The organism is Streptomyces sp. NPDC031340, from assembly GCF_055569945.1.
Genome location: NZ_JBVIIE010000057.1, coordinates 1 through 55,913, shown reverse-complemented (window position 1 = coordinate 55,913; position 55,913 = coordinate 1). Strand labels below are relative to the sequence as shown.

Genomic DNA, 55,913 nt, shown 5'->3' with positions numbered 1-55,913 from the left:
CTTCGGTCTTGCGTTTCCGACTCTATCAGATCTTTTCTCGATCCGATTTCCTCGGTGCTTTCCAGGTTCCCGCTCTCGCGTTTCCCTTTCCGGCGGTTCCGACTTTATCAGAAGTTTCGCGCCGGACTTACCGGCCACTCTTTTCCGATTCATCGGGGGTGCTTCTCCCGGATCGGTGATCGATGATCGCCGATGCGTGAAGCAGACAGATGTTCACTGCTGCCGACCGAACCAGGTCCAGTCCAGGCAACTGGTCAAATCTACCTCCCCGCTCGCTCCGTGTCAACGGATCTTCGTGGGGCGGAGAAGAGAGTACCAGCTCGGCGAGCCCCTCCGCACATCAGGCGGCCGTGGGCACCACCGCGCTCCGCTCCGCCTCCTCGACGTCGCCCGTCTCGCCGGCGCGTGCCGCCCGGCCGCCCAGGACGAAGACGTACGCGAGGAAGACCAGCTCGGCGGCGATTCCGATGCCGATGCGGGCCCATGTGGGCAGGCCGGAGGGGGTGACGAAGCCTTCGATGGCTCCGGAGACGAAGAGGACGAGCGCGAGGCCTATCGCCATGCCCACCGCGGCTCGCCCTTCCTCCGCTAGGGCCGTGCGCCGGGAACGCGGGCCCGGGTCGATGAGGCTCCAGCCGAGACGGAGTCCGGTGCCGGCGGCGACGAAGACGGCCGTCAGTTCCAGCAGGCCGTGCGGGAGGACGAGGCCGAGGAAGGTGTCGAGCCGGCCCGCCGAGGACATCAGGCCGAAGCCGACGCCGAGGTTCAGCATGTTCTGGAAGAGGATCCAGAGGACCGGCAGGCCGAGGAAGACGCCGAGGATCAGGCACTGGGCGGCGGCCCAGGCGTTGTTCGTCCATACCTGCGCCGCGAAGGAGGCCGCGGGGTGGCTGGAGTAGTAGGTCTCGTACTGGCCGCCGGGCCGGGTGAGATCCCGCAGCTCGTCGGGGGCCGCGATGGAGGACTGCACCTCGGGGTGTGTGCCGATCCACCACCCCAGGAGGGCGGCGATCACGGTGGACAGGAGCGCGGTGGGGACCCACCAGCGGCGTGAACGGTAGACCGCGGCGGGAAAGCCGTAGGCCAGGAAACGCGTGACATCGCGCCAGGAGGCCCGTCGGGTGCCTGTCACGGCACTGCGCGCGCGTGCCACGAGCTGGCTGAGCCGGCTGCTCAGCTGCGGGTCGGGAGCGCTGGACTGGATCAGGGAGAGGTGGGTGGCCGTGCGCTGATACAGGGAGACGAGTTCGTCGACCTCGGCGCCGCTGAGCCGACGCTGGCGCCTGAGCAGGCTCTCCAGGCGGTCCCACTCCGCCCGGTGGGCGCTGACGAAGACGTCGAGGTCCATCGGTCTGCCTTCTCCTCAGCTGTCGGCTGTTCGGCGGTGGTCGTGGGATCAGCTTGTCGTACGGACGCGCGATGTGCGCTCAGCTTGGCAGACTGGCCATTCACGGGGCAGGTCAGGGGAAGGACGGCGGGCGTGAGTGAGCTGGTGACGGGTGAGGCGGTGGCGCTGGAACTGCGCCCCGCGAGGCTGCCCAGCAGGGTGCTGGCGATACTCCTCGACGTGGCCGTGTACGTGGTGGTCTACCTCGTCGTGACCATCGTCCTGGTCGCCGCCACCGCTTCGCTGGACGAGGCTGCGCAGACCGCGGTGTCGATCGCGGCCTTCGTCCTGGTGCTGGTGGGCGGGCCGATCGCGGTCGAGACGCTCAGTCATGGTCGTTCGCTCGGCAAGATGGCGTGCGGACTGCGGGTGGTCCGGGACGACGGCGGTCCGATCCGGTTCCGGCACGCGCTGGTCCGGGGCGGGATCGGAGTGTTCGAGATCCTGATGACGTTCGGGGTCGTGGCCTGTATCGCCTCCCTGGTGTCGGCTCGGGGACGGCGGCTCGGGGACGTCTTCGCCGGGACCCTCGTCGTGCGGGAGCGGGTGCCTTCCGCGCGGACGGGTTTCGTGCCTCCACCGCCACCCTGGCTGGCCGGGCGGTTCGCGGAGCTGGATCTGTCGGCCGTTCCCGACGGCCTGTGGCTGGCCGTCCGCCAGTACCTGACCCGGATGCACCAGCTGGACCCGCAGGTGGGCTGGACCATGGCGGAACGGCTAGCCTCCGACCTCTCGGCCCGCACGGGGGCGCCGGTGCCGCAGGGGGTGCCGGCGGCGGCGTATCTGGCCGCGGTGCTGCAGGAGCGGCAGGCGCGGGAGGTGCGACGGACCTTCACCAACGGTCCTGCGGGCGTGGGCCGGCCGGCTGCCGACGGAACCGTCGCAGCGGCCTGGCCCGCTCCCGGCACCGCGCAGGCCGCCCACGGTTCGCCGACCGGGTACCAGACGGCCGCCGGGCCGTGGTCCATACCGTCGGGCCCCGGAGCCACAGAGCCCGGATCGCCGGAGCCCGGAACCTCAGGACCCGGAATCTCGGCACCCGGACCGTGGGCGACGTCCGCTCCGCCTCCGCCTGCGGTTCCGTCGGAGGGGCCGGAACACGGATGTCCGCCGGCCGTTACGCGGGACGCTGCGCCGGGCGACCGCCCCAGCACCGGGTTCGTGCCGCCCGCGTGATCCCGGGCGCGGCTCCGGGCCACGGTCGGGGACTGGTCAGGTGAAGACGGACGGGGGCGATTCGAGGTCCTCCAGCTCGACGCCGGGGGCCGCAAGGACCACGTCCCCGGCGATGTGGACAGCGTGTTGTTCGCCGGTGTCCAGGGCTGTGACCTGGTATTCGTCCACCGTCAGGGGGCCGTTGTCAGTGGCGTGTGCTTCTCTTCTCACCAAGGCCCAGGACTGGTCCACGGTGCGCGGGGCGAGGACGGGGTCCGTGAAGGCGACGAGGCGTACGCGGGTTACGGAGGCGGAGGGGGTGAGGCGCAGGAGACGAGTGGTCGCGACGAGGAATGCCGGGGAGGTGCCGGTGAAGGCGTGGGCGCGGACGTTGCCTTCGGTGGCCCGGGTTCCGGTGGGGTCCGTGCGGACCCAGGTGACGCCGTCGAGGGCGGCGCCGCGGACCTGCCAGTCGGCGGCGTGGAGTTCCAGGCGGAGGGGGCGGCCGAGTTCGTCGATGGCGAGGTCGACGGAGCCGTAGTGGTCGCCCGCCGGGGTGACCAGCCGCGAGACATAGCGCCAGCCGGACGGGCCGGGGGCGCACTGGAAGTGTTCTTCTGCGAGGGGGGTGTGATCGTGCGGATCGTGGAGCGAATATCGGCCGCGGGGCATGGGGGTCCTGGGTCTTGACGGGCTGGTCCGGTCACGGACGGCCGCAGGGGCAGGCCCCCGACACGGGGGTGCGGGGGCCTGCCTCGGTGGAGTTGCCGCGGCCGGGGGGCGTGTCAGCGCACCGACACGCCCCCGGTGACCGCAGGTGTCGCCGCCCGTCGCCCGGACGGCGAGCCGCTCAGTAGCGGTAGTGGTCCGGCTTGTACGGCCCGTCGACGTCGACGCCGATGTAGGAGGCCTGCTCGGGACGCAGCTTGGTCAGCTTCACGCCGAGCGCGTCCAGGTGCAGGCGGGCGACCTTCTCGTCGAGGTGCTTGGGCAGCGTGTAGACGCCGATCGGGTACTCGGACTGCTTGGTGAACAGTTCGATCTGGGCCAGCGTCTGGTCCGCGAACGAGTTGGACATCACGAAGGACGGGTGGCCGGTCGCGTTGCCCAGGTTCAGCAGACGGCCCTCGGACAGCACGATGATCTTCTTGCCGTCCGGGAAGGTCCAGGTGTGGACCTGCGGCTTGACCTCGTCCTTGACGATGCCCGGGACCTTCGCGAGGCCGGCCATGTCGATCTCGTTGTCGAAGTGGCCGATGTTGCCCACGATCGCCTGGTGCTTCATCTTGGCCATGTCCGAGGCCATGATGATGTCCTTGTTGCCGGTCGTGGTGATGAAGATGTCGGCCTTGTCGATGACCTCGTCGAGGGTCGTGACCTGGTAGCCGTCCATGGCCGCCTGGAGCGCGCAGATCGGGTCGATCTCGGTGACGATCACGCGGGCGCCCTGTCCGCGCAGGGACTCCGCGCAGCCCTTGCCCACGTCGCCGTAGCCGCAGACGACCGCGGTCTTGCCGCCGATCAGGACGTCGGTGGCGCGGTTGATGCCGTCGATCAGGGAGTGGCGGCAGCCGTACTTGTTGTCGAACTTCGACTTGGTGACGGCGTCGTTGACGTTGATCGCCGGGAACAGGAGGGTGCCGTCGCGCTGCATCTCGTACAGGCGGTGGACGCCGGTGGTGGTCTCCTCGGTCACGCCGCGGATCTCCGAGGCGAGCTGGGTCCACTTCTGCGAGCCGTCGCTGATGGTGCGGTGCAGGAGCTCGAGGATGACGCGGTGCTCGTCCGACTCGGCGGTGTCGACGGCGGGGACCTTGCCGTCCTTCTCGTACTCGACGCCCTTGTGGACGAGGAGGGTGGCGTCGCCACCGTCGTCCAGGATCATGTTCGGGCCGCCGGTGGGGGTGCCGGGCCAGGTCAGCGCCTGCTCCGTGCACCACCAGTACTCCTCCAGGGTCTCGCCCTTCCAGGCGAAGACCGGGATGCCCTGCGGGTTGTCCGGCGTGCCGTTGGGGCCGACGGCGATGGCGGCGGCCGCGTGGTCCTGGGTGGAGAAGATGTTGCAGGAGGCCCAGCGGACCTGCGCGCCCAGGGCGACCAGGGTCTCGATAAGGACGGCGGTCTGCACGGTCATGTGCAGGGAGCCGGTGACGCGGGCGCCGGCGAGGGGCTGCGCGTCGGCGTACTCCGCGCGGATCGCCATCAGGCCCGGCATCTCGTGTTCGGCGAGGGTGATCTCCTTGCGGCCGAACTCGGCCAGGGACAGGTCGGCGACCTTGAAGTCCTGTCGGTTGTCGACAGTCGTCATTACGAGCTGCTCCTCGGGGTTGGGGCGAGGTGGGTACGTCTGGTCTGCGCGGCGGCGGACACAGGGGTGCCCGAAAGAGGACACAGGCATGCCCGCGTGCGCGCAGCGCAGTCCGTCGGAGGCCCTCTCTCCCTCGGCCGGTCCGTGTCGGGACCGCCCGACCGCCATCAGCAGCGACGTCTGGCTCGGATCCAAGCTACACCGGTGGGCCCGCGGGCCCCCAGTCCACGCGAACACATCACGCCGATCAGGACGCGGCGAGCGTCCGGGCGGGCGGACCGTGCGGGCGGCAGGACGGACGACGGGGCCCGCCGGGTGTCCGGCGGGCCCCGTCGTCGTAGGGCGTCGTACGGCGTGGGATGTCAGTGTCCGGCGGGGTGGGTCGCCGGGCCTCCGGGGGTGGCCTCGCGGTCCGGCCCCTTGGCGGCCTCGGCCTCGCTGTAGATGTCCGGTTCGAGGTAGATGACGCGGGCGATCGGGACCGCCGCGCGGATGCGGTCCTCGGCGGCGTTGATGGCGGCGGCGACCTCGGCGGCCGTGTCGTCGTGCTGGACGGCGATCTTCGCGGCGATCAGGAGTTCCTCGGGGCCGAGGTGGAGCGTGCGCATGTGGATGATGCCGGTGACCGTGTCGCCGTCGACGATCGCCTGCTCGATCTTCTTGACCTCTTCCAGGCCCGCTGCCTCGCCGAGCAGCAGCGACTTGGTCTCGCCGGCCAGGACGAGGGCGATCAGGACGAGCAGGACGCCGATACAGACGGTGCCGATGCCGTCCCAGACGCCGTCGCCGGTGAGCAGGGCCAGGCCGACGCCGCCGAGGGCGAGGACCAGGCCGATGAGCGCGCCGAAGTCCTCCAGGAGGACGACGGGCAGCTCGGGCGCCTTGGCGCGGCGGATGAACTGCGACCAGGACAGGCTGCCGCGCAGTTCGTTCGACTCCTTGATGGCCGTGCGGAAGGAGAAGCCCTCGGCGATTATCGCGAAGAGGAGGACGCCCACCGGCCAGTACCAGTGCTCCAGTTGGTGCGGGTGGCTGATCTTCTCGTAGCCCTCGTAGATGGCAAACATGCCGCCGACGGAGAACAGGACGATGGAGACGAGGAAGGCGTAGATGTACCGATCGCGGCCGTAGCCGAAGGGGTGTTGCGGAGTGGCCTGGCGCTCGGCCTTCTTGCCGCCGACGAGGAGCAGGAACTGGTTGCCGGAGTCGGCGAGCGAATGCACGCCCTCGGCGAGCATGGACGAGGAGCCGCTGAAGGCGAACGCCACGAACTTCGATGCCGCGATCGCGAGGTTGGCGCCGAGTGCCGCCACGATCGCCCTGGTGCCGCCTGACGCGCTCATATGTCCGCGTTGTCCCTTCGCCTTTGCCCGTCTGACCCGCTCAGCCCGCTCAGCCCGTCCAGCCCTTTGGGCCAGTTCGGCTCGTCAGGCCTTTGCCCGTCCTTTGCCGGTGGGCCATTCTTGCAGCCCGGCCGGTGGACGGCTCGTCAGGTATCCACAATCGCGGTCATACGATCACGGTGGCCCGGAAGAGCGTGCCCGTTCCGGACACCTCCGCCGTCTCGCCCGCGGGGACGAAGACCGACTGGCCGGGGCCGAGTTCGTGTTCGCCGGCGCGCACACGGCCCGCCGTGCACAGCAGGATCTGCGGGGTCGCGCGGGTGAGGTCGTGGGCGGCGCCGCCCTCGGGCAGCACGTATCTCGACAGGCGGAACTCGTCGATGGGGGTCTCGTAGACCTCCTCGCCGTCGGGGGAGGCTTCCGGGCGCAGGATGCCGGGGTCGCTCGGTTCGAAGCGGACGATGCGCAGCAGTTCCGGCACGTCGACGTGTTTGGGGGTCAGGCCGCAGCGCAGGACGTTGTCGGAGTTGGCCATGATCTCGACGCCGAGGCCGTCGAGGTAGGAGTGCGGGATGCCCGCGCCGAGGAACAGGGCCTCACCGGGCTGCAGGCGGACGTGGTTGAGCAGCATGGCGGCGATCACGCCCGGGTCGCCCGGGTAGTGGTGGGCGATGTCCGCGTAGGGCGCGTACGCGCCGCCGAGGCGGGTGCAGGCCGTCGTGGCCTCGGCCACGGTGCGGCGCATCTCCTCGGGGTCGGCGGAGAGGACGGCGGTGAGCACTTCGCGCAGGGCCGCGTCCGCCGGGCTGGCGTGCAGCAGGTCGACGTACGGCTTGAGGGCGCCGACGCCGAGGCCGTCGAGCAGACCGGCGGCCTCCAGCGGGTCGCGGAAACCGCACAGGCCGTGGAACTCGGTGAGCGCGCAGATGAGTTCGGGCTTGTGGTTGGCGTCCTTGTAGTTGCGGTGCGGGGCGTCGGCCGGGACTCCGCGGCGCTCCTCGTCCTCGTACCCCTGCCTGGCCTGGTCGAGGTCGGGGTGAACCTGGAGGGAGAGCGGGGCACCGGCGGCGAGGAGCTTGAGCAGGAAGGGCAGGCGGGGGCCGAACCTGGCCGTGGCCGCCGGGCCGAGTTCCCGCTCGGGGTCCGCGGCGATCACCTCGGCGAGCGTGCCGCGTCCGGTGCGCGAGGGTGCGCCGGGGTGGGCGCCCATCCACATCTCGGCCTGCGGCTCGCCGCTGGGCTCGACGCCGAGCAGTTGGGGGATGGCGGTCGTCGAACCCCAGGCGTAGGGGCGGATGGTGTTGTCCAGGCGGTCCATGCTGTGTCTCTAGTCTCCATACGTACGCAGCCCAGCGGGCGCTGGCCAGCGGGCGCCGGCCGGAAGGCGCGGGTCCAGGTCAGGCCCTGGTGGCGAGCGCCAGGTAAACGGCGGCGAAATCCGTGATGGCGATCAGTTCGGACAGGGTCTCCAGTTCGGCCCCGGGTTCCGGCTCCAGTTCGCTGATCGGCGTGTCGTGGCTGAGGGCCAGGTCGCGGGCGCCCGGGGCGGCGGTGAGGCCGCCGATCGGGCGGTCGCGCAGCAGCACCACGCGTGCGTGGAGCGCGGGCGGTTCCTCCACGCGGTCGCGGAAGAAGTCGTCGGGGTCGGCGCTGGCCGCGAGCGGACCGGCGAGCAGGGCGCTGTGCGCGGCGAGCGCCTCGGGCAGTTCGGCGACGACCGCGGGGATGCCGGACAACTCAGCCAGGGCGGCGGCGAACCGGCGGCCGGCGGGTCCGGCCGAGACTCCCTCGGTCCACACCAGCGGCAGCGCGTCGGCGAGTTCGGCGGCGAGCGTCTTGGCGGGGTTGCTGTAGGTCGCGATGGCCGGGCCGCAGCGTTCGGCGACCTGGTCGAGGCGGTCGGCGACCTTCTCCAGGGCGTCCGGCGGGGCGAGCAGCAGGCCGATGCGGTCCAGGAGCGCCAGCAGCGGGGTGAGCAGTGCCCACAGCACGCCGGGGGCGGACGCGGCGAGGGGTTCGTCCTGCTCGTACGGGGCCACGGCCAGCGGTACGAACAGGCCGTGGGCGCCCGCGACCGCCTCCGCGAGCGGGGTGCCGGCGGGGGCGACCGCCGCGACCGTGCAGCCACGGCGGTAGGCCGACTCGGCGAGCAGGGCGAGACCCGGTTCGGTGCCGTCCGGGGTGGCGATCAGGAGCAGGTCGACGGAGCCGACCCAGCCGGGCAGTTCCCAGCGCAGGGCGCCCGCGGCGGGGGCGACGCCGGTGGGCGTCAGGCGGGTGACGGGGCTGCCGGGGCCGACAAGGGTGCCGAGGAGGTCGGCGACGGTGGTGGCGGCGGCGCCGGGGCCCGCGATGATCACGGCGCGGGGGCGGCCGTCCGGTTTGAGCTCGTTGACGCCGGCCTCGGCGGCGTGCCGGGCGGCGGTGCGGACGCGGGCGCCGGCTTCGGCGGCGCCGCGGAGCAGACCGCGGTGATCGGCCTCCGAGAGTCCCTCGGGGGCGTCGAGCAGCGATTCGTCGAGCATGGCGGCAGCCTCCGATCGCCGGGGGGTTTACGCGGGACGGCGCGCTTCGTCGACGAGCAGGACGGGGATGCCGTCGCGGACGGGGTACGCCAGACCGCAGTCCTGGCCGGTGCAGATCAGCTCGTTGTCCTGCTCCTTGAGGGGAGCGTGGCAGGCCGGGCAGGCGAGGATCTCCAGGAGGCCGGCTTCGAGCGGCATGGGGTGTCCCTTCGGGGCCGGGGCGCGTGCGGTTGCCCGCCGCGTGCGTGTGCCGTACGGATGTGCCTGGTCAGGGTACCGCCGGTGGACGGACGGTGGCGGCGTCGGGCGGCGTTGGGCGGTGTATCGGTTTCCGGAAGGCTCCCGCACCGCCGCCTACGCGGACTCCGGGGGCGCGCAGAGCAGACAGAGCGCAGGCCGGGCGGGGGCGGGCGGGCCCAGCAGCCGACCAGCCCGACAGGCCGGACAGGGCGCGCAGACAGACCGGAATGCACAGGCCGGACCGGCGGGCAGGCCGGACGGCCGGACAGACCAGGCAGGCCCGACGGACCGGGCAGGTCCAGCACGCCAGGCGGAGCCGACGGGCGGGCACGCCGGACCGGCCGGACGGGCGGCGCACGCCAGACCGGCGGGCAGGGTCAGGCGGAGCCGGCGGGCCGGACCGGCAAACCGGCCTGGACAGGCCGCACAGGCCGGGCACGCCAGACCGGCCGGACGGGCCGCGCACGCCAGACCGGCGCAGGCCAGGCAGGCCGGTGGGGTCGGTGTCAGGCGCGGATGATGGCCAGTACCTCGTCCCGGAGCTTCGCCATCGTCTCCTCGTCGCGCGCCTCCGCGTTCAGGCGCAGCAGCGGCTCGGTGTTGGACGGGCGGACGTTGAACCACCAGTCGGCCGAGGAGACGGTCAGGCCGTCGAGGTCGTCCAGTTCGACGTCGTCGGCGCCTTCGTACGCAGCGCGCACCGCGGCCAGGCGGGCGGCCTGGTCGTCGACCGTCGAGTTGATCTCGCCGGAGTCGGCGTAGCGGTCGTACTGGGCGACGAGGTCGGAGAGGGGACCTTCCTGGCCGCCGAGGGCCGCGAGGACGTGCAGGGCGGCCAGCATGCCCGTGTCGGCGTTCCAGAAGTCCTTGAAGTAGTAGTGCGCGGAGTGCTCGCCGCCGAAGATCGCGCCCGTCCTCGCCATCTCGGCCTTGATGAAGGAGTGGCCGACGCGGGTGCGGATCGGGGTGCCGCCGTTCTCCCGCACCACCTCCGGGACCGACCAGGAGGTGATCAGGTTGTGGATGATCGCGCCGTTGCCGCCGTTCCTGGCGAGTTCCCGGGCGGCCACCAGGGCGGTGATCGCGGACGGCGACACCGGATCGCCGTTCTGGTCGACGACGAAGCAGCGGTCGGCGTCGCCGTCGAAGGCGAGCCCGAGGTCGGCGGCCTCCTCGCGCACCCGCTTCCGCAGGTCCACCAGGTTGGCCGGATCGAGGGGATTGGCCTCGTGGTTGGGGAAGGTGCCGTCCAGTTCGAAGTACATCGGGACGACCGTGAGCGGCAGCCCCGCGAGGACCGTGGGCACGGTGTGCCCGCCCATGCCGTTGCCGGCGTCGACGACGACCTTCAGCGGGCGGATGGAGGTCAGGTCGACGAGGGAGCGCAGGTGGGCCGCGTAGTTCCGCAGCGTGTCGCGCCGGGTGACCGTTCCCGGCGTGGGAACCGGCTCGGGTGCGCCCGACCGCGTCCATTCCTCGACCAGCTCGCGGATCTGCGTCAGGCCGGTGTCCTGGCCGACGGGCGCGGCGCCCGCGCGGCACATCTTGATGCCGTTGTAGCGGGCCGGGTTGTGCGAGGCCGTGAACATCGCGCCCGGCAGGCCCAGCGCGCCCGACGCGTAGTACAGCTGGTCCGTGGAGCAGAGGCCGATCTCGGTCACGTCGGCGCCGCGCGCGGCCGCCCCGCGTGCGAAGGCGCCCGACAGGCCGGGCGAGGAGGGGCGCATGTCGTGTCCGGTGACGATCGCCTCGGCCCCGGTCACCTGGACGAAGGCCGCGCCGAGGAGTTCGGCGAGCGACTCGTCCCACTGGTCCGGGACCACTCCGCGTACGTCGTACGCCTTCACGATCTGCGTCAGATCAGCAGTCACGGCCGGCCCTCCAGGAAGTGATGTCGGTCGCCCCAAAACTACCCGGAGCGGGCGACGGTCTTTCGCGCGGTGGCGCACGGGACCCACAGTCGTAACGTCAGGTCAGCGCGGCTCGGCCGCGGGACGGTTGGGCACGCGGCGCGTGTCGCGCGGGGCACGTCACCCGGCGGAACCCAGCGGAACGTTTCGCGAGACGTCGTGGCGGGGGCCGATCAGTTGTCCGGCGAGCGCAGCACCCGCAGATGGCCGCGCCGGGCGACCTCCATCGGGTCCGCCCCGCGTGCCCCGCCGCCGGCTCCGGCCGCCCGCTCCTGCGGGCGGGCCGCCTCGCGCACCGCGTTGGCGAGCGCCTCCAGGTCGTCGCCGCTCGGGCGGGCCGGCGCGGAACCGTCGAGGAGCCGCACGACCTCCCAGCCGCGCGGCGCGGTGAGGCGCTCGGAGTGCTCGGCGCACAGGTCGTAGCAGTGGGGTTCGGCGTAGGTGGCGAGCGGGCCGAGGACCGCGGTCGAGTCGGCGTAGACGTACGTCAGCGTCGCGACGGCGGGACGGCCGCAAGCGGTGCGCGAACAGCGACGTACAGGGCTCACGACGTTGGACGGTACCGCACTCTTGAGCGGGCCGCGACGACTCTCCATCAGGTCACTCCCCCGTGTCGTGCTGTGAAACGCCCCACACTGTCGCTCGAGCCGCCCCACTGACCTGCGTGGACGGCCGTCCGCGCGGTGCGCGGAGGGGTCGCGCCCGGTCGCCACTCGGGACAAACCCTGTCATTTGCCTTGAGGGCGACGGTCTCGGAGAGATACCGGAGAGATACGGAATCGAGCCCAACCTTGGCTGGAATGGTCATCCTGCGACATGCCGTGCGAGGCGGCCGGACGCCGCGTGGAGCCGGGCGCGGAATCCCGGCGGGGACTACCCTTCACCAGTGATGGACAACCCCGTAACGCCCCGTGCCGCCGGCCCCGGGCCCCGCCGTCGTGACCGCCACGGCCGGGGCATGCGCGGCCCGATCGCGCCGCCCCAGGTGCCGCTCGCCGCGAGCCGCGCCGACGCGTTCGCGGACCTGGTGCAGGACTCCGTGGAGCGTCTGGAACGGCGGTGGCCGCAGCTGGCCGACATCGACTTCCTGGTTCTCGAGGTGCCCCGCCTGGACGGGCCGGGGCAGCCCTACAGCGACGAGGCGGTCCCGCTCGGCGGCACGGTCCCCTCCCGGCAGGGGCGGCCGGCGCGGGTGATCGTCTACCGGCGGCCGGTCGAGATCCGCACGAAGGGCCGGGACGAGCGGGCCGCGCTGGTGCACGAGGTCGTGGTCGAGCAGGTCGCCGACCTGCTCGGCCTGACGCCGGAGACGGTGGATCCGCGCTACGGCGAGGACTGAGGACCGAGAACCCGCGCTGCGGCAAGGACTGAGAACCGGGCTACGGCGGGGGCTGCTCTCCTCCCGCTCGCCGCCCCCGGTTCCCGTTCCGCCCGCCGCCTCGCACCTACCGCTGGAGCACCGACAGGTCCTCCTCGGCCTCCGGCACCGCGACGGTGCCCCGGTCGTCGGGCAGGGTCTGCACGGTGAAGCCGGGCACCCCCTCCTCCGTCGCCGCCAGCGTGCGCGCCGCGTACACCGGGCCGCCGGACAGCGGCTCCACCGTCAGCGCGTACGTGCCCTTCAGGCCGTCGGGGACCGGGGCGTCGACGTCCTGCGTCGTGCCGGCCTTGATCGTGAACGTCCGTGACACCGCCGTGCCGCCCTCGCTGCCCGCCGACGCGGTGACCTTCACGCGCGCGGTGCGGTTCGGCGCCGTGAGGGAGAGGGTCGAGCCCTTGCCGCTGTTGTCGGCGGCCGTCGAGCGCCCGCCGACCTCGCCGGTGGCCGGGATGAACGCCGTCTCCTGCTTGGTGCCCTTGCCGCGCACCACCCGCAGCGCCGCGACGACCGGCGCCGACTGCCCGGTGGGCGTCAGCACCAGCGACCCGGCCTCGCCGCGGGTGACGTCGCCGAGGTCGACGGCGGTCGTCATGCCCGCCTTCACGTGCAGTGTCTCGTTCCCCGCGGGCGTGATCAGCCCGGACGGGGAGGCGAGCCGTACCTTCAGGTCGGCGTCCGCGTCACCCGGTGCGAAGGCGATCAGGCGCACGGCCGTGGCGTCCTTCGGGATACCGGGCAGGACGAGGCTGCCCGCCGGGTCCGTGGCGGCGGCCAGCCAGTCGCCGCCGAGCGTGTCGTCCAGGGCCTGCACGGCGGCGCCGACGCGTCCGCTGCGCACGTTGACGTGCAGGGTGAGGTTGGTCTGCTTCTCGTCGGTGAGCGTGGACAGCAGGATCGGCTCGCTGGAGTGCGGCTGGACCGTGAGGCCCTCGCCCACCGTCGACTTCAGGGCGCCGTCCTTGCCGTAGAGCTCGAGGTCGACGACGGCGGCGGAGTCGTCGGGGTTGGTCAGGTGCACGTAGTCGGTGCGGGCGGCGTCCGTGCTCGTGCCCGGGAACCAGAACTCCGTGTCCGGCGCGGTGCAGTTGAGGCCCTGCAGGCCGCGGCCGGCGCCCGCGGCGACCTCCGTGGTCTCCTGCACGGTCCAGCCGGGCGCGAACTTGCCCTCGGCGGTGCCCAGCAGGGCCGGTGCGTCGCCGCCCGAGGTCTCCCCGGTGGCCGGCGTGCCCGGCTTCTCGGGGGCGAGGACCGGCTTGTCGGCCTTCTTCTTGCCGCTGCCCGAGCCCTTTTCGCTGCCGGATCCCTTCCCGCTGCCGGTCTTGCCGCCCGTGTCGCCCGTCCCGTCGGCCGACTGTTCGGTGGCGGACTCCAGTTCGGCCTTCCCGGTGCTGCCGGTGCCCTTGGTGACGGGCGTGAACGACGTGTACGCCGTGTCGGCGAGGTCGGAGGAGCTGGGCGCCGGGCACACCAGGCTGGTGCGCTCCACGGGCAGCTCGGCGGCCGCCTTGGCGGTGTCAGCGCCCGTCGTGCCGGAGGCGCCGGGCGCGGTGAGCGAGGCGAATCCGGTGACGGCGGCCAGCGCGGCCGCGCCGGCGATCAGGGACAGGGTGGTGCGGTTCACTGCTGACTCCCGTCGGGGCGCTCAGGGGCGTGCGGGTGCTGCTGCGCCGGGTCGTAGGCGGGGTCGTAGCCCTGCTGGTAGGACGGGTCGTACGCCGGGTCGTACGCCGGCTGCCCCGCGTACTGGTCCGGTGCCGCGTCGCCGTACCCGTACTGGTCGTACTGGCCGTACTGGTCGTACTGACCGCCTTGGCCACCCTGGCCGCCTTGGCCACCCTGGCCGCCCTGGTACGGGTCCGCCGGGTACGTCTGGTCGGCCGGGTAGGTCTGGTCGTACGTGCCGGCCGGGTACTGCTGGGCGCCCTGGTACTGCTCGCCGTACTCGCCGTATCCGGCGCCCGCGTAGGCGGCCTCGTCCCAGTCTCCGTAGGACTGCTGCTGCGGGACCGGCGCCGGAGTCTCCTCCGCCGTCGGGACCGCCGGCTCCCGTTCGCCGCCCGTCTCATCGGCCTCGGCATCGACCTCGGCCTCGGCTTCGGCCTGGGCGCGCAGGCGGCGGGCGCGGCGGCCCTCGCCCTCGACGGCCTGGGCGGGGACGGCGACCTCCTCCTCGGGGAGGTCGTCGTCGACGTCGCGGCGCCGGCCGGGCAGGGCGAGGACGACGAGGACGACGGCGAGCGAGCCCTGCGCCCACAGCCAGGCGGTGTGACCGACCGGGTCGTCGAAGGTGACGTCCAGCTTGCCGCCGGAGGCGGGGAGTTCGAAGCCCTGGGCCCAGCCGTCGACCGTGGTGCGGGTGAGCGGCTTGCCGTCCAGGGTGGCCGTCCAGCCCTCGGCGGCGGTGTCGGCGAGGCGCAGGACGCGCCCGTCGGAACCGGCCGGGACGGTGGTGTGGATCTCGACGGGCCCGGCGGCGACGGGCTGCGGGGTGCCGGAGCCGGACGCGCCGACGATCGTGGCGCGCGCGACCTCCTGGTCGACCCGCCACAGGGCGCCGCCGTCCTGCTGGCTCAGGCGCGAGAGGCCGGGCGTGGCGTCCAGGATCCGGGTGACCTCGCGGGGCGCGCCCTTGTGGACCAGGACGTAGCGGACGGCGAACTTGCCGAGCTGGTCGGCCTGGTCGGCGCCGGAGCCGGCGACGAGGTTGGCGACGACCTTGTCGAGCCTGCCGTTGCCGCCGCCGGCCGCGGCGAGTTCGGCATCGCCGAGACGGGCGCCGGAGCCGCGGACGAGGGTGTAGGCGACGTGGGCCGCGGAGTCGCTGTCCAGCACGAGCGTGCGGGGCTGGTCGCGGGTGCCGCCCTCCTCGGCGACGAACGCGGGCACCTGCACCGGGTCGCGTCGTTCGAGGGGGTCGCCGGCGCCGCGGATCATCCAGCCGGCGGCGGCCACCAGCGGGCCCACGGCGCAGGCGAGCGCGATCAGCGCGGCCACCGGCTGGCGCCAGCCGAAGCTCTGCTCGGCCACCCGGGCGCGTGCCCCGTCGGCGCCCAGCAGGGCGGCGGACAGCACGGCCAGGCCGTAGACCAGGGTGGCGGGGCCGGCCCAGGCCGAGCCGTTGGACAGCGCGGCGAAGACGAGGCCCACCAGGGCGACCGCCCAGGCCGTCCAGATGCCGAACTGCCGCTCGGAGCGCAGCAGTGCGGCCAGCGCCGCCGCCACGATCCCGATGAGCGTGAGCCCGCCGACCGTGCCCGGACCGCCGGGGCTCGTGCCGAGCAGGTCGAGCGCGGAGGCCGCCGAGGCGCCGTACGCGAGGCCGGCCTCCTGGAAGAAGCCGAACGGCAGCAGGGACAGCGACCAGGGCGCGAGGACCAGCAGCGGGGTGCCGAGCTGGGCCAGGAAGCGCAGGGCGTAGGGGGTGATGTCGGCGCGGCGCACGGCCAGCACGGCGATGCCGAGGACCAGCGCGACGGGCCACACGATCGGCGTGAACGCGGTGGTGATCGTCAGCAGCAGCGCGTACGCCCAGGTGGCGCGCCAACTGCCGCGCGCGCCGGAGGCGTTGGCCAGGCCGGCGGCTGCGACGCCCGCCCGGGCGAGCAGCGGCAGCAGCACGGCCAGCACGGCGGTGCCGATGCGGCCGCCCGCGAGCGCGCCGGTGGCGGCGGGCAGGAAGGCGTAGAAGACGGCCGCCCAGGCGCGCAGCAGGCGCGACTCGACGAGCGGGCGGGAGGCGAAGTACGCGGTGCAGCCGGCCAGCGGCACCGAGCCGACGAGCAGGACGGTGACCGCGAGCCCGGTCGAGCCGAACAGCGCGGAGGCGAGCAGCGCGACGATCGCGAGGTAGGGCGGCGCGGACGCGGTGCCGCCGGCGCCCACCGGGTGCCAGGCGTCGAGGTAGCGCGACCACAGTTCGCCTGCGTCGGCCGGGGCGGGCAGCAGGGCGCCGCCGGCGAGCGCGCCGCCGCCGAGGAGCGCGCGGCAGGCGGCCAGGGAGACGAGCAGCAGCACCAGGAAGAGCATCGGGCCGGGCTTGCGGGCGATGCGCTTGAGCCGGGCGAACTGCTCGATCTCCAGGAACTCGGCGTCGTCGCCGCCGGGACCGGACTCGATGCCGCCGCCGTGGCGTCCCGCGCCGGAGGTGACCTCGGGGTCGGAGCGGCCGACGAGGTCGCCCGCGACCTGTTCGACGGTGGCGCGCACCGTGGCGCCGGGCGGCGGGAACAGCGCCCGCAGTTCGCCCTTGTCGATCTGCGGGGCACCGCGTCTGCGCCGTCCGGCGATGATCCGCTCGGGCCGCAGCAGGGTGCCCAGCAGGCCGCGGATCTCGTCGAGGGCCTGTCCGGGGACCTTGCCGACGAGGTAGGCGACGGTGCGCACGAGGGTGCCGAGCACCAGGCGCAGCAGCACCCACGGCAGCGCGGCGGTGCGGGCGTTGACGAGGAGGGTGTAGACGGCGCCCGCCTTGTCGACCTTGTGCGGGGAGGCGGCGGTGCGGCCCACGCAGTCGACGGTGCGGCGCTCGCGGGAGGCGGCCTCGGCGTGCCGTACGACGGCGTCGGGGGCGACCAGGACGCGGTGGCCGGCGGCGGTGGCGCGCCAGCACAGGTCGACGTCGTCACGCATCAGGGGCAGCCGCTTGTCGAAGCCGCCGAGCCGTTCGAAGACGTCGCGGCGCACCAGCATGCCGGCGGTGGACACCGACAGCACGGACCGCACGTGGTCGTGCTGGCCCTGGTCCTGTTCGCGGCGGTCCAGGCCGGTCCAGCGGCGACCGGAGTTGGCGATGGTGACGCCGACCTCCAGCAGTTGCCGCTTGTCGTACCAGCCGCGCAGTTTGGGGCCGACGACGGCCACGTCGTCGCGGCCGAGCTCCAGTTCGTTGTCCACGACGCGCAGCAGCTGGGCCAGGGCGTCGGGTTCGGGGGCGCAATCGTCGTGCAGCAGCCACAGCCACTGGACCGGTTCGCCGTAGGGCAGTTCCGGCATGTCGTAGGCGTCGTCGCGCCAGGTGCGGGTGACGGGGTCCCAGCCGCTCGGCCGTTTCAGGTACGGCAGCTCGTCGGGGGTGAGGACGGGCGCGGTGCGGCTCGCCTCCTCGACGGCCTGGCCGAAGCCGGTGCGCCGGGCGAGATGGAGCACGCGGTCGTCGCCGAGGGCGTCGGTGAGGAGCTGGGCCGAGTCGTCGGCGCTGCCGGTGTCGGCCGCCATGACGCACTGGACGGGGCGCTCCTGGCCGAGCAGCCCGGCGAGTGCGTCGGGGAGCCAGCGGGCGCCGTCGTGGGAGACGAGCACCGCGGTCACCACATGACGCGGGAACTCAGGTGTGGCAGCGTGGTCGTGAGCTGCCGTGTGGCTGTGCACGGACATCGAGGTACGGGCCCCGGTTCGATGGACTGCGGTGGACGCCTGCGGCCGGTGGGGGCGGTGAGGCGTCTCGGACGAGCGACCACACTATCGGCTGTGCATGGAAGCAGCCCGCCGCCTGTGGACAACCGGCGACGGGCCGTTCGGTTCGGGTGCGGGTGCGAGCCGTCCGGATCAGACGGCGGCCTTCTTCAGCCTGCGGCGCTCCCGCTCCGACAGGCCGCCCCAGATGCCGAACCGCTCGTCGTTGGCGAGGGCGTACTCGAGGCACTCGGAGCGGACCTCGCAGGCGAGGCAGACCTTCTTGGCCTCGCGGGTGGAGCCGCCCTTCTCGGGGAAGAACGACTCGGGGTCGGTCTGGGCGCACAGCGCGCGCTCCTGCCAGCCGAGTTCCTCGTCCGCGTCGTCGACCAGCAGTTGCTGCACCAGCTCGGTCATGTGCGCCCCTCTGTCTTTTTCGCGTCCCCGTGATGTAGCCGTAACCGATTTCGGCTGAACGACACGAGTGAAATTACAAGTGTGCTGCTCCGGGCGAGTCAAGCCGAGATCTGCTATTGGGCCCCTTATTCACTCTGCGGAACCAAGGCCATGCGGAAAGTGTTCAAATAGGCATAAACCTTGACATGCAGGCGAGGCCCCACGGGCCCCCGACCCCACACACGGGCCTGTACGAGGAAGGACGCCCAGAGCTTCGATCTCGTTCCACGCGCGCCGCGAAGCAAACCGGATCACGTTCGGATCACAGGATCACAACGAGGCCCGGGCACCCGGCGGTGCCCATGTGCCCGGGCGGCTTCCGGACAAACCTTTCGCCTCGCGCATGAACCGGATGAGGTGAAACAGGTCCCACAAACCGGGCTTCGGGTTGACAGCGAAGGTGTGAACCGATGTGCTTGTGGGCATGCTCGCGAATCCGGCACTCACCTCGACCCGCACCGCCGGGTCCCACGGTGCTGCCCGCTCTCGCTGTAGCTGTCGCTGTTCCGGCTGTTGAGCCCACTCGCTCCGGCTGTCGGCCGTGTCGTCCGCGATCCGGCTCTCGTTCCTTCCGGCCCCCTGGCCCTCTGTCTTTCCGGCCCTCTGGCCTTCTTCCACTGAGGAACCACCGCACTCCTATGAACAGCGACAGCGACCTCCAGATCGCCGGCGACATCCTCGAAGTCCCCCACCTGCTCCAGCCCCCGCGCGAGCACCCGGCCACCGTCGCCGAGTTCGCCGGCCTGGCCCGCTCCATCGCCGCCGACCGCTCCCAGTGGGAGCACCTCGTCCAGTACGACGCCACCACGCGCTGGTACCACCGGCTGCGCACCGGACCGGGCTACGAGGTGTGGCTGCTGTCCTGGGTGCCGGGGCAGGGCAGCGGGCCGCACGACCACGGCCGCTCCTCCGGCGTGCTGACGCTGCTGGAGGGCACGCTGACCGAACGGACCGAGCGCGGCACGCGCGCGCTGCGGGCCGGCGCCCAGCGCGTGTTCGCCCCGGGCTACGTGCACGAGGTCGTCAACGACGCGCTGGAGCCCGCGGTCAGCCTGCACGTGTACTACCCCGGCCTGACCGAGATGCCCATGCACACCTCCGCCGCCTGCGAGGCGCGTCCGGTGACCGCCTGACCCGTCGTCGCACCCGCCCCCGGGACCGGCCTTCCCAACCGCCCGGGCCCAGCCGCCCGGGTCCGGCCACCAGGTCCGGCCACCAGGTCCGGCCACCCGGCAACGAGCCGGCCCGGCGGCTGAGACACTGTTTTCATGCGCATTGTGGTTCTGGCAGGCGGCATCGGCGGTGCCCGGTTCCTGCGCGGCCTGAAGAAGGCCGCACCGGACGCGGACATCACCGTCATCGGCAACACCGGGGACGACATCCACCTCTTCGGGCTGAAGGTCTGCCCGGACCTCGACACGGTGATGTACACGCTCGGCGGCGGCATCAACGAGGAGCAGGGCTGGGGGCGGGCCGACGAGACCTTCCACCTCAAGGAGGACCTCGCGGCGTACGGCGTGGGGCCGGAGTGGTTCGGGCTCGGCGACCGGGACTTCGCCACGCACATCGTGCGGACGCAGATGCTCGGCGCCGGATATCCGCTGAGCGCGGTGACCGAGGCGCTGTGCGACCGGTGGCAGCCGGGCGTGCGGCTGATCCCGATGACCGACGACCGCGTCGAGACGCACGTCGCCGTGGAGCTCGACGGCGAACGCAAGGCGATCCACTTCCAGGAGTACTGGGTGCGGCTGCGGGCCTCGGTCCCGGCGGAGGCGGTCGTGCCGGTCGGCGCCGAGCAGGCCAAGCCCGCGCCGGGCGTCCTGGAGGCGATCGCGGAGGCGGACGTCGTACTGTTCCCGCCGTCGAACCCGGTCGTCTCGATCGGCACGATCCTCGCCGTGCCCGGCATCCGCGAGGCGATCGCCGACGCGGGGGTGCCCGTGGTCGGCCTCTCCCCCATCGTCGGGGACGCGCCCGTGCGCGGCATGGCCGACAAGGTCCTCGCCGCGGTGGGCGTGGAGTCCACGGCCGCCGCGGTGGCCGAGCACTACGGCTCCGGGATGCTGGACGGCTGGCTCGTCGACACCGTGGACGCCGGCGCGGTGGAGCGGGTGGCGGCGGCCGGCATCCGGTGCCGGGCGGTGCCGCTGATGATGACCGACCTCGACGCGAGCGCGCGGATGGCCCGCGAGGCGCTCGCCCTGGCGGAGGAGGTGCGGGGGGCGTGAGCGAGACACCCGCCGACGGTTACCGGGTCTGGGCGGTACCCGGACTGCCCGAGGTCGCCCCCGGCGACGACCTCGCCAAGCTGATCGCCGCCGCCGAGCCCGGCCTGGCCGACGGCGACATACTGCTCGTCACCTCGAAGATCGTGTCCAAGGCGGAGGGCCGCGTCGTCCAAGCAGCCGACCGGGAGGCCGCCATCGACGCCGAGACGGTCCGGGTGGTGGCGCGGCGCGGGCCGCTGCGCATCGTGGAGAACCGGCAGGGCCTGGTCATGGCCGCCGCCGGTGTCGACGCCTCCAACACCCCCGCCGGGACGGTGCTGTTGCTGCCCGAGGACCCGGACGCCTCCGCGCGGGCGATCCGCGCGGGGCTGCGCGCCGCCCTCGGCGTCGACGTCGGCGTCCTGATCACCGACACCTTCGGGCGGCCCTGGCGTTCGGGACTGACGGACGTCGCCATCGGCGCGGCCGGCGTGCGCGTGCTGGACGACCTGCGCGGCGGCACGGACGCGCACGGCAATCCGCTGAGCGCCACCGTTGTCGCCACGGCCGACGAACTGGCCGCCGCCGGCGACCTGGTCAAGGGCAAGGACGCCGGGCGGCCCGTGGCCGTCGTGCGCGGGCTGGCACACGTGATCACCGGGGCCACCGAGGCCGGCGGGGAGCACGGGGAGGGGGCGCGGGCCATGGTGCGCGGCGCTCGCGACGACATGTTCCGGCTGGGCACCTCCGAGGCGGTACGGCTGGCGGTCACCCAGCGTCGTACCGTGCGGGCCTTCACCGACGAGCCGGTCGACCCCGGCGCCGTGCGGCGGGCGGTGGCCGCGGCGGTGACCGCGCCGGCGCCGCACCACACCACGCCGTGGCGGTTCGTGCTGCTGGAGTCCGAGGAGTCGCGGACCCGGCTGCTGGACGCGATGCGCGACGCCTGGATCGCCGACCTGCGGCGCGACGGCAAGACCGAGGAGTCCATCGCCAAGCGGGTCCGCCGCGGGGACGTGCTGCGCAACGCGCCGTACCTGGTGGTGCCGTGCCTGGTGGCGGACGGGGCGCACAGCTACGGCGACGCGCGGCGGGACGGCGCCGAGCGGGAGATGTTCGTCGTCGCGGCCGGCGCGGGCGTGCAGAACCTGCTGGTCGCGCTGGCCGGGGAGCGGCTGGGGTCGGCGTGGGTGTCGTCGACGATGTTCTGCCGGGACGTCGTGCGCGAGGTGCTGGACCTGCCCGGTGACTGGGACCCGATGGGGGCGGTGGCCGTCGGGCATCCGGCCGAGGAGCCGCGGCCCCGGCCGGAGCGGGACGCGGAGGCGTTCATCCAGGTGCGGTGAGGGGTGCGGTGAGGGCCGCCCGGGTGCGTCTACCCTCGTAGGGCCCCTCCGACAGGGCACCTCCGACATTCCGGGACTTCATTCGTGGCAGGACGCTTCGCCGGCCGGCCCACGCGTACCACGGTGCGCGGCGGGCATGCCGCCGTGCCCGCGCCCGCCGTACCGCCGCGCCCCGCCGCCGCGGCGGGGCGGGTGCGGACGGTGGTGCCGGACGGGCCGCTGGACCTCGGGCTGGTGCTGGGGCCGCTGCGGCGTGGGCCGGCCGATCCGACGTTCCGGGCGATGCCCGACGGGTCGGTGTGGCGGGCCAGTCTGACCCCGGCCGGGCCCGGGACGCTGCGGGTGACCGCGCACGTCGGCGAGGTGCGCGGGGAGGCGTGGGGGCCGGGGGCCGAGTGGCTGCTGGAGCGGTTGCCGCAGCTGCTCGGGGCAGCGGACGACCCGGACGCCTTCGCGCCCCGGCACCGCGTGGTGGCCCTGGCGCGGCACCGGCGGCCGGGGCTGCGGCTGACCCGGACCGGGCTGGTGCTGGAGTCGCTGATCCCGTCGGTCCTGGAGCAGAAGGTCACCACCGACGAGGCGTACCGGGCCTGGCGGCTGCTGGTGCGCAAGTACGGCGAACCGGCGCCGGGGCCCGCGGCGGGCGGCCGGCTGTGGGTGATGCCCGCGCCGCGGACGTGGGCGCTGATCCCGTCCTGGGAGTGGCACCGCGCCGGGGTCGACAACAAGCGGGCGTCGACGATCCTGCGGGCCGTGCGGGTCGCCGCGCGGCTGGAGGAGGCGGCCGGGATGGCGCCGGAGGCCGCGCGGGCCCGGCTGGAGGTCGTGCCGGGGATCGGGCAGTGGACGTCGGCGGAGACCGTGCAGCGCAGCCACGGGGCGCCGGACGCGGTGACCGTGGGGGACCTGCACCTGCCGGGGATCGTGGGGTGGGCGCTGGCCGGGAACCGGGACGCGGACGACGCCGTGATGCTGGAGCTCCTCGAGCCGTACGCGGGGCAGCGGCACCGGGCGGCCCGGCTGATCCTGCTGAGCGGGCGGACGCCGCCGCGGCGGGCGCCGCGGATGCCGCGCGGGGACATCGGGAGGCTGTGACGCGGGCCGGCGTCCGTGTCACAGCCTGCGTGGGGGCTGCACCCCCGGACCCCCGCATCGGCCTGAACGGTCTCGGCCCCGTCCCCGATCGCCGGACGGGCTGCTTCACCCGCCGGCGCCGAGGCTGCCGCGCCTACTGGTCCGAGGAGAAGCGCAGCGCCCCCGCCGGGATCCGCGCGTCGCACCACACCCGCACGCCGTCACGCAGTTCGTTGTCGGCGCCGACGACCGCGCCGTCGCCGATGACCGTGCCGGTGAGCACGGAGCGCTCGCCGACGCGGGCGCGGGTGCCGATGAGGGAGTCGGTGACGACGGCTCCGGGCTCGATCACGGCGCCGGGCAGGATCGTCGAGCCGAAGACGCGGGCGCCCTCCGCGACGAACGCGCCCTCGCCCACCACCGTGCCGCCCGTCAGCTTCGCGTCGGGGGCGACCCTGGCCGTCGGCAGGATCAGGCGGTCGCCGCAGCGGCCGGGGACCGCGGGCGACGGGGCGCGGCCGAGGACCAGGTCCGCCGAGCCGCGCACGAAGGCGGCCGGGGTGCCCAGGTCCAGCCAGTACGTGGAGTCGACCATGCCCTGCAGGTGGGCCCCGGCCGACAGCAGGTCGGGGAACGTCTCGCGCTCCACCGAGACCGGGCGGCCGGACGGGATGGTGTCGATGACCGAGCGGCGGAAGACGTACGCCCCCGCGTTGATCTGGTCGGTGACGATCTCCTCGGGGGTCTGCGGCTTCTCCAGGAACGCCAGGACGCGGCCGGTGTCGTCGGTGGGGACCAGGCCGTAGGCGCGCGGGTCGGTGACCTTCGTCAGGTGCAGGGAGACGTCCGCGCCGGTCGTCTCGTGGGTGGCGACCAGCCTGCGGATGTCGAGGCCGGTGAGGATGTCGCCGTTGAAGACCAGGACCGGGTCGTCGGGGCCGGAGTGGAGGCGGGAGGCGACGTTGCGGATGGCTCCGCCGGTGCCGAGGGGCTCCTCCTCGGTCACGTACTCGAGGTGGAGGCCGAGGGACGAGCCGTCGCCGAAGTACGGCTCGAAGACCTCGGCCAGGTAGGAGGTGGCCAGGACGATGTGCTCGACGCCGGCGGCTCTCGCTCTCGCCAGCTGGTGTGTGAGGAAGGGGACCCCGGCCGCCCGGACCATGGGCTTCGGCGTGTGCACCGTCAGCGGCCGAAGCCGCGTGCCCTTGCCGCCGACCAGGAGGATCGCTTCTGTCACCTGTCGTCTCAGCTTCCTGCCGGGACCGGCCGAACTGTCCTTCGGCCGGCCAGTGTGTGCAGACCGTCGTGCGACGCCTTCGACGGTCGTACGGCCTGCCGCGGTTCCGGCGCACCGCCCGGACCCGGTCGACCAGGGCCTGTTGCGAAAGTCCCGTCGTCCACCCGAAGGGCGGGGCAGGCAGGACTTTCGCAACAGGCCCTAGCGCCCCTGGTAGCGCGCCGCGGTCGAGCGGGCCGTGCCGAGCTTGCGGTACAGCTGCCGGCCCGGACACTCCGTCAGGAAACCGTCACGGTGGCCGGAGATCACATTCAGTCGTACGTTCCTTCCCTTTCGGTAGAGATTGCCACCGGCGGACTTCAGATATGTCTTGCCGCGCGGATTGCCGCCCCACAGGCCGAGCTTCCACGCCGTCAGCCGGGCGATGGCCCGCAGCGCGGCCGCGGGCGGCTTGTGCGAGCCGAAGGTGCCGAGGACGGCGATCCCCATGCTGTCGCTGTTGAAGCCGAGGGTGTGGGCGCCCATGACCGGCTTCGCGACGCCCCCGGCACGGCCCTCGTAGATGTTTCCGCACTTGTCGACGAGGAAGTTGTAGCCGATGTCGCGCCAGCCCATGCTGCGGACGTGGTAGCGGTAGATGCCGCGGATGACGGAGGCCGCCTGGGAGCATTGGTACCCGTTGCCGGTGGCCGTGTGGTGCACGAAGGCCGCCTTCACCTTGTCCGTGAAGACGAACCCGCCTTGGCGCAGCCCCTCGTCCGCGCCCCAGCCGCGCCGGGTGACGATCCTCGGACGCGGCCCGATGTACGGCTTCGCCCGCTGACTCGACGTCAGCGCGCCCGCCCGGAGCGCCGACAGCTCCCGTACGGTGGCGGCCCTGTCCAGCGCGGGGATCACGGTGGCGCCGAGCGGGGCGAGTCCGGCGTTGGCGGCGGAGGCGGCGACGGCCGGTCCGGTGAGCGGGCGGACAGCGGCCGGGGCGCCGCGGGGCACGGTCGGGGCGGCGCCGCGCGCGGGGGACGCGTCGCCCGGGTCGACGAGTTCCAGGCGCAGGCCCGAGGGCAGCGGGGAGGCGCCCGGCTCGGCGTGGGAGCCGCGGACGCTCTCCCCGGCATGCGGCGCGCCCTCCGCCCTGACGCGCACCTCCACGCCGTCCGAGTCGCCCACCCACAGCGGCGCGGTGGAGCCGCGGACGTGGCCGGAGGCGCGGTCGGCGGCGCCGGGGTCGGCCGCGTCGTCGTTGTGCGTCTGCAGGGCCTGCCAGCCGGACCAGGCGCCGGTGCGGGCGGCGCGGGTGCGGACCTGGACCCGGCCGTGCAGGTCGGTGTCCGGGTCGTCCCAGACGACGCCGACCAGGGAGAAGTGCCGTACTTCACGGCGGCGGAGCCCCTGTTCGGTGGCGGGGGTGGAGGTGGCCGAGCCGCGGCTGCGGGCCAGGGGGGCCAGCCGCAGGGACTCGGTGCTGCCGGGGAGGGCGGAGGTCTCGGAGGCGCCGGACCGGGCGGAGGCCGGGGAGGCGCCGGACCCGGCGGACGTCGCGGAGGCGCCGGACCGGGCGGTGGCCGGGACGGACGCCGCGCCGCCCGGCGCCGGGCCGGCCGGCGCCGCAGCCGCGGGCGGGGTGAGCGGAAGGGCGAGGGCGGCCGCACAGGTGACGCCGATGGAGGAAACAAGGAATCCACGCATGTTCCGGATATTGAACATACCCACCCATACCTGTCCATCCGGGACTTGACGGGCCGTCGGCTGCCGTTCCTCCGAACCGGTGGCCCCGCCGCCCGGTGCCGGGCCCGGCGCCCGCGTACGCTTGCCCGGGTGAACGCCAGCGACCGCACCCCCGCCGACCTGCTGTCTTCCGCGCTCGCCGCGGACCCCGGACGCCCCCTGGTGACGTTCTACGACGACGCCACGGGGGAACGGGTCGAACTGTCCGTGGCCACCTTCGCCAATTGGGTGGCCAAGACCGCCAACCTCCTCCAGGGCGACCTCGCCGCCGCGCCCGGCGACCGGGTCGCGCTGCTGCTGCCCGCGCACTGGCAGGCGGCGGTGTGGCTGCTGGCGTGCGCCTCGGTGGGCGTGGTCGCGGACGTGGCCGGGGACCCGGCGGCGGCCGATGTCGTGGTGAGCGGGCCGGACATGCTGGAGCGGGCGCGGGCGTGCGGCGGGGAGCGCATCGCGCTGGCGCTGCGGCCGCTGGGCGGGCGGTTCCCGCAGCCGCCGGCCGGCTTCGCCGACTACGCCGTCGAGGCGCCGGGGCAGGGCGACCGGTTCATGCCGTTCGCCCCGGTCGCTCCCGAGGAGCCCGCGCTGATCGTGGCCGGGCGGGAGTTCAGCGCGGCCGAGGTGGTCGAGCGGGCGGCGGCCGAGGCGCCGGGGCTGGGGCTGACCGGGCCGGGCTCGCGACTGCTGTCGGGGCTGCCGTACGACACCTGGGAGGGGCTGAACGCGGGGCTGTACGCGCCGCTCGCCACCGGGGGGTCGGTGGTGCTGTGCCGGAACCTGGACCGGCTGGGGGAAGAGGCGCTGGCGAAGCGGGTGGAGAGCGAGCGGGTGACGGTCGTACGCCGCTGACCGGGGCCGCCGGCCGGCGCGGTCACCCGTCCGGGGCAGCACCGGCCGCGTCGGCGCACGCCCGGGGGCATGGTCGCGGGACCAGCACGCCCGCACGCCCGCACGCCTGCACGCCTGCAGGGGGCCGGACCCGCGGCGAGGCCGCCGGAGCGGCGCTGCCCGGGGCGGATGCCCCTCGACGCCGAGCGGGCGGGCGCTCGGCCACGCCGTCGTTCACCGCCGGCCGGGCCCGGCGAGCCCGCGCGGCCGGTACGCCCCCGCGCGGGGCCTGCACGACATCTCCCCACGACAGATGCGGTCCCCGACCGCGCCGCGGAGGTCGTACGCCCACGGCGCGGGCGCGGCCGGCCGGTGGAACCCCGGGGCGGAAGAACCGTTCGAACGACCGGGCAACGACGCGCTGATGACGACCGGCCAGGAAAATTCGCAGCATTAGGCCACGAAAATACCTAATTCGGCCACCCGTTCCTCCGTGCACCCGTAGGTCGATTCGGGTGCGGACGCGCATACCCCTCTCGAACGATTACCCCGAGGACGGCAGTTCTCCCCCACCCGCGTTCCGCGGAACACCGCCGCCGGGCACGCCCGCGAGTAAAGCGGACCCCAAGGCAGCGAACAGCCGTGTCAAGAAAGTCCACGGAAATGGGCGGATTGCCCAGTTGTAGGGACGTGGAATTTGTCACCGTCGTCGCTCCATGACGAACTGGGCGGATAGTGTGAGCGATCCGGTGCATCATCCGGCCGCGAGGACATCCCCGGGGCCTGGCACTGCGTGACCGAGACCCGAGCGCCTTTGAGGGGGAAGGCGCCGCGTGGCCCTGACGGAGGATTTGGACAACCGTGGACGCGCAAAGCCGTGGGCGGGCGGACAACATTGACCCCGCAGACCAGTGGGTGCTCAATCCGGACACCGGCGAATACGAATTGCGACTGACCCCTTCCGGAGCGCAATCGGTTCCCGGCCCCCGCAGATCGGCTCCGGCCGACGCGGGCGGTCGTGGCACGCGCGCCCGAGGCGCCGAAGGTCGCGGAGCCGACGGACGCGGAGCCGAGGGCCGTACGGTCGCTCCCGAGCGCGCGCCCGGACGGGACGTCCCCGCTCCGCGCAGGCGGCGGGGCGAGCCGGAGGAGCCGCTGCCGGGCCGGCGCGGCCGCCGGCCGGCGAAGAAGAAGAACAAGGCGAAGCGCGTGGTGCTGTGGACCGGCGGCACCATGGCCTTCGTGCTGCTCGCCGCGGCGGGCAGCGCCTACCTGTACATCAAACACCTCAACGACAACATCACGTCCGTCTCCGACGACGGCGCGAGCACCGGTGGCTTCAGCAAGGGCAAGGCGATCAACATCCTGCTGATCGGCACCGACAAGCGCACCGGCAAGGGCAACGACAAGTACGGCGACAAGGACAGCGTCGGCCACGCCGACACCACGATCCTGCTGCACCTCTCCAAGGACCGCTCGAACGCGACGGCGCTGAGCATCCCCCGCGACCTGATCACCGACATCCCGGACTGCCCGACCAAGCTGGCCGACGGCACCGAGAAGGTCATCGCGGGCACGACCGGCGTCCGCTTCAACACCAGCCTCGGCCAGGACGACCGCACGCCGAGCTGCGTCGCCCGGACCGTCACCGAGCTGACCGGCATCAAGCCGGACAACTTCATGGTCGCCGACTTCAACGCGATCAAGACGCTGACCACCGCGGTGGGCGGGGTGGACGTCTGCATCGGCAAGGACATCAACGACCCGGACTCGCACCTGAACCTGAAGGAGGGCACGCGGCACATCGAGGGCGAGACCGCGCTCGCCTTCGTGCGCACCCGGCACGCGGTCGGCACCGGCGGCGACCTGAGCCGGATCACGCTGCAGCAGCAGTTCCTCAGCGCGCTGATGCGCAAGCTGAAGTCGAACGACACGCTCACCAGCCCGACGAAGATGATGAAGGTCGCCGAGGCGGGCACCAAGGCGCTGACCGTCGACTCCAACCTCGACAGCATCGGCAAGCTGAAGGACCTCGGCCTGGAACTGGGCAAGCTCAATCCGAAGAACCTGACGTTCACCACCGTGCCGGTGGACGACAACCCGGCCGAGACGGTGAAGGTGACCGTCGTGCCGAGGCCGGGCGCGGCGCAGCAGGTGTTCGACGCGATCAAGAACGACGTCTCCTTCACCGCGGTCAAGGCCAAGAAGAAGAAGGAGGCCGCCGCCGTCGCCGCCCGCCTCAAGGGCACCAAGTCCGCCGCCTCCGAGGTGCGGGTGCGGATCCTCAACGGCGGTGCCGTGGCCGGCAGCGCGCAGGCCGAGCTCAGCTACCTGCAGAACGACGCGGGCGTGCTGAAGTCCGAGAACGCGGGCAACGCGGACGGCGAGCAGGCGAAGACCACCCTCGAGTACGCCCCCGACCAGGCGGACCAGGCCCGGCGGCTGGCCGCGATCCTCGGCCTGTCCGGCGCGCAGATGAAGCCGGGCAAGAGCGTGACCAACGACCAGGGGCTGCCGGCGATGACGCTGACCCTGGGCAAGGACTTCCCGGGAGCGGGGCAGTCGTACTCCGCGGCGGCCAAGGCGCCGAAGGTCGACAACAAGCTGACGGCCGACAAGGTCGAGTGCGCCAAGTGACCTGACGGGCCTGTCGTGCGTCTAACAGGACGTACGACAGGCCCGTTCGGCGGGGTGCGGCTGGGGAAGGCGGGGGAATGACGCAGAGCGGTGTGCGTGGGGAGGGGACGCGAGGGGGCGTTCCGCGGGCTTCGGACGGCCGGGGGGACACCTACGAGGGGAACACGCGGGAGGCGGACGGCTCCGGCAGACCGGGCATGTCCGGTACCGGGGCCGCGGGGCACGGTGGACGCCGCCGGGGCGCGCCGAAGCGGGCGCGGCGGGCGCTGAGATGGTCGGCGACCACTCTGGCGGTGCTGATACTCGGCACGGCCGGCGCCGGATACCTGTACTACCAGCACCTCAACGACAACCTCCACAAGGGCCAGCGCAGCAGCGGCGACTCCAGGGCGCACAAGCCCGGGGCCAACGCGGCCGGGCAGACGCCGCTCAACATCCTGCTGATCGGCTCGGACAGCCGTAACTCCGACGAGAACGTGAAACTGGGCGGCGCCAAGTACGACCGCGGCAGCCCGCCGCTGGGCGACGTGCAGATGCTCATCCACCTGTCCGCGGACCGCAAGAGCGCCGCGATGGTGAGCATCCCGCGTGACACCCGGGTCGACATCCCCAGGTGCACCGATCCCGACAGCGGCAAGGTGTACCCGGCGGTCACCGACATCATCAACACCTCGCTGGCCCGCGGTGGCGCCGGCTGCACGCTGGCCACCTGGGAGAACCTCACCGGGGTCTACATCGACCACTGGATGACGATCGACTTCGCGGGCGTGGTGCGGATGGCCGACGCCGTCGGCGGCGTCGACGTGTGTGTGAAGCAGAACGTGTGGGACCACCCGACGGCCGCGGTGCCCGGCGGCTCCGGCCTGAAGCTGACGCATGGCACCCACGAGGTCAAGGGCAAGCAGGCCCTGCAGTGGCTGCGCACCCGGCACGCCTGGGGCAGCGATCTGATGCGGGCCCGCGCCCAGCACATGTACCTCAACTCGATGATCCGCAAGCTCAAGGAGCAGAACGTCTTCACCGACACCGGCCGGCTGACCGACCTCGCCGAGGCGGCCACGAAGTCGCTGTCGGTCTCCGAGGAGATCGGCACCGTCAAGAAGCTCTACGACCTGGGCACGCAGCTGAAGTCGGTGCCCACGGACCGCATCACCTCGGTGACGATGCCGAACGTCCCGGACCCGCGCAACGCCGACCACGTCGTGCCGGACGGCGCGAGCGCCGAACAGCTGTGGCAGATGCTGCGCGACGACGTGCCCCTCGACGACAAGGGCAAGAAGTCGGACTCGAAGAAGAAGACCTCGAAGGACAAGGCCACCAAGGCCCCTTCGGTGCCCGACGGCGAGATCGGCGTCACGGTGCAGAACGCCACCGCGACCGCCACGCTCGGCCCGGTCTCCGGGCGCGCGGGCGCGATCGCCCAGGAGTTGGTGGGGAAGGGCTTCACGCAGGCCTCGAAGGACGCCACGGCGGGCCTGTCCGAGGACCGTACGGTGGTCCGCTACCCGAGCGCCGACCTGGAGGGCGACGCCCAGCGGGTCGCCACGTCGCTGGGGATCCCGCTGAGTTCGGTGAAGCGGTCGACCGACGTCTCCCGGGTCACGGTCGTCGTCGGCGCCGACTGGCGTGCGGGCACCGCGTACCCGAAGCAGTCCACGCCCCGGGCGGGCGACCTGCCCAGCGGCACCGACGCCATCAACGGCTCGGACAAGAGCCCGTGCATGGACGTGTACGCACCCTACCGCTGGTAACGACGCAACCTCCGGCAGCAGCGCAACCTCACGGGCCCGTCGTGTGTCTCCAGGACGTACGGCGGACCTGTGCCGTGGCGTTCTGGGGTGCCCAACCGGGCTGAAAGCAGGGTAGATCGGTGCAGAAGACGCGTGCGACGACGCGTGCTCGAGTCGAGGCCGGTACGCACGGGGATCCGGCCTTCGCCCGGTGACCCACAGGGAACTCCTAACCGGTTGCAGAATGATGAGGCGCGCTCACGTCCGAGAGCCCCGGGCAGTCCCACGTCCCACGGTGGAAACGAGGCCCGCACACGCTCCCGACCGAGCGGTCTCGGTGATCCACGGCGCGATGCCGGCGCAGGGGTGGAAAGGACAGGGAGTTGACGCGTAGCAGTGTGCGCGGAGAGGTCCCCACGGTCGAGGACACCATGTCCCTCGCACCGCGGGACCAGGAACAGGAACGGGACCAGGAACGGGGCCAGGTCCAGGACCAGGACACGTCGGCCGGGCACGGCGGGGATGGCGGCGGGCCGCGCGAAGCGGGCCCCGGCGGTGCCCGGCCGCGCCGCAGACGGCGCGTCCTGCGCTGGTCGGCGATGGTCCTGGCGGTGGCGATACTGGGCACCGCGGGTGCCGGATATCTCTACTACCAGCACCTCAACGGCAACATAAAGAGGGACGACCTCAACATCGGCGACGAGAAGGAGCGGGCGGCGAAGCCCAAGGCCAACGCGGCCGGGCAGACCCAGCTGAACATCCTGCTGCTCGGCTCGGACGCGCGGAACAGCAAGGAGAACCAGAAACTCGGCGGCGCCAAGGACACCTACAACACCGCCCCGCGCGCGGACGTCCAGATGCTGCTGCACCTGTCCGCGGACCGCACCAACATGTCGGTGGTGAGCATGCCCCGCGACACGCTCGTCGACATCCCCGAGTGCACCGATCCGGACAGCGGCAAGGTCTACGGGGCGCTCACCCAGGCGATGACGAACGACTCGCTGGGCCGTGGCGGGCCGGGGTGCACGGTCGCCACCTGGGAGAAGCTCACCGACATCCACATCGACCACTTCATGATGATCGACTTCGCGGGCGTGGTGTCGATGGCGGACGCGATCGGCGGCGTGCCGGTGTGCGTGGACGCCAACATCTACTCCCACACCTCCACCGGCCACGGTTCGGGCCTGAAACTGAAGAAGGACACGACGTACATCAAGGGCGAGCAGGCCCTGCAGTGGCTGCGCACCCGGTACGGCTTCGAGGACAACACCGACATCGCCCGCGCCCGTGCCCAGCACCAGTACATGAACGCGATGGTCCGCGAGCTGCGCGAGAACGCCACCCTCAGCAGTCCGAACAAGCTGCGCAAGCTCGCCGAGACGGCCACCGAGGCGCTGACCGTCGACGACGGCCTCGGCACGGTGGCCAAGCTGTACGACCTGAGCAAGGAGCTCAAGAAGGTCCCCACCAAGCGCATCACCATGACGACGATGCCGTGGCAGTACTCGGCGAGCAACAGCGGCCGGGTGGTGCCCAGACCCGGTGACGCGGCGAAGCTGTTCCGGCTGATCCGCGAGGACATCGCGCTCGACGGCAAGGACAAGAAGAAGTCCTCGAAGGACGAGACGTCCTCGGACCCGGCCGCCGCGGACGGCGAGATCGCGGTGCGGGTGCAGAACGGCACCCGCACCGACACCGAGGCGCCGGTCGGCGGACGGGCGTCCGACGTCGCAGGGCTGCTGGTGGGCAAGGGCTTCACGCAGGCGGCGGCGGACACCTCGGTGGCCCCCAGCGAGGCCACTACGGTGATCCGCTACCCGAGCGCGGACCTGGAGGGCGACGCCCAGCGGGTCGCCAAGGCGCTCGGCGTCCCGCTGTCGTCGGTGGAGAAGTCCACGGACGTCTCCGGGGTCACCCTGGTCGTCGGCGCGGACTGGCGCTCGGGCACGAAGTACACCGCCGAGCAGGAGGACGACTCGATCCCGGACTCGGCGCAGGCCATCAACGGGTCCGACAAGAAGCAGTGCATGCACGTCAACCCGGACTACACCTGGTAGTCCGGGCTGCTGCCGGTGAGCGTCCGCGGTGCCCGGTCGGAGACCGAGCACCGCAGGGCGCCGCGCTCAGTCGGCGGCGAGCACCGCGGGGCGCCGGGAGGCGATGACCTTCTTCGCCAGTGACCTGGGGCTGGTCAGGAAGCCCCACCCCCACGACATGTGCATCGTCGCGAGGGCCACGGGTATCTGGGCCCGCGCCTTCAGCGGCAGCCCCTTGCCGGCCGGGACGGACCCGAGCAGTATCGCCGCGAGGTAGCCGCCGGGGACGACGAAGCCCCAGGGGGTGAGGACCGCCCCGGTCACCAGACCGGCCGCTATCGCCAGGACCGCCGTGGGCGGGGCGAGGTAGCGCAGGTTGATGGAGCCCTCGTGGTACCGGGCGACGACGTGCCGCCAACGCCCGTAGTCCTTGTACTGCTTGGCCAGCGCCCTGACGCTCGGCCGCGGCCGGTAGGACACCCTCAGCTCAGGCGAGAACCAGATCAGCCCGCCGGCCTCGCGGATGCGGAAGTTCAGCTCCCAGTCCTGGGCGCGGATGAACTCCTCGTTGTAGCCGCCCTGTCGCTCCAGCGCCTCGCGCCGGAAGACGCCCAGGTAGACGGTCTCGGCCGGGCCTGCCTGGCCGCCCGTGTGGAAGGCGGCGTTGCCGACGCCGATCTTCGACGTCATCGCGGCGGCGACCGCGTGCTCCCAGTCGTTCTCGCCCTCGGCGTGCATGATGCCGCCGACGTTCATCGCGCCCGTCTCCTCCAGCAGCCGCACGGCCGTCGCGATGTAGTCCGGCGAGAGCATGCCGTGCCCGTCGACGCGGACGACGACCGGGTGGCGGGAGGCCTTGATCGCGGCGTTCAGGGCGGCCGGCGTGCGGCCGGTGGGGTTCGGGACGGTGTGGACGCGCGGGTCCTCGCGGACGAGCTCGGCGGCGATCTCGTCCGTGCGGTCCGTGGACGGACCGAGGGCGATCACGACCTCCATCTCGCCGGCGTACTCCTGCGCGAGGATCGCTTGGACGGCTCCGCGCAGATGCCGCTCCTCGTTGAGGACGGGCATGATCACAGAAACGGCGGGCAGCCGCACGTCGGGGTTGGCGTTCATCGCCCGTTACGTTACCGCGAACGGGGGACACGGTTGCGCGCCGCCGTGGGCAGAAGATCGTATCGGCCTACGGTGCTGAGAACTCACATCCCACGCACGGCCGCCGCCCGGAGGTGTCCCCTTGCCCACGCCGCCTCGGTCCGCCGCCCCGGTCCGCCCGCAGCGCCGCCCGCAGCCGCCGCTCCCGCGCCCGCCGCGGCGCCCCCCGCGGTCGCGCGCACCGCTTCCGCCCGTACGGCGGAAGAAGCCGCGCTGGACCATGCGGGCGGTGACGACCCTGTCCGTCGTCCTGCTCGCCTCCGCCGGCATCGGACACGCGATGGTCACCAGCCTCGACGAGGACATCGCCCGCGTCGACCCCTTCAAGGACATGAAGAACCGTCCGCCGGCCGGTCACGGCATGAACGTCCTGCTGGTCGGCACCGACGGCCGCGACCGGATCAGCGAGCAGGAGCGGCGCCGGTACCACCTGGGCGGCGCCCCCTGTCACTGCACCGACACGCTGATGATCGTGCACATCTCGGAGGACCGGGAGCGGGCCAGCGTGGTGAGCCTGCCGCGCGACTCCTACGCCGAGCTGCCGTCCGCCGGGGGGCGCCCCCCGCGCCCCATCAAGATCAACGCGGCGTACGCGGAGGGCGGGCCGAACCTGACCGTGCGCACGGTGGAGCGGATGACGCGCGTGAAGATCGACCACTACCTGGAGGTCGACTTCACCAGCTTCATGAAGACGGTGGACGTGGTGGGTGGGGTGAAGATCTGCACCGCCGGGCCCCTGAAGGACTCCTACACCGGCCTGGACCTGCCCGCCGGCACGCACACCCTGGGAGGAGGGCAGGCGCTGCAGTACGTCCGCTCGCGGCACGTCGACGGCGCCTCCGACCTGGGCCGCATGAAGCGCCAGCAGCGGTTCCTGGCGGCGCTGGTGGACCGGGCGACGTCCTCGGGGGTGCTGCTGAACCCGATGAAGTTCCGGGACGTGACCCGGGCGGTGCTGGGCTCGGTGCGGGCCGACAAGGGCTTCGGCACCGACGAACTGCTGGAGCTCGGCCGGGCCATGCGCGACTTCTCCCCCGCCTCCTCGGAGTTCACGACCGTGCCCATCGGCCGGATGGGATACCTCGTCAAGGGCTACGGCTCGACCCTGAAGTGGGACACCGCCAAGGCCGACGCGCTCTTCGCCCGGCTCCGCGACGACCGGCCGCTCACCGTGCACCGGCCGCCCAGCCGGGCGGCGCGGGTCGAGGTGGCCCCGCAGGAGATCCATGTCCAGGTGGAGAACGGCACCGGCACGGCGGGCCTGGGCCGGCGCGTCGACGCGGCGCTGGCACGGACGGGGTTCCGGACCACCGGGGCGCCGGCCAACGCGGCCGAGCGCTCGCTGCGGCGCACGGTCGTCGCCTTCGACCCCCGCTGGGACCGCTCCGCCCGGTCGCTGGCCGCCGCCCTGCCCGGCAGCCGGCTGCGCCCCACGAAGGGCCTCGGACCGACGCTGAAGGTCATCGCGGGCACCGACTCCCACGAGGTCCGGGAGGTCCGCGGCGAGGACGGCCCGCAGCAGCAGGGCGCGGTGGTCACGGGCGACGAGGTGGTGTGCCCGTGACGCGGGTCCGTGACGCGCGACCGTGACGCAGCGTCCGTGACATGCGCCGGTGCCGTGCGCCCGTGACGTGTACGCGTGACCGGAGGGCCCGCCCCGCCCCGGAGGGGCTCAGTCGGCGAAGCCCTCCGCCGCCCGCCTCTCGCGGAGTTCCAGGATGGCGCGGCGCCTGGCCAGACGGTGGGTGCGGCGGATCTGGGCCTCCTGGTAGCGGCGCCGGTCCCGCTCCGTCTCCGGCAGCACCGGCGGCACGCGGCGCGGCCTGCCGTCGGCGTCGACGGCCGCGAAGACGAGGTAGGCGGAGCCCACCTGGGTCGGCGGGGCGGACTCGTTCCAGCGCTCGGCCAGCACCCGCACCCCGACCTCCATCGAGGTCCGGCCGGTCCAGTTGACCTGCGCCTTCACATGGACGAGGTCGCCGACGCGCACCGGTTCGAGGAACGCCATCTCGTCCATGGACGCGGTGACGGCGGGCCCGCCGCTGTGCCGGCCGGCGACGGCGCCGGCCGCGTCGTCGACCAGTTTCATGATCACACCGCCGTGCACCGTGCCCAGGAGGTTGGTGTCGTTGTGGGTCATGATGTGGCTGAGGGTGGTACGGGAAGCGGAGGTCGGCTTGCCCGGTATGTCCTGGTTATCCGCTTCCGGGGCGGTGGCCTGATCTGTCATGGCCTCCACCTTATGCCGCCGTGCCATCCGCGGACTTTGTGTCGGGTTGGCAACAGCGGGGCCCTGATTTTCCGACGACCCTTGTAAGGACCACTGCCCCGCCCTGCACACTTGGGCCCATGAACGATTGGCCCGAGGGATGGTCCGACGAGAACCGCGGCGACCGGTACGGTCGCGGCAGCGCGAGCGCACAGCCCGAGAGCGCCCGTGTGATGCGGCAGGTCCGCCGTACCGCCTCGGGCCCGCATCAGGGCTCCGGCCCCGCCGCCCCGCCCTACGGAGGGGTGCCGCAGCAGCCGACGTACATCGACGGCCAGGGGTACGGCGGCGCCCAGGACGGCGGCTATGACGGCGGCGGATACGACAGCGGCTACAACACCGGCCACGTCTACGGCGGGCCGGGCGGTCGCGGTCCCGGCGGTCCCGGCGGTGCGCGTCCCCGCCCCGACTGGCGCCGCCGTATCAAGTGGACGGCGGTCACCCTCTCCGTGGTGCTGGTGGTGACGACCGTCGGCACCTACTTCTGGGCCGACTCCAAGCTCAACCGCGAGGTCGACCTGTCCAAGGTCATCGACCGCCCCGAGGCCGGCGCGGGCACCAACTACCTCATCGTCGGTTCCGACAGCCGCGCCGGGCTGACCTCCGAGGACAAGAAGAAGCTGCACACCGGCTCCGCGGAGGGCAAGCGGACCGACTCGATGATGATCCTGCACGTCGGCGACAACGGCGACACGCTCATCTCGCTGCCCCGCGACTCCAACGTCACGATCCCGACGTTCCGCGGGTCCGAGTCCGGCAAGATCAAGGGTCCGCTGGGCGCCAACAAGCTCAACGCGGCCTACGCGTTCGACGGCCCGACGCTCCTGGTGCGCACGATCGAGTACAACACCGGCCTGCACATCGACCACTACGTGGAGATCGGCTTCGCCGGCTTCGCGAACATCGTGGACTCCGTCGGCGGCGTGACGATAGACATCGACAAGGGCTTCAAGGACAAGTACTCCGGCGCCGACTTCAAGGCCGGCAAGCAGACCCTGAACGGCGAGCAGGCCCTGGCCTTCGTGCGGACCCGGCACGCCTTCGCCGCCTCGGACCTGCAGCGCACCAAGAACCAGCAGAAGTTCCTGTCGGCGCTGGCCCACCAGGTGGCGACCCCCTCGACGGTCCTGAACCCCTTCAAGCTGTACCCGACGATGGGCGCGGGCCTGGACTCCCTCATCGTCGACAAGGACATGAGCCTGTGGGACCTGGCGTCCATGTTCTGGGCGATGAAGGGCGTCAGCGGTGGCGACGGCACCTCGATGAACATGCCGATCTCCGGTTCGGTCGGCGGCAACCTCGTCTGGGACAAGGCCAAGGTGAAGACGCTCGTGAACCAGCTGAACAACGACGAGAAGGTCACGGTATCGAGTGAGTGACCTGCCTGGCAGAGCACCGTTCGACGCGGTGCTCTGCGACGTCGACAACGTGATCCGGTCCTACGACTCCTCCGCGCTGCACGCCCTGGAGCGCGCCGCCGGACTGGCCGAGGGCACCACCATGAAGGTGGCCTTCGCGCCGGAGACCGTGCAGCCGGTGCTGCTGGGCCACACCGACCTCCAGGAGTGGGCGCGGTCGATCGCCGAGGGCCTGACGGGACTGGCGCCCGAGGCGACGGCGTGGGAACTGGGCGCGGCCCTGCTGGAGTCGCCGTTCGCGGCCGACGCGGCCGTGGTGTCCCTGCTGCGCCGGGCGCGCACCCGCGTGCCGCTGGTGCTGGTCAGCAACGCGACGCTGCGGCTGGAGGACGACCTCGCCGCCCTGGGCCTGACCGACCTCGCGGACCACGTCGTCAACAGCGCCCGCGTCGGGCTCGCCAAGCCGGACGCCCGCATCTACCGCCTGGCCGCGTCCCTGGCCGGCGTCCGCCCCGGCCGCTGCCTGTTCGTGGACGACGACGAGCAGAACGCGGCGACGGCCGCCGCGCTCGGCATGCACTCCCTCCACTTCCGCGAACCGGCAGACCTGGAAAGGGCCCTGGAGCCGCTCTTCGGGTGACGCCGGCTCGCGGAAGCGCGGTCGCGCGGTCGTCACATCGTGGCGCCCGCCATCGTCCGGCACATCTGCGCGCAGCGGCGGCACGCCTCGGCGCAGCGCATCATCTGGGCGTCGTCCGGCATGGTCGTACACGCCTCGGCGCACATGTCGCACGCCTTGGCGCACATCGCGCACATCTCGGCCGCCATGGGCGAGCGACGCATCATCATGTCGGCGCACATACGGGTCATCTCGGAGCAGTCGATCAGGGCCCGCATGATCTGCATCTGAGCCTGGCCGCCCATTTGCATGCAGGAACTCATGGTCTCCTCGCACATGCTGTGGCAGGCCATGCAGGCCTCGACGCAGTCCTGCATCTCCTTGCTCATGGTGCCGGCGGTTCCGGGCCGGGTGCCGGGCTGGGTCATGGCTCCTCCTGGAGGACGAAGGGACCCCGGACGGGTCCCGCGCCCTTCTGTCCTACGCCCGCCGAACGCGACACGCCACCGGGCGGACCCCAACATTCCGCACCGTAAACGCACACAGCAACCGAACCGGCGCTTCCCCGCCCAGAAGCGACACCTTCCACACCCCGGATCCGGCAGTACCCACCGCCCAGGGCTTGGCGTTTCGCTTGACATGTGCATGCTTGTAGGACGCCGCACCACAGCTGACTCCGCATCGGGCGGGAGGAGGGGCACCACCACGCCCCGTCTCCCGCTTTCTGCCACCTCACAAAGGACACACGGTGCTTCGAAGAATCTCCCCGCGCCTCTCCCCGGCCGGCCTGACCCTGACCGCGCTCACGCTGGCCGCGGCACTGGGTCTCGCCGCGCTCCCCGCGAGTGCCGCGCCGGCCCCCGAGGGGCATCGCACCGCGACGCTCTCGGCCCCGGCCGCCCTCGCCGCGACCGCCCCCGACATCGACGTCAGCCACATCCAGGCACACCTGACCGAACTGAACGCCATCGCCGGCCGCAACGGCGGCAACCGCAAGTCGACCGGACAGGGCTACCTCGACTCGGTCGCCTACGTGAAGGGCAAACTCCAGGCGGCCGGTTACACGGTCACCGAGCAGCCCTGCACCTCCGGCTGCGCCAGCGGCGCCGGACCCAACCTGATCGCCGAGTGGCCCCAAGGCGACTCGTCGAAGGTGTACATGTTCGGCTCGCACCTGGACAGCGTCTCCGCCGGGCCCGGCATCAACGACAACGGCTCCGGCAGCGCGACCCTCCTGGAGGTCGCGCTGAAACTCGCCGAGACCAATCCCACGATGGCGGCACGCGTCCGCTTCGGCTGGTGGACGGACGAGGAGCAGGGCCTCAACGGCTCCGACTTCTACGTCCGTTCGCTGACCTCCGCGCAGCGCTCGGCGATCAAGGCGTACTACAACTTCGACATGATCGCCTCGCCCAACGGCGGCTACTTCATCAACCACATCACGTCCACCGCCGCCGCGCCGATGAAGGCGTACTGGGACTCGCTGAACCTCCAGCCCGAGGAGAACACCGAGGGCGCGGGCCGCAGCGACGACTACTCCTTCGAGAACTACTCCATCCCCACCTCCGGGTACGCCATGGGCGCCAGCGCCCGCAAGACCTCCGCGCAGGCGGCCAAGTGGGGCGGCACGGCGGGCGCCGCGTACGACAGCTGCTACCACTCCTCCTGCGACACCACCGGCAACATCAACGCCACCGGCCTGAACCGCAGCGCCGACGGCGTCGCCTACACGCTGTGGGCGCAGGCGGTCTCGGCCGCCGTCCCGGCCGACGACTTCTCGGTCGCGGCGAGCCCCGCCTCCGGCAGCGCCGGCCCGGGCACCTCGCTGACCACCACCGTCTCCACGGCCACCACCAACGGCTCCGCGCAGACGGTGAACCTGTCCGCCTCGGGCGCCCCGTCCGGCGTCACCGTCTCCTTCGCTCCGGCCTCGGTGACCTCCGGCGCCTCCTCCACCGCGACGATCGGCGTCGGCTCCTCCGTGGCCCCCGGCACGTACACCATCGCCCTCACCGGCACCGGTTCCACCGCGCACACCGCGCAGTACACGCTGACCGTCAACGGCACGGGCGGCTGCACCGTCTCCCAGGTGGTCTCCAACGGCGGCTTCGAGAACGGCACTTCACCCTGGACCGGGAACACCGGCGCGATCGGCTCGTTCAGCGGCCAGTCCGCGCACACCGGCACCCGGTACGCCTGGCTGGCCGGTTACGGCTACGCCGCCACCGACACCGTCAGCCAGACCGTGACCGTCCCGGCCGGCTGCGCCAAGGCGACCCTGAAGTACTGGCTGCACATCGACACCGCGGAGTCCGGCACGACGGCGTACGACACCTTCAAGGTCCAGGTCAACGGGACCACCAAGCAGACGTACTCCAACGCCGACGCGGGCACCGGCTACACCGAGCGCACCCTCGACCTGAGCCAGTACCTCGGCCAGCAGATCACCCTCACCTTCACCGCGACGGAGGACTCCAGCCTCCAGACCAGCTTCGTCGTCGACGACACCACGCTGACGACCGGCTGACCACCCTCCCCGCACGACACAGCCCCCGGCACGGTGCCGGGGGCTGTACTGCGGTCCTGCCGACCGGGGCCGAAAACCTGTCAGGGGAGGTTGCGGGCCATGACGATCCGCTGCACTTGGTTCGTGCCCTCATAAATCTGCGTGATCTTGGCGTCGCGCATCATGCGCTCGACCGGGTAGTCGCGGGTGTAGCCGTAGCCGCCGAGGAGTTGGACGGCGTCCGTGGTGACCTCCATGGCGACGTCGGAGGCGAAGCACTTGGCCGCGGCGCCCAGGTAGGTCAGGTCGGCGTCGCCGCGCTCGGAGGCCGCCGCGGCCTGGTAGGTGAGGGCGCGGGCGGCCGAGATCTTCATGGCCATGTCGGCGAGCATGAACTGGATGCCCTGGAAGTCGCCGATCGGCTTGCCGAACTGCTTGCGCTCCTGGACGTAGCCCTTGGCGTAGTCGAGGGCGCCCTGGGCGATGCCGAGGGCCTGGGCGGCGATGGTGATGCGGGTGTGGTCGAGGGTCTTCATCGCCGTGGCGAAGCCGGTGCCCTCCTCGCCGATCATGCGGTCGGCGGGGATGCGCACGTTGTCGAGGTAGACCTCGCGGGTCGGCGAGCCCTTGATGCCGAGCTTCTTCTCCGGAGCGCCGAAGGAGACGCCCTCGTCGGACTTCTCGACGACGAACGCCGATATGCCCTTGGAGCGCTTGGTGGGGTCGGTGACCGCCATCACCGTGTAGAACTCGGAAACGCCCGCGTTGGTGATCCAGCGCTTGACGCCGTTGAGGACCCAGTGGTCGCCGTCGCGGACCGCCTTGGTCTTCATGCCGGCCGCGTCCGAGCCGGCGTCCGGCTCGGAGAGGCAGTACGAGAACCCGCCCTCGCCCTTGGCGAGCGCGCTCATGTACTTCTTCTTCAGCTCCTCGGAGCCGGAGATCATGACGGGCAGTGAACCGAGCTTGTTCACCGCGGGGATGAGGGAGGAGGACGCGCAGACGCGGGCCACCTCCTCGATCACGATGACCGTGGCGAGGGCGTCGGCGCCCGCGCCGCCGTACTCCTCGGGCACGTGCACGGCGTGCAGGTCGTTCGCCACCAGGGCCTCGAGGGCCTCCTGCGGGAAGCGGGCCTCCTCGTCCACCGCGGCGGCGTACGGCGCGATCTTCGCCTCGGCCAGCGAGCGGACGGCGTCGCGGAGCATGTCGTGCTCCTCGGACGGGCGGTACAGGTCGAAGTCAGCCGATCCGGCCAAGGTGTCTCACGCTCCAAAGAAGCTGCGTTGCCGACGCTAATTACCGTTAAGTAACACAAATTTTAGGGGTCCGCGGACGTCAGGGATACGTGAGCTTGGCGACAGCGGGAAAACTGCCCGTCGGCTCCCCCGACTATGCTCAGGCCCGGATCACCGCCGTCCCACCGCCGTCGCCTCCTGGAGCACCCCATGGCCCTCAAGATCACCGTGATCGGTACCGGCTATCTCGGCGCCACGCACGCCGCGGCCATGGCCGAGCTGGGGTTCGAGGTGCTGGGGCTGGACATCGACGCCGAGAAGATCGCGATGCTGCAGCGCGGCGAGACGCCGATGTACGAGCCGGGCCTGGAGGAGCTGCTGAAGCAGCACGTGGCCGGCTTCGAGGGTTCCTCGGGACGGCTGCGGTTCACCCAGGACTGGGCGGAGATCGGCGCGTTCGGCGACGTGCACTTCGTGTGCGTCAACACCCCGCAGCGGCACGGCGAGTACGCCGCCGACATGGCGTACGTCGAGGCCGCGTTCGCCTCCCTCGCCCCGCACCTGACCGCTCCCGCCCTGGTGGTCGGCAAGTCCACGGTGCCGGTGGGGTCCGCCGACCGGCTCGCCGCCTACCTCGCCGAGCACGCGCCCGCCGGGAAGGACGCCGAGCTGGCCTGGAACCCGGAGTTCCTGCGCGAGGGGTTCGCGGTGCAGGACACGCTGCACCCCGACCGGATCGTGGCCGGCGTGCGCAGCGAGCGGGCGGAGCGGCTGCTGCGCGAGGTGTACGCGACGCCGATCGGCGAGGGCACGCCGTTCGTCGTCACCGACTTCCCCACCGCGGAGCTGGTGAAGACCTCCGCCAACTCCTTCCTCGCCACCAAGATCTCCTTCATCAACGCCATGGCCGAGGTGTGCGAGGCCGCGGACGGCGACGTGGCCAAGCTCGCCGAGGCGATCGGGTACGACGACCGGATCGGCAAGAAGTTCCTGCGGGCCGGGATCGGGTTCGGCGGCGGGTGCCTGCCGAAGGACATCCGGGCGTTCATGGCGCGGGCCGGTGAGCTGGGCGCCGACCAGGCGCTGACGTTCCTGCGCGAGATCGACTCCATCAACATGCGCCAGCGCGGGCGGATGGTGGAACTGACGCGGCAGGAGCTCGGGGGCGGCCCGTTCCTGGGCAAGCGGGTCGCGGTGCTCGGCGCCACCTTCAAGCCCGACTCCGACGACGTGCGGGACTCCCCCGCGCTGAACGTGGCCGGTCAGATCCACCTGCAGGGCGGCCAGGTGACGGTGTACGACCCGAAGGGCATGGACAACGCCCGCCGGCTCTTCCCGACGCTGGGGTACGCCGACAGCGCGCTGCAGGCCGTGCGAGGCGCCGACGTGGTTCTGCACCTGACGGAGTGGCAGGAGTTCCGCGAGCTGGACCCGGCGGAGCTGGGCGAGGTGGCGGCGGCCCGGCTGATCCTCGACGGGCGCAACGCGCTCGACCCGGTGCTGTGGCGCAAGGCCGGGTGGACGTACCGCGCGATGGGCCGGCCCACCGCGTAGCGGGCAAGAGACGGACGCCGGTTCGGCCGAGGCTCAGTCGGCCGAACCGGCGTCCTGCTGCATTCTGCACCACCGCCCCGCCCCGCGGCCGGGGAACGGCCCGGCGGGCCTACTTGGCCCGGTACCGGCGCATCTTCGCGCGGGCCCCGCACACCTGCATCGAGCACCAGCGCCCGCGCCCCGCCGGGCTGCGGTCGTAGTACGCCCAGTGGCAGTCGGCGGCCTCGCATGCCTTCAGCCGCTGCCAGGTGCCCGCGACCAGGGCCTCGGCGACGGCGGCGGCGACCCGGGAGAGCAGAGCGGTGCCGTCGGCCGGGGCGAGGGCGGCCGAGCCGTCGGCGGCGTCGACCGTCACGCGCAGCGGGGCCGACGCCAGCAGGTCGCCCAGCGGCGTGACCGGGGCGTGCGCCGGGTGTCCCGCGTGGGCGAGCAGCGTGGCCCGCAGCGACTCACGCAGTTCGCGCGCCGCGGAGACGTCGTCCTCGGTGAGCGAGAAGCGCGCGCGGCCGTCCGCCGTGTCGAGCGCGTCGGCGCCCGATTCGATGTCCAGCGTGTTCACCAGGGACTCGACCAGGGCGAGGCTCCCCGGGGCGGCCGATCTCGCACTCATGTCTGCACGCTACCTCCCGGTAAAGCACTTGCGAGGTTACCCCCTATAGGGAAGCATGCAGTAACGGTTACCGGTTACCCGTCATTGCGGGTAACGCAGCCCGGATCGCCGGGCCGGTGACCCGCTGGTGACACCGTCTCGAGGAGGAAGTCATGGCTCTCGCCGAACTGGGCGCCGTCGTACTGGACTGTCCCGACCCCCGTGCCCTCGCCGGTTTCTACGCCGAGCTGCTGGGCGGCACCGTGGAGGGCGACGACGACTGGGTGGACCTGCGGACGCCCAGTGGTCAGACGCTGGCCTTCCAGGCCGCGCCCGGCCACGTGGCGCCCGAGTGGCCCGCATCGGACCGTTCGCAGCAGTTCCACCTCGACCTGAGCGTCCCGGATCTGGACGCCGCCGAGAAGGGCGTGCTGGAGCTCGGCGCGAAGGTGCTGGACGCCGAGGACCGTTCGCGGACCTACCGTGTGTACGCGGACCCGGCCGGGCACCCGTTCTGTCTCTGCGCCTGCTGACCGGGAGGTCCCCCGTGACCGTGGCACGTTTCCGTTCCGTCGTCCTCGACTGCCCCGACCCGCGCGCACTCGCCCGCTTCTACGCGGGCGTGGTGGGCGGTACGCCCGTGGAGGAGGACCCGGACTGGGTCGTCCTGCAGGTCCCCGGCGGGCCGCGGCTGGCCTTCCAGCGGGCGGAGGGGCACGCCCCGCCGCAGTGGCCGCGCGCGGACCGCGACTCCCAGCAGTTCCACCTCGACTTCGACGCCGGGTCGACGTGGGAGGAGATCGACGCGGCCCACGAGCGGGTGCTGTCGCTGGGAGCGCGCCCGCTGGACCTGGAGGACCGGGAGACGAAGGACTTCCTGGTGTACGCCGATCCGGCCGGGCATCCGTTCTGCCTCTGCCGGATCGAGCACGCTTGAGCCGGGCGAGCCGGGCGTGCCGGGCAACCGGGTGAGCCGGTTGAACCGGGCCGTCAGCCGTCCAGTTCCGCGATCGTCGCCGTGGACGGCTCACGGCGCTGCTGGGCGGCGCGGGCGGTGAAGTCGGCGCTGCGCAGCAGGCGCTGGACGTTGCCCCAGGTCAGCAAGGCGATGTCGGTCTCCGGCCAGTCACGGCGCAGCAGCTCCGCGATCAGGTGCGGGTAGCAGGACGCGTCGCCGAGCTCCTGCGGGTGGGCGGTGCCCGCGTCGTACGTGCCGGACAGGGCGACGCAGGCCGGTCCGGCGACCGCGCGGACGTGGTCGAGGTGATCGGCGACGTCCCGGACGGTCGGGCCGGTCTGCTCGGCCGTCAGCGGCACCATGCACACGCCCTCGGCCGCGCCCAGCTCGGCCAGCAGGTCGTCGGTGAGGTTGGCCGGGTGGGGGCGCAGGGAGCGGGCGGCGGAGCGAGTGAACACCACGGGCGCCCTGGAGACCACGAGGACACGGCGGACGGTCTCCGGGGAGGCGCCGGAGAGGTCGGCGAGCACGCCGAGCCGGTTCATCTCCCGCACCACCTCCTCGCCGAACCGCGTCAGCCCGGCCTCGCTCGCCCACGACGCGCCGGACAGGGTCAGCACGCGCAGGCCCAGGGAGTGCAGGGCGCGCAGGATGCCGAGGGAGTCGCCGAGGCTGGCGGCGCCGGCCGGGCCGGGCACGACGGCGACCCGGCCGCACAGGCGGGCGTCGGTGAGCTCACCGGCGGTGCGGGCCAGGCGCAGCCCCTCGGGATGCGCCCGCGTGACGTTCTCGATCAGGTCCAGCTGCTCCAGGGTGGCGCCGATCGCGCCGTCCCCGGTCAGCCCGTCGGGCAGGTGCAGCGACCAGAACAGCGCGCCGACGTGGCCTTCGCGCATCCGGGGCACGTCCGTGTCGACGGTGCTCTCCCCGGCCTCCAGGTCGTACCAGGACAGGTGCCGCAGCGCCCAGGGCAGGCCGCTGTAGCCGTCTGCGACGGGGTGGTCGGCGAGCAGGGCGTGGGCCCGCCCGAGGAGATCCGTCGCGGCCCCGCGCCCGCCGCCCGCCTCGCCACCGCTGTCTGCCTCGCCCTCGTACGACACGTCGTCGGCGTCGTACGGCACGTCGTCGGCGTCGTACGGCACGTCCTCGGTCTCGGTCTCGGTCTCGCCGTCGTAGGGCTCCGCGGGGAACGGCGGCCCGGGCAGATCGCCGAGCCGTCCGACCTCTGTCCTGTTGTGCAGTTGGGGCTGGAGGTCTGCCATGGCGGTCTCCGTACGTGATCGGTGTCCGTACGGCCACCGTCCCACGGCCCCCGCGGGGCTTCCTGGTGGACGGTGCGTTCGGGGGTAACCCCGGCCGCGGGCGGTCCCTGCCGGGCCCGTCGCCCGGATGGCGGGGTCAGGGCTCGCGGGCCGCCTCGATCACCTCGTCCAGGGTCTCCCGGGAGCGGACGAGGTCGGCGATCAGGCGGTCGATGCGGTCACGTTCCGCGGTCAGGTCCTCGACCAGCTTCGGGGTGGCGACGGCGGAGGGACCGCCGTCGCTGTCGCGCATGCAGGGCAGCAACCGGGCGATCCGGCTGCTGTGCAGGCCCGCGGCGAACAGCTCCTGGATCCGGATGACCCGGTCGACCGCCGTCTCCGGGTAGTCACGGTGCCCGCCGGGGGTGCGGGCGGCGCGCAGCAGCCCCTGGGTCTCGTAGTAGCGCAGCGAGCGCTCGCTGACGCCGGTGCGCCGGGACAGTTCACCGATCCGCATGCCGCAGCCGCCTCCCCCGTCCGGAACCGGACTTGAATCTGACATCTGTGTCAGGTTCTAGCGTACGGACATGACGCGGACAACCGACTTCCTCGCGCCCGCCCGGCTCGGGCGGCTGGCGCTCCCCAACCACCTGGTGATGGCCCCGCTGACCCGCAACCGCGCGGCGGCCGACGGCACCCCGACCCCGCTGATGGCCGCCTACTACGCGCAGCGCGCCTCGGCCGGACTGATCGTCGCCGAGGCGTCGACGCCGAACGCGGTCGGGCAGACCTACCCGGACATCACCGCCATCCACACCGATCGGCACGTGGCCGGCTGGCGGCGGGTCACCGACGCGGTACGGGCCGCCGGAGGAGGCCCGATGTTCCTGCAGCTCCAGCACGGCGGGCGGGTGGGCCACCCGGCGACCAGCGGCCTGACGCCCCTGGCGCCCTCGCCCGTCCCGCTGCCGGAGACCATCTTCACCCCGCACGGGCACCGGCCGGCCGTGGTCCCGCGGGAGATGACCGCCGACGACATCCGCAGCACCGTCGCCGACTTCGCCGCGGCCGCCCGCCGGGCCGTCGAGGCGGGCTTCGCGGGCGTGGAGGTGCACTCGGCCAACGGGCACCTGCTGCACCAGTTCCTCTCCGGCAACACCAACCGCAGGACGGACGGCTACGGCGGCCCCGCCGAGCGGCGGATCCGGTTCACGGCGGAGGTGACCGAGGCGGTGGCCGACGCGATCGGCGCAGACCGGGTCGGCCTGCGGATCTCCCCCGGCTCCGTCGTCAACGGCATAGCGGAGGACGACACCGACGTCCTCTACCCCGCGCTGGTGGCGCGGCTGAGGGACCTGGGCCTGGCCTACCTGCACCTCGTGCGCGCCGACCCGGCCGACCCGGTGTACCGGCGCGTGCGCGCCGAGTGGCCGGGCGCCCTGATCGGCAACCCCGTGCTGCCGGACCTGACCACCGGGGCCGTCACCGCCGCCGCCCGGGAGATGCTGGCCGCCGGGGCCGACCTGGCGGCGCTCGGCCGCCCGTTCCTCGCCAACCCGGACCTGGTGACGCGGCTGCGCCTGGGCGCCCCGCTCAACCCGGTCCGGGAGCGGTACCTGATGTACGTCGGCGGGGCGGACGGCTACACCGACTACCCGGCCCTCGACGATCAGTCCTCGCGCGCGTCGAGCACGTCGATGGTGGCGTGGGACGGCGGGCGCGTCGCCTGAAGGTCACGGGCCACGTCCTCCGCCGCGCCCAGTACCCGCACCGCGTTCTGCCAGGTCAGCTTGGCCAGGTCGGCGGTGGACCAGCCGCGGTCGAGCAGCTCGGCCAGCAGGTTGGGGTAGCAGGAGACGTCGCCGAGGCCGTCCGGGGTGAAGGCCGTGCCGTCGTAGTCGCCGCCGATGCCCAGGTGGTCGACGCCGGCGACCTCGCGCATGTGGTCGAGGTGGTCGGCGACCGTCGCGACCGTCGCGACCGGACGCGGGTGGCGCTCCTCGAAGGCCCGGTGGAGCCGCATCGCCTCGGCGCCGGTGTCCAGGTGGTGCAGGCCGTGCGCGCGCAGGTTCTCGTCGGCCGCGGCCGTCCAGTCCACGGCCGCCTGGAGCACGAACTTCGGCACGAACGTCACCATCGCCACACCGCCGTTGGCGGGGAGGCGTTCGAGGACGTCGTCGGGGATGTTGCGCGGGTGGTCGCACACCGCGCGGGAGGAGGAGTGGGAGAAGATCACCGGGGCGGCGGTGGCGTCGAGCGCGTCCCGCATGGTTGTGGCGGCCACGTGGGACAGGTCGACCAGCATGCCGAGGCGGTTCATCTCCCGGACGACCTCGCGGCCGAAGGCCGACAGGCCGCCGACGCCGGGCTCGTCCGTCGCGGAGTCGGCCCAGTCCACGTTGTCGTTGTGGGTGAGCGTCAGGTAGCGCACGCCCAGCTCGTACAGGCCGCGCAGGGTGCCCAGCGAGTTGGCGATGGAGTGGCCGCCCTCGGCGCCCATCAGGGAGGCGATGCGGCCCTCGCCGCGCGCGGACTCCATGTCGGCCGCCGTCAGCGCGGGCGCCAGGTCCTTCGGGTGGCGCGCCACCAGCCGCCGTACGCAGTCGATCTGCTCCAGCGTGGCCGGCACCGGGTCGGGCAGGTCCGACGGCACGTACACCGACCAGTACTGGGCGCCGACGCCGCCCTCGCGCAGGCGCGGGATGTCGGTGTGCAGGTCGGCGTCCTGGCGGACGGCGACGTCGAGGGCGTCGAGGTCGTAGCGGGCCTTCTCGCGCAGCGCCCAGGGCAGGTCGTTGTGGCCGTCGACGACCGGGAACTCGCCCAGCAGGGTCCGGGCCCGCGGCAGCGAGGGCGAGGTCATCGCGCTCACTTCCCGAAGCCGAAGCCGTTGCCGCCGCCCTCGACCTTGGCGCGCAGGCGCTTGCCCTTCTCGGTCGCCTGGTCGTTCAGCTCCTGCTGGAAGTCGCGCATCTTCTGCTGCAGGTCCTCGTCGTGCGCCGCGAGGATGCGGGCCGCCAGCAGCCCTGCGTTGCGGGCGCCGGCGACGGAGACCGTGGCGACCGGAACGCCGGCCGGCATCTGCACGATGGACAGCAGCGAGTCCATGCCGTCGAGGTACTTCAGCGGCACGGGGACGCCGATGACGGGCAGCGGGGTGACGGAGGCGAGCATGCCGGGCAGGTGGGCGGCGCCGCCCGCGCCCGCGATGATCACCTTCAGGCCCCGGTCGGCCGCCTGCTCGCCGTAGGCGACCATCTCGCGCGGCATCCGGTGCGCGGAGACGACGTCGACCTCGTACGCGATCTCGAACTCGTCCAGGGCCTGGGCGGCGGCCTCCATGACGGGCCAGTCCGAGTCCGACCCCATGACGATGCCTACGACAGGACTCATTCGGTGATCGTGCCTCTCAGGTAGCCGGCAGCGTGACGGGCGCGCTCCAGCACGTCGTCCAGGTCGTCGCCGTAGGTGTTGACGTGGCCGACCTTGCGGCCGGGCTTCACGTCCTTGCCGTACATGTGGATCTTGAGCTGGGGGTCGCGGGCCATGCAGTGCAGGTACGCGGAGTACATGTCCGGGTAGTCGCCGCCCAGGACGTTGACCATGACCGTCCACTTGGCGCGCGGGCGCGGGTCGCCGAGCGGGAGGTCGAGGACCGCGCGGACGTGGTTGGCGAACTGGGACGTGATCGCGCCGTCCTGCGACCAGTGGCCGGAGTTGTGCGGGCGCATCGCGAGTTCGTTGACCAGGACGCGGCCGTCGCGGGTCTGGAACAGCTCGACGGCGAGATGGCCGACGACGCCGAGTTCCTTGGCGATGGTCAGGGCCATCTGCTCGGCGTGCAGCGCGAGGTCGTCGTCGAGGCCGGGAGCGGGCGCGATCACGGTGTCGCAGACGCCGTTCACCTGCCGGGACTCCACGACGGGGTAGGCGACGGCCTGGCCGTGCGGGGAGCGCACGACGTTGGCGGCGAGCTCGCGGACGTAGTCCACCTTCTCCTCGGCGAGGACCGGGACGCCCGCGCGGAACGGGTCGGCGGCCTCCTCCGCGGAGTCCACGACCCACACGCCCTTGCCGTCGTAGCCGCCGCGGACGGTCTTCAGGACGACCGGAAAGCCGCCCGCCCGTCGCCCGCCACCGCCCTTGTCGGAGGACCCTTCGGGCCCACCCCTTTCGAGCTCAGCCGCGAACGCCGCCACGTCGGCCGGGTCGGTCACGATCCGGTGCCGTGGGCACGGGATGCCGATCGCGTCGAGCCTGGCGCGCATCACCCCCTTGTCCTGAGCGTGCACGAGCGCGTCGGGACCCGGGCGCACGGGGATGCCGTCCGCCTCCAGGGCCCGCAGGTGCTCGGTGGGCACGTGCTCGTGGTCGAAGGTGATCACGTCGCACCCGCGCGCGAACTCGCGCAGCGTGTCGAGGTCGCGGTAGTCGCCGACGACGACATCGCCGACGACCTGCGCCGCGGAATCCTGAGGAGTGTCACTGAGGAGCTTGAACCTGATGCCCAACGGGATGCCCGCCTCGTGTGTCATACGAGCGAGCTGGCCCCCGCCGACCATGCCGACTACCGGGAACGTCACGCCCCTAGAGTATCGGCCGTGGCGCGGTCGGCGGTTTCCGGTCGTTCCCGGCCCCGTCCAGGGCACCCTCCAGGGCCTCTCGCGGGCCCCGCCGACGGCTCTTTTCACCTTCTTTCCGCGGCCTTTCCGCAGCTCTTGCGGACTTCTTCCCCTGCTCACGGCACATTCGCGGGCAATCGCACAGGTGGGTGGTTAGCATGGCCAGGTCGACCGAACCGACCCGACGGGAGCCTTCACGACCATGGAACCTGGTTCCTCAGGGCTGCGAAGGCTCACCCACGAGATTGCCAGATTCGGCGCCGTCGGCGCGCTCGGCACCGTCGTGAACTTCGGCGTCTCCAACCTGCTGTGGCACCTCACCAGCCTCCAGGCGGTGCGCGCCAACGTGATCGCGACGATCGTCGCCATCGCCTGCAACTACGTGGGTTTCCGCTACTTCACCTACCGGGACCGCGACAAGAGCGCCCGCACCCGGGAGCTGACGCTGTTCCTGGCGTTCAGCGTGGTGGGCCTGGTCATCGAGAACGGCATCCTGTACGCGGCCATCTACGGCTTCGGCTGGGACAGCTCCCTGCAGCGCAACGTCTTCAAGGTCGTCGGCATCGGCATCGCGACTCTGTTCCGCTTCTGGTCGTACCGCACCTGGGTGTTCCGCACGCTGCCGGCCGTGGAGGCCGCCGTCGCGGACGCGGAGTCGCTGCTGGGACGGGCGGACGGGACCGCCGCGCGACGGTCGAGGGCCGGGCAGCGCGCGAACTGACGGGCTGCGCCTGAGCTGACCGGTCGCACTCGCGCCGACCGGCAGCGCATGCGCCGGTCGGCAGCGCATGCGCCGGTCGGCAGCGCTTGAGGCCGGCGGCAGCGCTTGAGGCGGGCGGCAGGTCACCGCACCGTCGGCGGCTCCTCCTCGTGCGGGGGCTTCTTCAGCGGCTGCGTGCGGGACAGGAACAGCCCGAACACCGGCGGCTTCGTCTGGAGCATCTCCAGCCGCCCGCCGTCCGCCTCCGCGAGGTCCCGGGCGACCGCGAGGCCGATGCCCGTGGAGTTGCGGCCGCTGATCGTGCGCTCGAAGATCCGCGCCCCGAGGTCGGCCGGCACGCCGGGGCCCTCGTCGGTGACCTCGACGACCGCCTGGTTGCCGGTCACCCGGGTGCGCAGCGCCACCGTGCCGCCGCCGTGCATCAGCGAGTTCTCGATCAGCGCCGCCAGCACCTGGGCGACCGCCCCCGGCGTGCCGACCGCCTGGAGGTGCCGTTTGCCGGAGCTGACGATGGCGCGGCCGGCGCTGCGGTAGGCGGGGCGCCACTCGGCGAGCTGCTGCTGGATGACCTCGTCGAGGTCGAAGGAGACCGCGGAGCCGGTGCGCGGGTCGCGGGAGTTCGTCAGCAGCCGTTCGACGACGTCCGTCAGCCGCTCCACCTGGGTCAGCGCGACGTTGGCCTCCTCCTTCACCGTGTCCAGCTCGTCGGTCAGGGTGATCTCCTCCAGCCGCATCGACAGCGCGGTGAGCGGGGTGCGCAGCTGGTGGGAGGCGTCGGCGGCGAGGCGGCGTTCCGCGGTCAGCATGCGGGCGATGCGCTCGGCGGAGGAGTCGAGGACGTCGGCGACCCGGTCCAGCTCAGGGACGCCGTAGCGCTTGTGCCGGGGGCGCGGGTCGCCGGAACCGAGGCGTTCGGCGGTCTCGGCAAGGTCGGTCAGCGGGGAGGCGAGCCGGTTGGCCTGGCGGATGGCCAGCAGCACCGCCGCGACGACCGCGAGCAGCGCCACCAGGCCGATGATCAGCAGCGTGCGGCCGACCTCCCGGGTCACCCTGGAGCGGGGCTCCTCGACGGTGACCGTCTCGCCCTCCTCGCCCTTGGCCGTGGCCCGGATGACCTCGCCGGACGGCCTGGCGCCGACCTCGATGGCCTGCTGCCCGGGGATCCGGATGCGGGCGTAGCGGTCCTGGGTGACCTGGCCGCGCAGCACCTCCGCGTTGACCGTGCCGTCGCCGATGAGCCGGCTGTCGACGATGCTCGCCAGCCGCTGCGCCTCGGAGCCGACCCGTTCCCGCGCGCTGTTGGTGATCGTCCGCGTCTCCACGATGACCAGGGACACGCCGAACACGGCGATGACGACCAGCACCACGGCGAGCGTGGACTGGATGAGACGACGACGCACAGGGGCCCTCCGAGCAGTGGCTCTACGACGACCAGTGTGCCAAGGGCGCGACCCGCGCAGCCGCACCCTCCGCCGCCGACCCTTCAGCCCTTCCGCCGGCTCCTCCGACGGCCCTTCCACCAGCCCTTGCGTCAGCCCGTGCGCTAGCTCTTCTCGAAGCGGAAGCCCACGCCCCGCACGGTCGCGATGTAGCGGGGGTTCGCCGCGTCGTCGCCGAGCTTCTTGCGCAGCCAGGAGATGTGCATGTCGAGCGTCTTGGTCGACGACCACCAGGTGGTGTCCCAGACCTCCCGCATCAGCTGGTCCCGTGTGACGACCCGGCCGGCGTCCCGCACCAGCACCCGCAGCAGGTCGAACTCCTTGGCCGTGAGCTGGAGTTCCTCGTCGCCCATCCAGGCACGGTGCGACTCGACGTCGATGCGCACGCCGTGCGTGGCGGGCGGTTGCTGCGGCTCCGCGGCGCCGCGCCGGAGCAGCGCCCGGACGCGGGCGAGCAGTTCGGCGAGCCGGAAGGGCTTGGTGACGTAGTCGTCGGCGCCCGCGTCCAGACCGACGACGGTGTCCACCTCGTCGGCGCGCGCGGTCAGGATGAGGATGGGCACGGTGTGGCCGTCGGCCCGCAGCCGGCGGGCGACCTCCAGGCCGTCCATGCCGGGCAGCCCGAGGTCCAGCACGACCAGGTCGACGCCCCCCTGCATCCCGGCGTCCAGCGCGGTGGGTCCGTCCTCACGCACCTCGACCTCGTACCCTTCCCGGCGCAGGGCGCGGGCCAGCGGCTCCGAGATGGACGCGTCGTCCTCGGCGAGCAGTACACGGGTCATGAGGTGATGGTAGACCGCCCCGGTCAGGAGCCGCGGTGTGATCGCCATCCCCGGTTCTTACCTTTGGGCGTACCGGTACGAACCTGTGGGTGCGAGGTGCGATCACCGGGCACGCCTTGGAATAGTGGCGCGCGGTTCCGTCCTGACCTGTGATTCGCGTCTCAAGTCCTTCCATTTCCGACTCTGTCCTGCCGTATGGTGAATCTACGCCTGTAGCACCGCGGGGACCTTCGGCAAGGATGTCGCTGAAGGTCTCTTTTGCGTGCGGCCGGCCGCCGCCGGCCTGGGAATGAACGATCAGCAAGGACCACAACCATGGCGTCCAGCCTGACGAAGGACTCGGCGATCCCGGGCACCCCCGGTTCCGAGCGGACCTTCTTCGGCCACCCCCGCGGACTGGCCACCCTCTTCATGACCGAGATGTGGGAGCGCTTCTCCTACTACGGCATGAAGGCCCTGCTCCCGCTGTACCTGGTGGCCCCCGGCGGCCTGCATCTGAGCGCGGCGACGGCGACCGCGATCTACTCGGTGTACCTGTCGCTCGTGTACCTGCTCGCGCTGCCCGGCGGCTGGTTCGCGGACCGTGTGCTCGGCCCGCGCAGGACGGTGGCGGTGGCCGGCACGGTCATCATGCTCGGGCACCTCACCCTGGCCCTGCCGAACGCGGGCACCTTCTACGCCGGGCTCGGCCTGGTCGCGATCGGTTCCGGTCTGCTGAAGGCCAACATCTCCACGATGGTCGGCCACCTCTACGACGGCCCGGACGACCCGCGCCGCGACGGCGGCTTCACCGTCTTCTACATCGGCATCAACCTGGGCGCCTTCGCCGCGCCGCTGGTGATCGGCACCGTCGGCGAGAACGTCAACTGGCACCTGGGCTTCGCGCTGGCCGCGCTCGGCATGGCGCTGGGCCTCACCCAGTTCCTGCTCGGCGGCCGCCACCTCGACGCGCGTTCGAGCCTGGTGCCGACCCCGCTGTCGGCCGCGGAGAAGGCGTCCACCCTGCGCAAGTCGGCGTTCTGGGCCGCGGTGGCGGCCGTCTTCTACGCGGTCGTCGGCTTCTCCGGCCACTACACGCTGAACTGGCTGCTGGTGCCGATCACCCTGGCCGGGCTGCTCATCCCGGTGCTGGTCATCGCCCGCATCAAGCGGGACCGGGAGCTGGACCGGGCCGAGCAGTCGAAGATGTCGGCGTACATCTGGTTCTTCGTCGCCGCCGCAGTGTTCTGGATGATCTACGACCAGGGCGGCTCGACGGTGTCGCTGTTCGCCGAGTCCTCGGCGGACAACACCGTCTTCGGCTGGCAGTTCCCGGTCTCCTGGTACCAGTCGGTCAACCCGGTCATGATCATGGCGCTGGCGCCGCTGTTCGCCTGGGCCTGGCTGGCGCTGGCCCGGCGCGGCAAGGAGCCGAGCACCGCCGTGAAGTTCGCGATGGGCCTGGTGCTGATCGGCGCCTCCTTCTTCCTCTTCCTCGCCCCGCTGGCGATCGCGGACGGCGGTCACAAGGCAGCCGCGCTGTGGCTGGTCGGCATCTACTTCGTGCAGACGGTCGGCGAGCTGACGCTGTCGCCGGTGGGTCTGTCGGTGACGACGAAGATGGCGCCCGCCAAGTACGCCTCGCAGATGATGGGCGTGTGGTTCCTGGCCGTCACCGCCGGCGACGCCACCACCGGCCTGCTCTCCATCGCCGGCGTCGACCTGAACAAGACGGGCATCGTGGCCCTGGAGGCCGCGCTCGCCGCCGTGGCCGGCGCGGCGGTGTGGATGTACCGCCGCAAGGTGAAGGCCCTCATGGGCGACGTGCACTGAGCGCCCCTCGGCGCCCGCGCTACGGGCAGCGCCGGGAGGGGGGGGGGGAGCCCCGGGGGGGGGGGGGGGCCCCCCCCCCCGCACCCCCGTGCCGACCACGAAACGAAAGGAAACCCAACCACCAAAAAAAAGGAGCA

At 72.4% G+C, this 55,913-nt stretch carries 46 protein-coding genes; 20 read left to right on the top strand and 26 right to left on the bottom strand.

From position 1 onward, the window contains the following. Positions 1 to 340 precede the first annotated feature (340 nt). Positions 341 to 1,348, bottom strand: a complete 1,008-nt coding sequence (locus ACZ5GT_RS32995; RefSeq protein ID WP_469033700.1) for a stage II sporulation protein M — start codon at positions 1,346 to 1,348, stop codon at positions 341 to 343. Between the two features lie 132 nt (positions 1,349 to 1,480). Here ACZ5GT_RS32995 and ACZ5GT_RS32990 point away from each other — a divergent pair, with 132 nt between their 5' ends. Further along, positions 1,481 to 2,563: an RDD family protein gene (locus tag ACZ5GT_RS32990; RefSeq protein ID WP_469033697.1), complete on the top strand. Its 1,083-nt coding sequence runs from the start codon at positions 1,481 to 1,483 to the stop codon at positions 2,561 to 2,563. 36 nt (positions 2,564 to 2,599) lie between these two features. Here ACZ5GT_RS32990 and ACZ5GT_RS32985 read toward each other — a convergent pair whose 3' ends face one another. The 8 genes from ACZ5GT_RS32985 to ACZ5GT_RS32950 all read right to left on the bottom strand — a co-directional run bounded on the left by ACZ5GT_RS32985 (position 2,600) and on the right by ACZ5GT_RS32950 (position 11,464). After that, positions 2,600 to 3,214: a hypothetical protein gene (locus tag ACZ5GT_RS32985; RefSeq protein WP_469033695.1), complete on the bottom strand. Its 615-nt coding sequence runs from the start codon at positions 3,212 to 3,214 to the stop codon at positions 2,600 to 2,602. Positions 3,215 to 3,392: 178 nt separating this feature from the next. Then, complete coding sequence (ahcY, locus tag ACZ5GT_RS32980; RefSeq protein ID WP_469033693.1) at positions 3,393 to 4,850, bottom strand: adenosylhomocysteinase; 1,458 nt, start codon at positions 4,848 to 4,850, stop codon at positions 3,393 to 3,395. 362 nt (positions 4,851 to 5,212) lie between these two features. Then, entirely contained in the window at positions 5,213 to 6,193 is a 981-nt protein-coding gene (locus ACZ5GT_RS32975; RefSeq protein ID WP_469033691.1) for a cation diffusion facilitator family transporter, read from the bottom strand. Between the two features lie 166 nt (positions 6,194 to 6,359). Then, positions 6,360 to 7,511: a mannose-6-phosphate isomerase, class I gene (manA, locus tag ACZ5GT_RS32970; RefSeq protein ID WP_469033688.1), complete on the bottom strand. Its 1,152-nt coding sequence runs from the start codon at positions 7,509 to 7,511 to the stop codon at positions 6,360 to 6,362. 79 nt (positions 7,512 to 7,590) lie between these two features. Further along, on the bottom strand, positions 7,591 to 8,718 hold the full coding sequence (locus ACZ5GT_RS32965) for an SIS domain-containing protein (RefSeq protein ID WP_469033687.1): 1,128 nt from the start codon (positions 8,716 to 8,718) through the stop codon (positions 7,591 to 7,593). 27 nt (positions 8,719 to 8,745) lie between these two features. Continuing rightward, entirely contained in the window at positions 8,746 to 8,916 is a 171-nt protein-coding gene (locus ACZ5GT_RS32960; protein ID WP_469033685.1) for a Trm112 family protein, read from the bottom strand. A gap of 548 nt (positions 8,917 to 9,464) precedes the next feature. After that, the gene (locus ACZ5GT_RS32955) at positions 9,465 to 10,829 is read right to left on the bottom strand and encodes a phosphomannomutase/phosphoglucomutase (protein WP_469033683.1); all 1,365 of its coding nucleotides are present in this window, start codon (positions 10,827 to 10,829) and stop codon (positions 9,465 to 9,467) included. A gap of 212 nt (positions 10,830 to 11,041) precedes the next feature. Further along, positions 11,042 to 11,464, bottom strand: a complete 423-nt coding sequence (locus tag ACZ5GT_RS32950; protein WP_324783104.1) for a DUF3499 domain-containing protein — start codon at positions 11,462 to 11,464, stop codon at positions 11,042 to 11,044. A gap of 293 nt (positions 11,465 to 11,757) precedes the next feature. On the opposite strand from ACZ5GT_RS32950, the gene ACZ5GT_RS32945 reads away from it, so the two are divergent. Beyond that, on the top strand, positions 11,758 to 12,207 hold the full coding sequence (locus tag ACZ5GT_RS32945) for a metallopeptidase family protein (protein ID WP_469033680.1): 450 nt from the start codon (positions 11,758 to 11,760) through the stop codon (positions 12,205 to 12,207). A 106-nt stretch (positions 12,208 to 12,313) separates the two neighbouring features. Here ACZ5GT_RS32945 and ACZ5GT_RS32940 read toward each other — a convergent pair whose 3' ends face one another. The 3 genes from ACZ5GT_RS32940 to ACZ5GT_RS32930 all read right to left on the bottom strand — a co-directional run bounded on the left by ACZ5GT_RS32940 (position 12,314) and on the right by ACZ5GT_RS32930 (position 18,057). Next, positions 12,314 to 13,870: a DUF5719 family protein gene (locus ACZ5GT_RS32940; protein WP_469033678.1), complete on the bottom strand. Its 1,557-nt coding sequence runs from the start codon at positions 13,868 to 13,870 to the stop codon at positions 12,314 to 12,316. Then, positions 13,867 to 17,622, bottom strand: a complete 3,756-nt coding sequence (locus ACZ5GT_RS32935) for a glycosyltransferase family 2 protein (RefSeq protein ID WP_469033676.1) — start codon at positions 17,620 to 17,622, stop codon at positions 13,867 to 13,869. Before ACZ5GT_RS32935 ends, ACZ5GT_RS32940 begins: the two co-directional genes overlap by 4 nt. Before the next feature lie 171 nt (positions 17,623 to 17,793). After that, positions 17,794 to 18,057, bottom strand: a complete 264-nt coding sequence (locus ACZ5GT_RS32930) for a WhiB family transcriptional regulator (protein WP_003975777.1) — start codon at positions 18,055 to 18,057, stop codon at positions 17,794 to 17,796. Positions 18,058 to 18,734: 677 nt separating this feature from the next. On the opposite strand from ACZ5GT_RS32930, the gene ACZ5GT_RS32925 reads away from it, so the two are divergent. The 4 genes from ACZ5GT_RS32925 (at position 18,735) to ACZ5GT_RS32910 (ending at position 22,744) form a co-directional block, all read left to right on the top strand. Further along, on the top strand, positions 18,735 to 19,229 hold the full coding sequence (locus tag ACZ5GT_RS32925) for a cysteine dioxygenase (protein ID WP_469033674.1): 495 nt from the start codon (positions 18,735 to 18,737) through the stop codon (positions 19,227 to 19,229). A 135-nt stretch (positions 19,230 to 19,364) separates the two neighbouring features. Further along, positions 19,365 to 20,324, top strand: a complete 960-nt coding sequence (gene cofD, locus ACZ5GT_RS32920; protein WP_469033672.1) for a 2-phospho-L-lactate transferase — start codon at positions 19,365 to 19,367, stop codon at positions 20,322 to 20,324. Beyond that, a complete protein-coding gene (locus ACZ5GT_RS32915) occupies positions 20,321 to 21,649 on the top strand; it encodes a coenzyme F420-0:L-glutamate ligase (protein WP_469033668.1) in 1,329 nt (442 codons plus the stop codon). The genes cofD and ACZ5GT_RS32915 overlap by 4 nt, the downstream gene beginning before the upstream one ends. A gap of 84 nt (positions 21,650 to 21,733) precedes the next feature. Next, complete coding sequence (locus tag ACZ5GT_RS32910; protein ID WP_469033665.1) at positions 21,734 to 22,744, top strand: DNA-3-methyladenine glycosylase family protein; 1,011 nt, start codon at positions 21,734 to 21,736, stop codon at positions 22,742 to 22,744. A 133-nt stretch (positions 22,745 to 22,877) separates the two neighbouring features. Here the strand turns inward: ACZ5GT_RS32910 and manB are convergent, their stop codons facing one another. Further along, positions 22,878 to 23,960, bottom strand: coding sequence for a mannose-1-phosphate guanylyltransferase (manB, locus tag ACZ5GT_RS32905; RefSeq protein WP_469033661.1), 1,083 nt, complete (start codon positions 23,958 to 23,960; stop codon positions 22,878 to 22,880). 201 nt (positions 23,961 to 24,161) lie between these two features. Next, a complete protein-coding gene (locus ACZ5GT_RS32900) occupies positions 24,162 to 25,646 on the bottom strand; it encodes a peptidoglycan recognition protein family protein (protein ID WP_469033658.1) in 1,485 nt (494 codons plus the stop codon). 129 nt (positions 25,647 to 25,775) lie between these two features. Here ACZ5GT_RS32900 and ACZ5GT_RS32895 point away from each other — a divergent pair, with 129 nt between their 5' ends. From ACZ5GT_RS32895 to ACZ5GT_RS32880, 4 genes are all read left to right on the top strand, one after another. Then, entirely contained in the window at positions 25,776 to 26,531 is a 756-nt protein-coding gene (locus ACZ5GT_RS32895) for a TIGR03089 family protein (protein ID WP_469033656.1), read from the top strand. Between the two features lie 840 nt (positions 26,532 to 27,371). After that, positions 27,372 to 29,147 (top strand): LCP family protein, encoded by a 1,776-nt coding sequence (locus ACZ5GT_RS32890; protein ID WP_469033654.1) that lies wholly within the window; start codon positions 27,372 to 27,374, stop codon positions 29,145 to 29,147. A 77-nt stretch (positions 29,148 to 29,224) separates the two neighbouring features. After that, on the top strand, positions 29,225 to 30,898 hold the full coding sequence (locus tag ACZ5GT_RS32885; RefSeq protein WP_469033651.1) for an LCP family protein: 1,674 nt from the start codon (positions 29,225 to 29,227) through the stop codon (positions 30,896 to 30,898). 362 nt (positions 30,899 to 31,260) lie between these two features. Continuing rightward, the gene (locus ACZ5GT_RS32880; protein ID WP_469033649.1) at positions 31,261 to 32,934 is read left to right on the top strand and encodes an LCP family protein; all 1,674 of its coding nucleotides are present in this window, start codon (positions 31,261 to 31,263) and stop codon (positions 32,932 to 32,934) included. A gap of 66 nt (positions 32,935 to 33,000) precedes the next feature. Here the strand turns inward: ACZ5GT_RS32880 and ACZ5GT_RS32875 are convergent, their stop codons facing one another. After that, positions 33,001 to 34,029, bottom strand: coding sequence for a glycosyltransferase family 2 protein (locus ACZ5GT_RS32875; protein ID WP_469033646.1), 1,029 nt, complete (start codon positions 34,027 to 34,029; stop codon positions 33,001 to 33,003). 121 nt (positions 34,030 to 34,150) lie between these two features. Between ACZ5GT_RS32875 and ACZ5GT_RS32870 the strand changes: the two genes are divergently transcribed. Beyond that, positions 34,151 to 35,632 (top strand): LCP family protein, encoded by a 1,482-nt coding sequence (locus ACZ5GT_RS32870; RefSeq protein WP_469033644.1) that lies wholly within the window; start codon positions 34,151 to 34,153, stop codon positions 35,630 to 35,632. Between the two features lie 108 nt (positions 35,633 to 35,740). Here the strand turns inward: ACZ5GT_RS32870 and ACZ5GT_RS32865 are convergent, their stop codons facing one another. Beyond that, complete coding sequence (locus ACZ5GT_RS32865; RefSeq protein WP_469033640.1) at positions 35,741 to 36,298, bottom strand: acyl-CoA thioesterase; 558 nt, start codon at positions 36,296 to 36,298, stop codon at positions 35,741 to 35,743. Positions 36,299 to 36,417: 119 nt separating this feature from the next. On the opposite strand from ACZ5GT_RS32865, the gene ACZ5GT_RS32860 reads away from it, so the two are divergent. Further along, complete coding sequence (locus tag ACZ5GT_RS32860) at positions 36,418 to 37,716, top strand: LCP family protein (RefSeq protein ID WP_469033637.1); 1,299 nt, start codon at positions 36,418 to 36,420, stop codon at positions 37,714 to 37,716. Continuing rightward, entirely contained in the window at positions 37,709 to 38,335 is a 627-nt protein-coding gene (locus ACZ5GT_RS32855; protein ID WP_469033634.1) for an HAD family hydrolase, read from the top strand. Before ACZ5GT_RS32860 ends, ACZ5GT_RS32855 begins: the two co-directional genes overlap by 8 nt. Before the next feature lie 32 nt (positions 38,336 to 38,367). On the opposite strand, the gene ACZ5GT_RS32850 is transcribed toward ACZ5GT_RS32855, so the two are convergent. Then, complete coding sequence (locus tag ACZ5GT_RS32850; protein WP_469033632.1) at positions 38,368 to 38,742, bottom strand: four-helix bundle copper-binding protein; 375 nt, start codon at positions 38,740 to 38,742, stop codon at positions 38,368 to 38,370. A gap of 320 nt (positions 38,743 to 39,062) precedes the next feature. Between ACZ5GT_RS32850 and ACZ5GT_RS32845 the strand changes: the two genes are divergently transcribed. Next, positions 39,063 to 40,841: a M28 family peptidase gene (locus ACZ5GT_RS32845; RefSeq protein WP_469033630.1), complete on the top strand. Its 1,779-nt coding sequence runs from the start codon at positions 39,063 to 39,065 to the stop codon at positions 40,839 to 40,841. An 80-nt stretch (positions 40,842 to 40,921) separates the two neighbouring features. Here the strand turns inward: ACZ5GT_RS32845 and ACZ5GT_RS32840 are convergent, their stop codons facing one another. Then, positions 40,922 to 42,079, bottom strand: a complete 1,158-nt coding sequence (locus ACZ5GT_RS32840) for an acyl-CoA dehydrogenase family protein (protein ID WP_469033629.1) — start codon at positions 42,077 to 42,079, stop codon at positions 40,922 to 40,924. Between the two features lie 189 nt (positions 42,080 to 42,268). Between ACZ5GT_RS32840 and ACZ5GT_RS32835 the strand changes: the two genes are divergently transcribed. After that, the gene (locus ACZ5GT_RS32835; protein ID WP_469033626.1) at positions 42,269 to 43,612 is read left to right on the top strand and encodes a UDP-glucose dehydrogenase family protein; all 1,344 of its coding nucleotides are present in this window, start codon (positions 42,269 to 42,271) and stop codon (positions 43,610 to 43,612) included. A gap of 109 nt (positions 43,613 to 43,721) precedes the next feature. Here the strand turns inward: ACZ5GT_RS32835 and ACZ5GT_RS32830 are convergent, their stop codons facing one another. Beyond that, complete coding sequence (locus ACZ5GT_RS32830; protein ID WP_469033624.1) at positions 43,722 to 44,222, bottom strand: CGNR zinc finger domain-containing protein; 501 nt, start codon at positions 44,220 to 44,222, stop codon at positions 43,722 to 43,724. Between the two features lie 152 nt (positions 44,223 to 44,374). Here ACZ5GT_RS32830 and ACZ5GT_RS32825 point away from each other — a divergent pair, with 152 nt between their 5' ends. Both ACZ5GT_RS32825 and ACZ5GT_RS32820 read left to right on the top strand, forming a co-directional pair. Beyond that, positions 44,375 to 44,734: a VOC family protein gene (locus tag ACZ5GT_RS32825; RefSeq protein WP_469033622.1), complete on the top strand. Its 360-nt coding sequence runs from the start codon at positions 44,375 to 44,377 to the stop codon at positions 44,732 to 44,734. A gap of 20 nt (positions 44,735 to 44,754) precedes the next feature. Further along, complete coding sequence (locus ACZ5GT_RS32820) at positions 44,755 to 45,138, top strand: VOC family protein (RefSeq protein WP_469033706.1); 384 nt, start codon at positions 44,755 to 44,757, stop codon at positions 45,136 to 45,138. A 53-nt stretch (positions 45,139 to 45,191) separates the two neighbouring features. Here ACZ5GT_RS32820 and ACZ5GT_RS32815 read toward each other — a convergent pair whose 3' ends face one another. Together ACZ5GT_RS32815 and ACZ5GT_RS32810 are read right to left on the bottom strand one after the other, a co-directional pair. Next, a complete protein-coding gene (locus ACZ5GT_RS32815; RefSeq protein ID WP_469033619.1) occupies positions 45,192 to 46,421 on the bottom strand; it encodes a dipeptidase in 1,230 nt (409 codons plus the stop codon). Positions 46,422 to 46,557: 136 nt separating this feature from the next. Then, positions 46,558 to 46,917 (bottom strand): MerR family transcriptional regulator, encoded by a 360-nt coding sequence (locus ACZ5GT_RS32810; protein WP_469033616.1) that lies wholly within the window; start codon positions 46,915 to 46,917, stop codon positions 46,558 to 46,560. Between the two features lie 70 nt (positions 46,918 to 46,987). Between ACZ5GT_RS32810 and ACZ5GT_RS32805 the strand changes: the two genes are divergently transcribed. After that, on the top strand, positions 46,988 to 48,130 hold the full coding sequence (locus ACZ5GT_RS32805) for an oxidoreductase (RefSeq protein WP_469033614.1): 1,143 nt from the start codon (positions 46,988 to 46,990) through the stop codon (positions 48,128 to 48,130). On the opposite strand, the gene ACZ5GT_RS32800 is transcribed toward ACZ5GT_RS32805, so the two are convergent. Genes ACZ5GT_RS32800 through ACZ5GT_RS32790 form a run of 3 tightly spaced genes read right to left on the bottom strand, consistent with a single transcriptional unit; the run spans position 48,070 to position 50,983 of the window. Continuing rightward, the gene (locus tag ACZ5GT_RS32800) at positions 48,070 to 49,263 is read right to left on the bottom strand and encodes a dipeptidase (RefSeq protein WP_469033703.1); all 1,194 of its coding nucleotides are present in this window, start codon (positions 49,261 to 49,263) and stop codon (positions 48,070 to 48,072) included. The two genes, ACZ5GT_RS32805 and ACZ5GT_RS32800, sit on opposite strands and share 61 nt — an antisense overlap. A gap of 5 nt (positions 49,264 to 49,268) precedes the next feature. Further along, the gene (gene purE, locus ACZ5GT_RS32795) at positions 49,269 to 49,793 is read right to left on the bottom strand and encodes a 5-(carboxyamino)imidazole ribonucleotide mutase (protein WP_469033612.1); all 525 of its coding nucleotides are present in this window, start codon (positions 49,791 to 49,793) and stop codon (positions 49,269 to 49,271) included. Further along, positions 49,790 to 50,983, bottom strand: coding sequence for a 5-(carboxyamino)imidazole ribonucleotide synthase (locus ACZ5GT_RS32790; protein WP_469033609.1), 1,194 nt, complete (start codon positions 50,981 to 50,983; stop codon positions 49,790 to 49,792). The genes purE and ACZ5GT_RS32790 overlap by 4 nt, the downstream gene beginning before the upstream one ends. Positions 50,984 to 51,224: 241 nt before the next feature. Between ACZ5GT_RS32790 and ACZ5GT_RS32785 the strand changes: the two genes are divergently transcribed. Next, complete coding sequence (locus ACZ5GT_RS32785; protein WP_469033606.1) at positions 51,225 to 51,743, top strand: GtrA family protein; 519 nt, start codon at positions 51,225 to 51,227, stop codon at positions 51,741 to 51,743. A 122-nt stretch (positions 51,744 to 51,865) separates the two neighbouring features. Here the strand turns inward: ACZ5GT_RS32785 and ACZ5GT_RS32780 are convergent, their stop codons facing one another. Both ACZ5GT_RS32780 and ACZ5GT_RS32775 read right to left on the bottom strand, forming a co-directional pair. Continuing rightward, on the bottom strand, positions 51,866 to 53,143 hold the full coding sequence (locus ACZ5GT_RS32780; RefSeq protein WP_469033603.1) for an ATP-binding protein: 1,278 nt from the start codon (positions 53,141 to 53,143) through the stop codon (positions 51,866 to 51,868). A 143-nt stretch (positions 53,144 to 53,286) separates the two neighbouring features. Further along, a complete protein-coding gene (locus ACZ5GT_RS32775; RefSeq protein ID WP_020940464.1) occupies positions 53,287 to 53,964 on the bottom strand; it encodes a response regulator transcription factor in 678 nt (225 codons plus the stop codon). A gap of 315 nt (positions 53,965 to 54,279) precedes the next feature. Between ACZ5GT_RS32775 and ACZ5GT_RS32770 the strand changes: the two genes are divergently transcribed. Then, on the top strand, positions 54,280 to 55,776 hold the full coding sequence (locus tag ACZ5GT_RS32770) for an oligopeptide:H+ symporter (RefSeq protein WP_469033601.1): 1,497 nt from the start codon (positions 54,280 to 54,282) through the stop codon (positions 55,774 to 55,776). The last annotated feature ends 137 nt before the right edge of the window (positions 55,777 to 55,913 follow it).

Excerpts from the sequence above, each read along its gene's own strand:
- ACZ5GT_RS32995 (WP_469033700.1), bottom strand. The coding sequence starts at position 1,348 with ATGGACCTCGACGTCTTCGTCAGCGCCCACCGGGCGGAGTGGGACCGC.
- ACZ5GT_RS32985 (WP_469033695.1), bottom strand. The coding sequence starts at position 3,214 with ATGCCCCGCGGCCGATATTCGCTCCACGATCCGCACGATCACACCCCC.
- ahcY (WP_469033693.1), bottom strand. The coding sequence starts at position 4,850 with ATGACGACTGTCGACAACCGACAGGACTTCAAGGTCGCCGACCTGTCC.
- ACZ5GT_RS32975 (WP_469033691.1), bottom strand. The coding sequence starts at position 6,193 with ATGAGCGCGTCAGGCGGCACCAGGGCGATCGTGGCGGCACTCGGCGCC.
- manA (WP_469033688.1), bottom strand. The coding sequence starts at position 7,511 with ATGGACCGCCTGGACAACACCATCCGCCCCTACGCCTGGGGTTCGACG.
- ACZ5GT_RS32965 (WP_469033687.1), bottom strand. The coding sequence starts at position 8,718 with ATGCTCGACGAATCGCTGCTCGACGCCCCCGAGGGACTCTCGGAGGCC.
- ACZ5GT_RS32960 (WP_469033685.1), bottom strand. The coding sequence starts at position 8,916 with ATGCCGCTCGAAGCCGGCCTCCTGGAGATCCTCGCCTGCCCGGCCTGC.
- ACZ5GT_RS32950 (WP_324783104.1), bottom strand. The coding sequence starts at position 11,464 with ATGGAGAGTCGTCGCGGCCCGCTCAAGAGTGCGGTACCGTCCAACGTC.
- ACZ5GT_RS32945 (WP_469033680.1), top strand. The coding sequence starts at position 11,758 with ATGGACAACCCCGTAACGCCCCGTGCCGCCGGCCCCGGGCCCCGCCGT.
- ACZ5GT_RS32935 (WP_469033676.1), bottom strand. The coding sequence starts at position 17,622 with ATGTCCGTGCACAGCCACACGGCAGCTCACGACCACGCTGCCACACCT.
- ACZ5GT_RS32930 (WP_003975777.1), bottom strand. The coding sequence starts at position 18,057 with ATGACCGAGCTGGTGCAGCAACTGCTGGTCGACGACGCGGACGAGGAA.
- ACZ5GT_RS32925 (WP_469033674.1), top strand. The coding sequence starts at position 18,735 with ATGAACAGCGACAGCGACCTCCAGATCGCCGGCGACATCCTCGAAGTC.
- cofD (WP_469033672.1), top strand. The coding sequence starts at position 19,365 with ATGCGCATTGTGGTTCTGGCAGGCGGCATCGGCGGTGCCCGGTTCCTG.
- ACZ5GT_RS32900 (WP_469033658.1), bottom strand. The coding sequence starts at position 25,646 with ATGCGTGGATTCCTTGTTTCCTCCATCGGCGTCACCTGTGCGGCCGCC.
- ACZ5GT_RS32885 (WP_469033651.1), top strand. The coding sequence starts at position 29,225 with ATGACGCAGAGCGGTGTGCGTGGGGAGGGGACGCGAGGGGGCGTTCCG.
- ACZ5GT_RS32875 (WP_469033646.1), bottom strand. The coding sequence starts at position 34,029 with ATGAACGCCAACCCCGACGTGCGGCTGCCCGCCGTTTCTGTGATCATG.
- ACZ5GT_RS32865 (WP_469033640.1), bottom strand. The coding sequence starts at position 36,298 with ATGACAGATCAGGCCACCGCCCCGGAAGCGGATAACCAGGACATACCG.
- ACZ5GT_RS32860 (WP_469033637.1), top strand. The coding sequence starts at position 36,418 with ATGAACGATTGGCCCGAGGGATGGTCCGACGAGAACCGCGGCGACCGG.
- ACZ5GT_RS32850 (WP_469033632.1), bottom strand. The coding sequence starts at position 38,742 with ATGACCCAGCCCGGCACCCGGCCCGGAACCGCCGGCACCATGAGCAAG.
- ACZ5GT_RS32835 (WP_469033626.1), top strand. The coding sequence starts at position 42,269 with ATGGCCCTCAAGATCACCGTGATCGGTACCGGCTATCTCGGCGCCACG.
- ACZ5GT_RS32830 (WP_469033624.1), bottom strand. The coding sequence starts at position 44,222 with ATGAGTGCGAGATCGGCCGCCCCGGGGAGCCTCGCCCTGGTCGAGTCC.
- ACZ5GT_RS32825 (WP_469033622.1), top strand. The coding sequence starts at position 44,375 with ATGGCTCTCGCCGAACTGGGCGCCGTCGTACTGGACTGTCCCGACCCC.
- ACZ5GT_RS32815 (WP_469033619.1), bottom strand. The coding sequence starts at position 46,421 with ATGGCAGACCTCCAGCCCCAACTGCACAACAGGACAGAGGTCGGACGG.
- ACZ5GT_RS32810 (WP_469033616.1), bottom strand. The coding sequence starts at position 46,917 with ATGCGGATCGGTGAACTGTCCCGGCGCACCGGCGTCAGCGAGCGCTCG.
- ACZ5GT_RS32805 (WP_469033614.1), top strand. The coding sequence starts at position 46,988 with ATGACGCGGACAACCGACTTCCTCGCGCCCGCCCGGCTCGGGCGGCTG.
- ACZ5GT_RS32800 (WP_469033703.1), bottom strand. The coding sequence starts at position 49,263 with ATGACCTCGCCCTCGCTGCCGCGGGCCCGGACCCTGCTGGGCGAGTTC.
- purE (WP_469033612.1), bottom strand. The coding sequence starts at position 49,793 with ATGAGTCCTGTCGTAGGCATCGTCATGGGGTCGGACTCGGACTGGCCC.
- ACZ5GT_RS32785 (WP_469033606.1), top strand. The coding sequence starts at position 51,225 with ATGGAACCTGGTTCCTCAGGGCTGCGAAGGCTCACCCACGAGATTGCC.
- ACZ5GT_RS32775 (WP_020940464.1), bottom strand. The coding sequence starts at position 53,964 with ATGACCCGTGTACTGCTCGCCGAGGACGACGCGTCCATCTCGGAGCCG.
- ACZ5GT_RS32770 (WP_469033601.1), top strand. The coding sequence starts at position 54,280 with ATGGCGTCCAGCCTGACGAAGGACTCGGCGATCCCGGGCACCCCCGGT.